The sequence below is a fragment of the Mucilaginibacter pocheonensis genome (assembly GCF_031456535.1).
Lineage (GTDB): Bacteria > Bacteroidota > Bacteroidia > Sphingobacteriales > Sphingobacteriaceae > Mucilaginibacter > Mucilaginibacter pocheonensis.
Genome location: NZ_JAVDUU010000002.1, coordinates 1,326,445 through 1,384,115, shown reverse-complemented (window position 1 = coordinate 1,384,115; position 57,671 = coordinate 1,326,445). Strand labels below are relative to the sequence as shown.

The 57,671-nt window shown below is 44.6% G+C and carries 44 protein-coding genes and 1 tRNA gene (2 of these 45 only partly in view); 21 read left to right on the top strand and 24 right to left on the bottom strand.

Annotated elements, in window-relative coordinates; all coding sequences use genetic code 11:
• Nucleotides 1-4,253: the 3' portion of a translocation/assembly module TamB domain-containing protein gene (locus J2W55_RS12935; protein ID WP_310096318.1), read on the top strand. It extends 169 nt beyond the left edge of the window; only the last 4,253 of its 4,422 coding nucleotides appear in the window; its start codon lies beyond the left edge, outside the window; it ends in the stop codon at nucleotides 4,251-4,253.
• Here the strand turns inward: J2W55_RS12935 and J2W55_RS12930 are convergent.
• From J2W55_RS12930 to J2W55_RS12920, 3 genes are all read right to left on the bottom strand, one after another.
• A complete protein-coding gene (locus J2W55_RS12930) occupies nucleotides 4,250-5,455 on the bottom strand; it encodes a bifunctional 3,4-dihydroxy-2-butanone-4-phosphate synthase/GTP cyclohydrolase II (protein ID WP_310096316.1) in 1,206 nt (401 codons plus the stop codon). The genes J2W55_RS12935 and J2W55_RS12930 overlap by 4 nt on opposite strands.
• A gap of 157 nt (nucleotides 5,456-5,612) precedes the next feature.
• Entirely contained in the window at nucleotides 5,613-7,040 is a 1,428-nt protein-coding gene (locus tag J2W55_RS12925; RefSeq protein WP_310096314.1) for an LptF/LptG family permease, read from the bottom strand.
• Between the two features lie 106 nt (nucleotides 7,041-7,146).
• Nucleotides 7,147-7,527, bottom strand: a complete 381-nt coding sequence (locus J2W55_RS12920; RefSeq protein ID WP_310096312.1) for an START-like domain-containing protein — start codon at nucleotides 7,525-7,527, stop codon at nucleotides 7,147-7,149.
• A gap of 160 nt (nucleotides 7,528-7,687) precedes the next feature.
• Here J2W55_RS12920 and J2W55_RS12915 point away from each other — a divergent pair.
• Nucleotides 7,688-7,761, top strand: a tRNA-Met gene (locus J2W55_RS12915).
• A gap of 363 nt (nucleotides 7,762-8,124) precedes the next feature.
• Here J2W55_RS12915 and J2W55_RS12910 read toward each other — a convergent pair.
• The 7 genes from J2W55_RS12910 to queD form a co-directional block, all read right to left on the bottom strand.
• Nucleotides 8,125-9,036 carry an AraC family transcriptional regulator gene (locus tag J2W55_RS12910; RefSeq protein WP_310096310.1) on the bottom strand — a complete coding sequence of 304 codons (912 nt, stop codon included), beginning with the start codon at nucleotides 9,034-9,036 and terminating at the stop codon, nucleotides 8,125-8,127.
• Nucleotides 9,037-9,090: 54 nt separating this feature from the next.
• On the bottom strand, nucleotides 9,091-9,807 hold the full coding sequence (locus tag J2W55_RS12905) for an SDR family oxidoreductase (RefSeq protein WP_310096308.1): 717 nt from the start codon (nucleotides 9,805-9,807) through the stop codon (nucleotides 9,091-9,093).
• Nucleotides 9,808-9,834: 27 nt separating this feature from the next.
• Nucleotides 9,835-10,716: an aldo/keto reductase gene (locus J2W55_RS12900; RefSeq protein ID WP_310096306.1), complete on the bottom strand. Its 882-nt coding sequence runs from the start codon at nucleotides 10,714-10,716 to the stop codon at nucleotides 9,835-9,837.
• A gap of 77 nt (nucleotides 10,717-10,793) precedes the next feature.
• Nucleotides 10,794-11,699: an SDR family oxidoreductase gene (locus tag J2W55_RS12895; protein ID WP_310096304.1), complete on the bottom strand. Its 906-nt coding sequence runs from the start codon at nucleotides 11,697-11,699 to the stop codon at nucleotides 10,794-10,796.
• Between the two features lie 152 nt (nucleotides 11,700-11,851).
• Nucleotides 11,852-12,736, bottom strand: coding sequence for a universal stress protein (locus J2W55_RS12890; RefSeq protein ID WP_310096303.1), 885 nt, complete (start codon nucleotides 12,734-12,736; stop codon nucleotides 11,852-11,854).
• Between the two features lie 197 nt (nucleotides 12,737-12,933).
• On the bottom strand, nucleotides 12,934-13,767 hold the full coding sequence (locus J2W55_RS12885) for a DUF6544 family protein (RefSeq protein ID WP_310096301.1): 834 nt from the start codon (nucleotides 13,765-13,767) through the stop codon (nucleotides 12,934-12,936).
• 9 nt (nucleotides 13,768-13,776) lie between these two features.
• On the bottom strand, nucleotides 13,777-14,307 hold the full coding sequence (gene queD, locus J2W55_RS12880) for a 6-carboxytetrahydropterin synthase QueD (protein WP_445353949.1): 531 nt from the start codon (nucleotides 14,305-14,307) through the stop codon (nucleotides 13,777-13,779).
• Nucleotides 14,308-14,358: 51 nt separating this feature from the next.
• Here queD and J2W55_RS12875 point away from each other — a divergent pair, with 51 nt between their 5' ends.
• The 3 genes from J2W55_RS12875 to J2W55_RS12865 are packed head-to-tail and all read left to right on the top strand — an operon-like array spanning nucleotide 14,359 to nucleotide 16,515.
• Nucleotides 14,359-15,225, top strand: a complete 867-nt coding sequence (locus J2W55_RS12875; RefSeq protein ID WP_310096299.1) for a universal stress protein — start codon at nucleotides 14,359-14,361, stop codon at nucleotides 15,223-15,225.
• Nucleotides 15,226-15,249: 24 nt separating this feature from the next.
• Nucleotides 15,250-15,669, top strand: a complete 420-nt coding sequence (locus J2W55_RS12870) for a hypothetical protein (RefSeq protein ID WP_310096297.1) — start codon at nucleotides 15,250-15,252, stop codon at nucleotides 15,667-15,669.
• A 9-nt stretch (nucleotides 15,670-15,678) separates the two neighbouring features.
• Complete coding sequence (locus J2W55_RS12865) at nucleotides 15,679-16,515, top strand: universal stress protein (RefSeq protein WP_310096295.1); 837 nt, start codon at nucleotides 15,679-15,681, stop codon at nucleotides 16,513-16,515.
• A gap of 67 nt (nucleotides 16,516-16,582) precedes the next feature.
• Here the strand turns inward: J2W55_RS12865 and J2W55_RS12860 are convergent, their stop codons facing one another.
• On the bottom strand, nucleotides 16,583-18,364 hold the full coding sequence (locus J2W55_RS12860; protein ID WP_310096293.1) for a hypothetical protein: 1,782 nt from the start codon (nucleotides 18,362-18,364) through the stop codon (nucleotides 16,583-16,585).
• A gap of 46 nt (nucleotides 18,365-18,410) precedes the next feature.
• The gene (locus tag J2W55_RS12855) at nucleotides 18,411-19,163 is read right to left on the bottom strand and encodes a DUF542 domain-containing protein (RefSeq protein ID WP_310096291.1); all 753 of its coding nucleotides are present in this window, start codon (nucleotides 19,161-19,163) and stop codon (nucleotides 18,411-18,413) included.
• Nucleotides 19,164-19,506: 343 nt separating this feature from the next.
• Here J2W55_RS12855 and J2W55_RS12850 point away from each other — a divergent pair, with 343 nt between their 5' ends.
• The 12 genes from J2W55_RS12850 (at nucleotide 19,507) to hemH (ending at nucleotide 31,142) form a co-directional block, all read left to right on the top strand.
• Nucleotides 19,507-21,897 carry a heavy metal translocating P-type ATPase gene (locus J2W55_RS12850; protein ID WP_310096290.1) on the top strand — a complete coding sequence of 797 codons (2,391 nt, stop codon included), beginning with the start codon at nucleotides 19,507-19,509 and terminating at the stop codon, nucleotides 21,895-21,897.
• A complete protein-coding gene (gene ccoS, locus J2W55_RS12845; protein ID WP_310096288.1) occupies nucleotides 21,894-22,055 on the top strand; it encodes a cbb3-type cytochrome oxidase assembly protein CcoS in 162 nt (53 codons plus the stop codon). Before J2W55_RS12850 ends, ccoS begins: the two co-directional genes overlap by 4 nt.
• 85 nt (nucleotides 22,056-22,140) lie before the next feature.
• On the top strand, nucleotides 22,141-24,267 hold the full coding sequence (ccoN, locus tag J2W55_RS12840) for a cytochrome-c oxidase, cbb3-type subunit I (RefSeq protein ID WP_310096286.1): 2,127 nt from the start codon (nucleotides 22,141-22,143) through the stop codon (nucleotides 24,265-24,267).
• A 4-nt stretch (nucleotides 24,268-24,271) separates the two neighbouring features.
• The gene (locus tag J2W55_RS12835) at nucleotides 24,272-24,463 is read left to right on the top strand and encodes a hypothetical protein (RefSeq protein ID WP_310096284.1); all 192 of its coding nucleotides are present in this window, start codon (nucleotides 24,272-24,274) and stop codon (nucleotides 24,461-24,463) included.
• Nucleotides 24,460-25,371: a cbb3-type cytochrome c oxidase N-terminal domain-containing protein gene (locus J2W55_RS12830; RefSeq protein WP_310096282.1), complete on the top strand. Its 912-nt coding sequence runs from the start codon at nucleotides 24,460-24,462 to the stop codon at nucleotides 25,369-25,371. Before J2W55_RS12835 ends, J2W55_RS12830 begins: the two co-directional genes overlap by 4 nt.
• 1 nt (nucleotide 25,372) lies before the next feature.
• On the top strand, nucleotides 25,373-26,746 hold the full coding sequence (gene ccoG / locus J2W55_RS12825) for a cytochrome c oxidase accessory protein CcoG (RefSeq protein ID WP_310096280.1): 1,374 nt from the start codon (nucleotides 25,373-25,375) through the stop codon (nucleotides 26,744-26,746).
• A gap of 4 nt (nucleotides 26,747-26,750) precedes the next feature.
• A complete protein-coding gene (locus J2W55_RS12820) occupies nucleotides 26,751-27,170 on the top strand; it encodes a FixH family protein (protein WP_310096278.1) in 420 nt (139 codons plus the stop codon).
• Nucleotides 27,170-27,859 carry a sulfite exporter TauE/SafE family protein gene (locus J2W55_RS12815; RefSeq protein ID WP_310096277.1) on the top strand — a complete coding sequence of 230 codons (690 nt, stop codon included), beginning with the start codon at nucleotides 27,170-27,172 and terminating at the stop codon, nucleotides 27,857-27,859. The genes J2W55_RS12820 and J2W55_RS12815 overlap by 1 nt, the downstream gene beginning before the upstream one ends.
• Nucleotides 27,860-27,936: 77 nt before the next feature.
• A complete protein-coding gene (locus J2W55_RS12810) occupies nucleotides 27,937-28,617 on the top strand; it encodes a YoaK family protein (protein ID WP_310096275.1) in 681 nt (226 codons plus the stop codon).
• Nucleotides 28,618-28,700: 83 nt separating this feature from the next.
• Nucleotides 28,701-29,045: a hypothetical protein gene (locus J2W55_RS12805; RefSeq protein WP_310096272.1), complete on the top strand. Its 345-nt coding sequence runs from the start codon at nucleotides 28,701-28,703 to the stop codon at nucleotides 29,043-29,045.
• 27 nt (nucleotides 29,046-29,072) lie between these two features.
• Nucleotides 29,073-30,107: an alcohol dehydrogenase AdhP gene (gene adhP / locus J2W55_RS12800; RefSeq protein ID WP_310096270.1), complete on the top strand. Its 1,035-nt coding sequence runs from the start codon at nucleotides 29,073-29,075 to the stop codon at nucleotides 30,105-30,107.
• A 3-nt stretch (nucleotides 30,108-30,110) separates the two neighbouring features.
• A complete protein-coding gene (hemH, locus tag J2W55_RS12795; protein WP_310096268.1) occupies nucleotides 30,111-31,142 on the top strand; it encodes a ferrochelatase in 1,032 nt (343 codons plus the stop codon).
• Between the two features lie 12 nt (nucleotides 31,143-31,154).
• Here the strand turns inward: hemH and hemN are convergent, their stop codons facing one another.
• From hemN to J2W55_RS12775, 4 genes are all read right to left on the bottom strand, one after another.
• On the bottom strand, nucleotides 31,155-32,522 hold the full coding sequence (hemN, locus tag J2W55_RS12790) for an oxygen-independent coproporphyrinogen III oxidase (RefSeq protein WP_310096266.1): 1,368 nt from the start codon (nucleotides 32,520-32,522) through the stop codon (nucleotides 31,155-31,157).
• Nucleotides 32,523-32,525: 3 nt separating this feature from the next.
• Entirely contained in the window at nucleotides 32,526-33,557 is a 1,032-nt protein-coding gene (locus J2W55_RS12785; RefSeq protein WP_310096264.1) for a 2-hydroxyacid dehydrogenase, read from the bottom strand.
• Nucleotides 33,558-33,638: 81 nt separating this feature from the next.
• Nucleotides 33,639-34,691: a response regulator gene (locus tag J2W55_RS12780; protein WP_310096262.1), complete on the bottom strand. Its 1,053-nt coding sequence runs from the start codon at nucleotides 34,689-34,691 to the stop codon at nucleotides 33,639-33,641.
• Nucleotides 34,688-35,875: a PAS domain-containing sensor histidine kinase gene (locus tag J2W55_RS12775; RefSeq protein ID WP_310096483.1), complete on the bottom strand. Its 1,188-nt coding sequence runs from the start codon at nucleotides 35,873-35,875 to the stop codon at nucleotides 34,688-34,690. The genes J2W55_RS12780 and J2W55_RS12775 overlap by 4 nt, the downstream gene beginning before the upstream one ends.
• 458 nt (nucleotides 35,876-36,333) lie before the next feature.
• Here J2W55_RS12775 and J2W55_RS12770 point away from each other — a divergent pair, with 458 nt between their 5' ends.
• Together J2W55_RS12770 and J2W55_RS12765 are read left to right on the top strand one after the other, a co-directional pair.
• Entirely contained in the window at nucleotides 36,334-36,747 is a 414-nt protein-coding gene (locus tag J2W55_RS12770) for a hypothetical protein (protein ID WP_310096260.1), read from the top strand.
• A 162-nt stretch (nucleotides 36,748-36,909) separates the two neighbouring features.
• Nucleotides 36,910-38,373: a L,D-transpeptidase family protein gene (locus tag J2W55_RS12765; RefSeq protein WP_310096258.1), complete on the top strand. Its 1,464-nt coding sequence runs from the start codon at nucleotides 36,910-36,912 to the stop codon at nucleotides 38,371-38,373.
• Nucleotides 38,374-38,492: 119 nt separating this feature from the next.
• Here J2W55_RS12765 and J2W55_RS12760 read toward each other — a convergent pair whose 3' ends face one another.
• Nucleotides 38,493-39,254, bottom strand: a complete 762-nt coding sequence (locus tag J2W55_RS12760) for a response regulator transcription factor (protein ID WP_310096256.1) — start codon at nucleotides 39,252-39,254, stop codon at nucleotides 38,493-38,495.
• A gap of 69 nt (nucleotides 39,255-39,323) precedes the next feature.
• On the opposite strand from J2W55_RS12760, the gene J2W55_RS12755 reads away from it, so the two are divergent.
• Entirely contained in the window at nucleotides 39,324-40,064 is a 741-nt protein-coding gene (locus tag J2W55_RS12755; protein WP_310096254.1) for a DUF3667 domain-containing protein, read from the top strand.
• Between the two features lie 285 nt (nucleotides 40,065-40,349).
• On the opposite strand, the gene J2W55_RS12750 is transcribed toward J2W55_RS12755, so the two are convergent.
• From J2W55_RS12750 to J2W55_RS12720, 7 genes are all read right to left on the bottom strand, one after another.
• Nucleotides 40,350-40,991: an HAD hydrolase-like protein gene (locus tag J2W55_RS12750; protein ID WP_310096252.1), complete on the bottom strand. Its 642-nt coding sequence runs from the start codon at nucleotides 40,989-40,991 to the stop codon at nucleotides 40,350-40,352.
• Between the two features lie 362 nt (nucleotides 40,992-41,353).
• Nucleotides 41,354-45,919 carry a molybdopterin cofactor-binding domain-containing protein gene (locus J2W55_RS12745; protein ID WP_310096250.1) on the bottom strand — a complete coding sequence of 1,522 codons (4,566 nt, stop codon included), beginning with the start codon at nucleotides 45,917-45,919 and terminating at the stop codon, nucleotides 41,354-41,356.
• Nucleotides 45,920-45,957: 38 nt separating this feature from the next.
• Nucleotides 45,958-47,424 carry a hypothetical protein gene (locus J2W55_RS12740; protein WP_310096248.1) on the bottom strand — a complete coding sequence of 489 codons (1,467 nt, stop codon included), beginning with the start codon at nucleotides 47,422-47,424 and terminating at the stop codon, nucleotides 45,958-45,960.
• A 228-nt stretch (nucleotides 47,425-47,652) separates the two neighbouring features.
• A complete protein-coding gene (locus J2W55_RS12735; RefSeq protein WP_310096246.1) occupies nucleotides 47,653-51,273 on the bottom strand; it encodes a family 43 glycosylhydrolase in 3,621 nt (1,206 codons plus the stop codon).
• Nucleotides 51,274-51,343: 70 nt separating this feature from the next.
• On the bottom strand, nucleotides 51,344-52,774 hold the full coding sequence (locus J2W55_RS12730) for an APC family permease (RefSeq protein WP_310096244.1): 1,431 nt from the start codon (nucleotides 52,772-52,774) through the stop codon (nucleotides 51,344-51,346).
• A 52-nt stretch (nucleotides 52,775-52,826) separates the two neighbouring features.
• The gene (locus J2W55_RS12725) at nucleotides 52,827-54,581 is read right to left on the bottom strand and encodes a DUF885 family protein (protein WP_310096240.1); all 1,755 of its coding nucleotides are present in this window, start codon (nucleotides 54,579-54,581) and stop codon (nucleotides 52,827-52,829) included.
• A gap of 93 nt (nucleotides 54,582-54,674) precedes the next feature.
• On the bottom strand, nucleotides 54,675-55,577 hold the full coding sequence (locus J2W55_RS12720; RefSeq protein ID WP_310096238.1) for an AraC family transcriptional regulator: 903 nt from the start codon (nucleotides 55,575-55,577) through the stop codon (nucleotides 54,675-54,677).
• A 415-nt stretch (nucleotides 55,578-55,992) separates the two neighbouring features.
• Here J2W55_RS12720 and J2W55_RS12715 point away from each other — a divergent pair, with 415 nt between their 5' ends.
• Nucleotides 55,993-57,671 carry the 5' portion of a beta-L-arabinofuranosidase domain-containing protein gene (locus J2W55_RS12715; RefSeq protein WP_310096236.1) on the top strand. 697 nt of this gene lie beyond the right edge of the window, so the window shows 1,679 of its 2,376 coding nt (coding positions 1-1,679); its start codon is at nucleotides 55,993-55,995; the stop codon falls past the right edge of the window.

Genomic DNA, 57,671 nt, shown 5'->3' with positions numbered 1-57,671 from the left:
TCAGTACACCTAAGCTGGCTGTGGATATTAAGGGATTTTCGCTTTTCTATAGCATAAAAAGGCGGACCATTAATTTTGAATCCATTGAGCTGGATAACGGTTCATTTTATCTTAAAAAACAAAAAGACAGCACTACTAACCTGAAATTCATTATTGATTATTTCAACTCGGGCGATACTGCAAAAACAACTGCCAGCAAACCCTGGACGCTTAATTTCGACAAAATAGCTATCAATAACTTTCATTTCCGTTACAAAAACCAGCTGATAGATACCGTAGAGAACAAGATCAATTTTAATGATCTTGACGTAAATCACTTCAGCACGATGGTTACTGGTATGGACCTCAAAAAACATTTGTTCAAAGGAAACATCCAACACCTTACCCTACAGGAAAAAAGCGGGTTCTATGTTAAAAACTTTACAGCCCATACTACCATTGATACTAACCAGGTATTGCTGCAACACCTCACCTTACAAACCAAACATTCTGATCTGAAAGATTATTTCAGGATGCGTTTCAAATCATTCGATGATATGGATGATTTTGAAAATAAAGTATATATGAATGCCAATTTTAAGGCTTCGCGAATAGCATCAACAGATATTGCCTATTTTACCAGCGGCATGGGCAAAACCAGTTTTGATCTGGGCATTGAAGGCAATGTTAAAGGTTTGGTGAACAACTTAAAAGCCAAACGTGTTACAATTACCGGCGGACAGGCCACCTTTATAAAAGGCGATTTTAATTTGCGCGGATTACCAGATTGGGATAACACCTTCCTTGAATTGAAGTTTGATCAGATAGCTTCTAATAAAAAAGACCTCGATTACCTGATCAGCCATTTTTCTGGCAATCCTAATATGCAGGTACCCGCGATAATAGGCAAATTTGGGAATATAAACTTTAACGGCAGGTTTACAGGTTTACAAAACGATTTTGTGGCCTATGGCATATTTAAAACCGCAATGGGCAGGTTTGACTCAGACATTAACCTTAAAATTAACAAAAAAGGCATACCCAGCTATAGCGGCAAACTTGACGCTTTTAACTTTGACCTGGGTACCCTGCTTGATGAAAAAATGCTTGGCCGCACTACCTTTAACGCCGATGTTAAAGGCAGTGGCGACGAACTGAAAAATCTGAGCGAAAAGATTGACGCCCATATTAACTATATTGACTTTAAAGGTTACACATATAATACACTGACGGTAAATGGCTCATTTATAAACAAACTGGCAAACGGCCATATTACCGTTAATGACAAAAACTTAAAGCTCGACTTAAAAGGGAGCGTTAACCTGAACCCTGCCTTACCGGTGTATAACCTGGCTGCAACTATTAAAAATGCCAGTCTGAATAAGCTTAAACTGATAAAGGACACCATTACAATAAGTACACAGTTAAAAACTGCATTTTCAGGAAACGAACTTGACAATATACAAGGCAGTATTTTATTTTCGCCGGCAAGGGTGGTTAACCCACGTAGTAATTATGAGGTTGATTCATTGTACCTTTCATCTACTGGTAAAGGCAATTCCCGGGAAATAAATCTCCGGTCAGACTTTGCTAACGGCAGTATCAAAGGGACATTTGACCTGGCTACCCTGCCTTCCTATTTTAAAACAATTGGTAAAAAATATATCCCATCAATAAAAACAACTATTGTAAAGCCAAAACCTGAGCAGTTTGAATTTAACCTGAGCCTTAAAAACTTAGACCCGCTCACTGCTATATTTTTACCAGACCTAAAAATTCCAGACCAGGGAACATTTGTTGGCCAGTTTGATTCAGAAAAGAAAACCGCTACATTATCAGGTTACGTTAAAACCATTAAATACGGCAAAACCATTTTTCACGATTTTATTATAGATGAAAACACAACCGACAGCCTGCTTGGCCTCAATTTATCATTAAGCAGAGTTGACCTTACCGATAGTTTGTTTATTAAGGATATTAACATTACCAATTTCCTTAAAAATGACAGTTTAAACTTTAACGTTAAGTTATCTGATAAAAACGCCGTAAACCAGCTTGACCTTTATGGGCTGGTTGAATTTGGGCGTGATACTACGGCTAAGTTAAAGCTGCTGCCATCAGACATCATCCTTGAGAAAGAAAAATGGAAACTACAGGAACAGGTACGCATACGCTTGCTTGATGGCAAAACCCAGATATCGGGCTTTGAATTATCAAACGGCTTGCAAAAGGTATATATAAATGGTTTTGTTTCTGATAACCCTGCCGACGAACTGAAGCTTTCTTTTGAAAAATTCAATATGCGTACCCTAAATCAGCTCACCCGCACCTCGGGCATATTTTTAAAGGGCAGTCTTGATGGCGATGTCAAATTTACTTCCATTACCAAATCGCCGGGTGTCGATGCACACCTGACTATAGATTCATTAACCATGAACAAAACGCTTATTGGTAATGTAAAACTGGAGTCAACCCTGGGTAACGACCGTAAACAGGCGGATATGAAGTTAAATATCCTGAACCGGGGTTTGGAAACGATGAATATTGCCGGCATTTATGCCTTTGGAAAAGACACAGATGATAACCTTGATTTTGATGTAAAAATGAACCAAACCGAGGCTATTATTTTTGAGCCTTTTATTAAGGAATTGGTGTCAGATGTAAAAGGCCATATCTCAACCGACCTTAAACTTACCGGCAAGCCATCAAACCCGCAGTTAAATGGCACCCTTACGCTTGAAAATACCGGGGTTACGGTTAACTACCTAAAAACCGCTTACGTTGTTAATAATAAGTTAAGCGTTAACAATAGCGTTGTGAACATCAATAACATGGTATTGAAAGATATTAAAGGAGGCACCGGCATAGCCAACGGAACCGTTAATTTAAATAACCCAAACAACCCCGACATACAGGTAGTTGTAAAAGCAACTAACCTGATGGCTTTAAATACCACCTTTAAAGACAATCACCTTTATTACGGTACCGCGTTTGGCACCGGTACATTTAGTTTTAAGGGCCCGGTTGATAATATGAAAATTGATATTACCGCGCGCACCGGGGCCGGTACCGTGTTTAATATCCCGCTCAATACTTCATCAACCGCCAGCGAATATGATTTTATAAAATTTGTAAGCCATAAAGACACGGTAAAAACAGAAAATAAGGAGCGTGCATTTAACGGGGTTACGTTAAATTTTGACCTTAGTGCTGATGAAAAAACAATTGTTAAAATTGCTACCGATTATGGTTTGCTGGAAGGCAGCGGTGTTGCCAACAATTTAAAGCTGAACATTAACAGCCTGGGCGATTTTGAAATGTACGGCGACTTTTTAATATCATCAGGTAAGTTTGAGTTTACGGCAAAAAACTTTATCAGTAAAAATTTTACGGTGAGCCAGGGCGGTACCATCAGGTGGACAGGTAACCCATCAAACGCCGAAATAAACCTACGAGCCCTTTATGAGGTGCGAACAAGTAAGGCGCCGCTTTACCAGGCCGCGGGTTTGCAAACACCTACGTCATCGCAGCAAACACTGGTACAGGCTCAGCTAATACTCACCAAATCATTATTGCAGCCAACTATTGATTTTGACTTTAACTTCCCTACTGACCCATCAGTAAAGGACGACCTGGCAACCTATCTTGCCGACAATAATAACCGTAGCCAGCAAGCCATCAGTATTATTGTACGCCGCAGTTTTTCAAACAACAATAACAATAATTTGACCAACCAGGTAATAGGTACTGCAGGAGAGGCAGTAAGTGAGTTTGCCTTTAATAAATTAAACAGTCTGATATCGCAATCAAACATCAAGAACTTTGATTTGAATATACGGTCATTTAATGAGGCCAGCGCTTCGTTAAGATTTTTTAATAACAGGCTATCATTTAACGGCAGTTTGTTTAGCAACAATGGCTCAAATGATCTGTTCAATAACAATAACACCAACCTGTTTAACCAAAGATTTAACTCTTTGACCAAGGATTTTGAGGCCCTTTACCAGATCAGGAAAGATGGCAACCTTACGGCACGATATTCTTACCGCGCCTTAAATAATACCACCATCAACGTATTAGACAATCAACTTATTCCACAGTATGTAAATGGAATAGGCCTGGTATATACCAGGGACTTTGACACCTTCGGTGAGTTTATCAGAAATATATTCAGAAGGAGCCGGCGCGATAGGGCTCCTATAACGCCTATACCTGCGCCAACAACTACCGGAGGTACACCAACTCCTACTAAGCACGACGATGAAGATAATTAATGATCGCGCATAATAGCATGATCCATCTTATCTCTTTTGGTACGCAAATATGATTCGTTGTGAGGGTTTGATGCTATTTCAATAGGCACGTTTTCAACAACTTCCAATCCGTAACCAATAAGGCCGGCACGCTTTTTAGGGTTATTGGTCATTAAACGCATTTTTGAAATGCCCAGGCTGCGCAATATCTGTGCACCTATGCCATAGTCGCGCTGATCCATTTTAAAGCCGAGTTTGATGTTGGCTTCAACCGTATCCAAACCGTTTTCCTGCAAATGATAGGCTTTGAGCTTATTAATAAGGCCAATACCCCTTCCCTCCTGGTTCATATACACAACAACACCCTTGCCTTCGTTACTGATCATCTCCATGGCTTTGTGTAACTGAGGGCCGCAATCACAGCGGCATGAACCAAAAATATCACCTGTAACACATGAACTATGCACACGTACCAAAACCGGCTCGCCGGGCTCCCAGGTACCCTTAACAAGGGCAAGATGATTTTCGCCGGTATCCAGTTGGGTATAAGCTATCATTTCAAAATCACCCCATTCCGTGGGCATTTTTACTGAAACCTCTTTTCGCACCAGGGTTTCGGCATTTAAACGGTAGGCTATCAGGTCTTTTATGGACACCACTTTAAGATCAAATTCCTTAGCCATGGTAAGCAGGTCGGGCAGACGGGCCATATCGCCATCCTCCTTCATTATTTCACATATTACGCCGGCAGGTTCAAACCCGGCCAAAACCGCAAGGTCAATAGCTGCCTCGGTATGGCCAGACCTGCGCAGCACGCCGCCATCCTTGGCAATCAACGGAAAAATATGCCCTGGCCTGCCCAGGTCCTCCGGCCTGGTTAAAGGATCAATTAAAGCAAGCGTTGTTTTTGACCGGTCTGTAGCCGAAATGCCGGTAGTGCAGCCGTGCCCAAGCAAATCAACAGAAACCGTAAAATTGGTTTCGTGCGAGGTGGTGTTATGACTCACCATGGGTTCAAGTTCAAGTTCACGTGCACGCTGCTGAGTAATCGGTGCACATACAAGTCCCCGGCCATGGCGTACCATAAAGTTAATGGTTTCTGGTGTGGCGTTGCGGGCCGCGGTTAAAAAATCGCCTTCATTTTCACGATCCTCATCATCAACAACGATGATCATTTTACCGGCTTTTATATCGTCAATAGCTTCTTGTATCGTATCTAACATTATGTGGTTATTTGGTATGGCCCAACTTAATAAGCCATGAAATACTTAATTATAAACAAATTTATAATATATAAAAATGATTCTGGTCGGTGCTTTGTAAAATCACTTACAGCAGGGAGCATACTAATATATCATGAATACGGTGAACTTATGCCCTTTAGTTGCTTTTACGTTTAATTAATTTATTAAAAAAACGTTTGTATAGCTCTATATCAAATATTGAAGAATCTGTAGCAGCTTTATATGACAGGAAAAGCCCTATTGGGGTTAATATTATTATAGCCACCCACATTCCGAAAAAAGTAGATACATTCCCGGCCTTTACTGATTTTTCGCCTATGGTTGATATGATATAATATATCAGAAAAAAAATCACCGAAATTACAACCGGCAAACCCAAACCACCCTTGCGGATTATAGCACCGAGGGGAGCGCCGATCAAAAAAAGCGCTATGCAAGCAGCCGAAAGCGTATATTTTTTTTGTACTTCAGATGCATACCTCCTTATGGTCATCGAGTCGCTTTTGTACCGGTCTGCACGATTTTTAATAACATCCTTTATTGACCGTACCTCAGCCGATGCGCTTGAGAGGGTCATCATCTGGTTTTCCAGTTTCTGGCTCTTCAACACCCCCAATTTATCAGCAGGTAAAAACTTTTTTACCACTACTGATTTTGCCGGAATTGAAAAATATTTGATATAAGGTGTGACAAGCTTATAGTTGGTTACTATACTGCCGTTAACCTGCTGTTGAACCGAGTCGATAAAAAACCGTAACTGTTTTAAGTTCATCATCTGTGAGGCTGATTTAAACTCATTTTCATCGGTACGGGTAAGTTTAAAACTCGAAAGGTCAAACTTTTGCTCCGTTTCTTTAAACCGGAACCTTGTTAGGCGCTGCCTTGAATTGTAGGACGAATTTTCGCCGGGAGCTTCCTCATAATTTACACCGTCCTTTAATTTCAATACCAAATATTTATCGCCCATGGTGCGGAACATAGTGCCTTCGCGGGCAATAGTAACCGTTGTATTGCTACCATCAGCAGTTTTCTTATATATCATGATATCATATAACCGTTGTCCGTCAGGGTCTTTCCTTTTAACGCGAATGGAATAGTCGGTAAAGCTGTTGCTAAAAACCCCTTCAGGCAACAGATCGGCCGATTTCTGTTTACGGGCATCATACAATAACGAATAATATTTGAGATTGGCTACGGGCAGCATGTAATCAGAAAAGAAAAACGCGGCTGTGCTGAGTATGGAGATAATAACGATCATGGGGTACATGGCCCTGCGCAACGATATACCCGCCGCCTTGATAGCTACCAGCTCATAGTTTTCGCCCAGGGCACCATAGGTCATGATAGTTGAAAGCAGTACAGATAAGGGTAGTGCCATGGCTACATTGGTAGCAGAGTTGTACAGCATGAGTTCGAGAATGGTGTACCAGGCAAACCCTTTACCTATCAAATCGTCGATGTACTTAAATAAAAATAACATCAACAACACAAACATTACGATGAAAAGCGTAACTACAAAAGGCCTTATAAACGATTTAAGCAGTAAAAGATGTATCTTCTTCATCAGCACAATTTGCATTAACAGGAGTAAAAACACCCCTACGCCCGCTAATTTTCATTAACGCACAAATAGTGTTTCACGATACAAAATTAGCTAAAATAAAGTTTCCTTAAGCACCCAGCACACTAATGAGGTACTCAACTTGGTTGTCCCATATCAGTTTACGCTCGGCAATAGCGTCTTCGGTTGCAAAATCGGTTATACTCAGTGCAACATCATTGGTAAGTTCATCCTGCAAAATTTCCATTTCAAAATAAAACTGAGGTTCGTCGTCTACCCATTTAAACCTAACCACCTTATTTTCTTTTATAGTGAGCAGCTTTGCTTTTTGCGATTCACCATCCCACGTAAAAGTATAAACCTGGTCCTTTATACTCACATCATCAGCAAACCATTGAGTTAATCCATTGGGCTCATTTAAAAAGGAAAACAGTATTCTTGGAGACGATTTTATCTCATATTCAATGGTAAATTTCTTTTTTTCGGACATTGGGGTTTATACTTGTAAGCTATAAAAGCTGTAAATGTTAACATTTTTTCTAAAGAAAACGAATTTCTGCTATATTTGCAAACCTTTTTAAGGAAGGCCACTGTTTTATAAGGGGGCCGCTGTTTTATTTAACCATAATAAAAGAGTAATATACATAAAAGGCGGGGTAGCTCAGATGGTTAGAGCGTAGGATTCATAACCCTAAGGTCGGCAGTTCGATCCTGCTCCCCGCTACTAAAGGATGAGGCAGCTACAGTAAAATGTAGCTGCTTTCGTTTTTTCTGGTCATACAATATTAATACAGACGATATATCAGTATAAGATTATGTATATCAATATAAAACCAGAAACAGAGCTTACTCTTTATTTGTACACTTTTGAACTTTGACAAATCATATTTGTCACGATTCTTTTCCCTCAATGCCCCTGGAGATATTGATGTTCTAATTATTTGATGTTCTAATTATTTTATCTGGATTTTGGCGACGATGCTGCTTGCAGTTTCTGATGAAAGGCGGCATCTTAATTACAATTTCGGAAATCCATTTGAACGGAAATGAAAATTTGGACCGGCAAATATGGTAACAGGCAATTGAATTAATTGAATGACTGCCTGAACGCCAACGGCGAAAAACTGGTTTTTGTTTTGAATAATTTACTGAACGATTGCGGATGTTCAAAGCCCAACTCATACGCGATCTCACTGACGGATAAATCGGTAGTGGATAATTTTTCTTTAGCCTTGTCAATCAGCCTGTCGTGTATGTGTTGCTGGGTGCTTTGTCCAGTTAATACTTTCAGTAATCCACTTAAGTAGTTGGATGAGACGTTCAACGTTTCGGCAATGTATTGAACCGTTGGTAATCCTTGTTTTGTTAAGGAGCCGCTATTGAAATATTCGTTGAGCATATCTTCCAAGCGGTCCAGGATTTGATGATTGGAAATTTTGCGTGTTATGAACTGACGTTGATAAAATCTTTCGGCATAGGTAAGCAATAGTTCAAGCTGCGCGATGATCACGCTTTGACTGAATTTATCAATATTGGAATGATATTCCTGCTGAATGTTTTGCATCACACCGGCAATGATCGTTTCTTCTTTTTCAGAAAGAAACAAGGCTTCATGCACCGCGTAATCAAAATATTCGTATTGTTTTATCTTCTTGGCTAAAGACGTATTCCAAAGAAAATCGGGATGAATGAGCAGCATCCAGCCCGATTGTTTAGTGGTTTCATTTTTACCGCGTTCAATTCCGAAAACCTGATTGGGCGATATAAAAAACATCGTGCCTTCATCAAAATCATACTGCTGTTGCCCGTATTTGAATTTGGCATTGCAATTTCTTTTCAATGAAATAGAATAATAATCAAACACGAAATTGATCGGCCCATCTTCATGTCCACGTTTCAGGTCTGCAACATTTATCACGCTGATTAACGGATGTTCCGGTTTAGGCAATCCCTTGAGCCGGTGAAACTCGCTTATGGTTTTAATACGGATTGGTTGCATGTTTTTTATAGGTTGTTATTTATAAAGTTCAACGTAACGTTCCCGGTTTTATTCTTACCAGGGTATTTGATCTTCCCGGAAAAATTGTCCCGTAACAATGTCCTTGCCGGAAGTTGCAATGTTTACAATATATTTTGCACCCTGCTCCACTGTTTGTGTACCCTGATGCTGGTTCAGATCAGTTGCAGTATAGCCGGGCGAGACGCTGTTTATTTTAAAATTAGTATTTCTCATTTCATTTGCCAACAGAACGGTAAATGCATTCAGCGCCGTTTTAGAACTACTGTAGGCATCGTAAATTCCATAATTAGGATTTTGTGTGCTATTATGCAGTGTTAGGGAGCCCAGCTCGCTGGAAACATTTATGATAACTGGCTCATCCGATTTTTTTAAAAGCGGGATAAATTGTTGTGTTGTTTGTACCGCGCCAAAAAAATTGGTTTCAAATACTTTTCGCAAATTTTCCATTTTGCCGGCAGACATACTTTGAGGTTGTTCACCTGCAATACCTGCGTTATTGATTAAAACGTCCAAAGCCCCGATACTGGTTTCCAGCTCTTGTTTTGCCTGCTGAACAGAATGTATATCCGTCACATCAATTTGTATCCACGATACATTTGAAATCCCTGATGCTTTCAACTCTTTTATGGCTTCTAAACCCTTTATTTTTTCCCGGCTGCCCAAATAAACAAAATAGCCCAACTGCGCCAATTGCTTTGCCGTTTCAAAACCAATTCCTTTGTTGGCGCCTGTTATCAACACTGTTTTCATTTTTCTGTCTTTTTAATTATTTACTCGTTATTCAAGAAACATCATATCCGCTTCGCTCAATCTTATTTCGGTTGCTTTTAAATTTTCTTCGAAATGTTTTAAGGATGAAGTGCCTGGTATGGGCAATATCCAGGGGGAGCGATGCAGCAGCCATGCCAAATTGATTTGCGCCTCGGTAGCATTATATTTTTTTGCTATCGTCGAGATCCGGTTATCTTGCTTAGGCATTGATTGGAATAAAGAGAAGTAAGGTACCAACGGTATTTTATTCTGCTCACAAATGGCAAGCACTTCCTCACCGCCTCTTGTTTCACCTCCATGCGTCAGGGTAATGGAACTACGTTGTGCATGGCCGTACATGTTTTCTACGGTGGCAATATTTCCCATGTCCATAGCCGTTTGCAATTCATCAGGACTAACATTGCTTACACCTACATGTAATATCTTTCCTTCCTGTTGCATATCGAACATAGCCTGCATCGATTCTTTAAATGGCACACCGCTGCCTGCTAACACCCTAAAATGAACGAGGCTTATCTGGTCTGTTTTCAGGGTACGCAGATTGTTATCGATGCTACTCCGTAGATCTTCAGGACGATTAAACGGCACCCAGCTTTTATCCGGCTTTCTCGCGCCGCCCACCTTGGTGCATATAACCAGTTCCGCAGGATAGGGATATAAAGCTTCTGCTATCAAACGATTGGTTACATCTTCCCCGTAGTAGTCGGCAGTATCTATAAAATTGATGCCGCTTTGAAGGCATTGTTTTAATATCTGCAATGCTTCTGGGCGGTTTGCAGGCTCTCCCCAAATACCTTCGCCGGTAAGCCGCATGGTTCCATACCCAAAGCGTTTTACTTTCAAGGGATGTTTGCTTTCCGCCGCAATCGTAATTTCTTGTGTATTCATATAATTTTTTTTGGTCATTGTTGTACTGAAAAACTTGCTGATAATATACTGTTATTGAATGCTAAGGCTAAACCGCGCTATGATTTAAAAAATGCAGCAGCAAATTCTTTTGCAAAATCTGTAAGTTTTACTTTTCCCAATATTGGTTTATTGCGGTAATAATCTTCGTACAGTATGCCGCCACGCCTGCTTGCATTCATTTCAACATAGCCGGCAGCAATTTGTGGATTCATACCAGCGGCTTTTAGATTATCCAATAGTTGTTCGTCCGTAATAGCAAGCCATTTCAAATCTGGCTTACCAATTGCTTCTCCCAAAATACCGGCCACTTCGTTGGGAGAAAGTTCATCGCTGGCCACGTAGCGGATTTTTCTGTTCACCGGCTGGTGAATCTCCATTTCTTCGGCAATGGCTGCAGCGATATCGATCGGGGAAACCCAGGGTTCTTTGTCATCACCACCATAATTTGATATAATAGCACCTTGTGCTTTTATAGTTGGTATAAATGCAAGCGTATTATAATAAAAACCAACGGGGCGCATAAACGTAATGGCTATGTCAGACGGCAACTTGTTCAAGATATTTTCTACCTCATGATGAAAAGCAAGAATGCCATTGCCTTTATCCGTGTGGGCGCCAATACTGCTCAGATGCACAGCACGCTTTACACCCGATTGCAAAATGGCTTCTGCATAATTACTGGCAATTTTGTTATGAGCGGCTATCAGATCAAGGTTTTGGTCAAAAAAAGTACGGGAGCCAAGTGCCTCCATCAGGTAAACTATGTCTGCGCCTTTGAAAGTTGCCGACAAAAAATCGGCGTCTTCCATGGTGCCGATAGCCGCTTTTGCACCGATGCCTTCAATATCTTTTTGTCTTTCCGGATTGCTGCTGATGACGGTTACCGTATGTCCTTTTTGGACCAACTCCTGTGTTAGTGGCCTGCTGATGTGCCCTAACGACCCTGTTACTATAATGTTCATTGTTTTGCTTTTTGTTAACGCAAAACTCCGCAACGATCAGGAAACAGGTGTAGTTGAATCTACGCTTCTTGTAGCCAAACTTACGGTTAGCTGGCGTGGCGTTAAGTATTTTGCGATATTAAAGCATGCTGTATGAGGCCATCAATAATTCCCTATATCGCCGCACCGTACTCTGGCGGAAATACCAGTAACGGTAGCGTTACATGACGTGCCAGCTTCTGGGTATGACTACCCGAAAACAAGTTGGTAAAAAAAGCATGCGGGCGGTGAACCATTGTCAACAAATCTACCTGGCTGTGTTCATGCAGCCAGTCGAGTCCATGGTCCACATCCATGCTTTTGATATGGTGATAGCTTACTTTCGGATAGCTAACCTTCTTGCTTAGCTCAGACATAAATACATCGGCCTTGTGCCGGTCTTCGCCATGTTCATATTTGGTGTCAGATATATGGTTGACCTGGATCTCTGCATCCAGGGCTTTTGCAAAACAGGCCAGGCTATGAAGAACATTGATATCTCCCTGGTCCAATGTGGTCGCAAAGGCAATCTTTTTTACTTGTCGGAATATAAATCCAGGAGGGATCAGCAGTACAGGAAAGGTGGCTTTTGCTATCAGGTTGCGGGAATTGCTGCCCATGAAAAAACGTTCCAGGCCGCCGGCTCCTGACATTCCCATAACTACCACGGAGGCATTGTGCTCATCAAACACATTTCGGATAACATCGGTTACCATACCCACCTCGCTGGTATAGTTAATCGCTGGACGGAATTCATCCGGTAAAACCGCAGCTTGTTCTTCGAGACGGCTATTCAGTTTCCCGGCCTCAGCCCGTAATTGTTCCGTCGTATTGTTTTTAATGGACTCATAGTCTTCCAGTGGCCAAACGACCTGACCCGCTGCAGGTGCTTCCATAGGGATTAACATGGCGTTACAAAGCGTGATATCCTTTTTTAGCAGCTTAGCCAGGTGAGCGGCGTAGCGTGCGGCATTACTGGCTGCCGGCGAAAAGTCTGTTGGTACTAAAATCTTTTTCATAACTGTAATGTTTTGTTGACGATACTACAAAAGTGGACAATCCGGGGCGCCGAAAGAATGATGCTTATCACCCGGAGAAATGATCGTAATTATCTGGTTTTTATATCATTCGCCATTATGCTGTCCAGAAAACTATCTGCTGCTGTTAGTCATTCGATAGTTCAATGGATCCTGATTTATTGGATATGGTCAGTGTCTTATAACGGAGCGGACGCACCGCTCAGGCTATCTGACAATATCGTACTGTTAAATTCCATTCCCGACAGTTCGCCGAGAAAATAATCATGGTCACCGCCCGGCATGTGCCAAGTGGCCTTATAGGAAGACGGGAACCATAGATCACCCTGGCGGATATAATTATCAACGCTGGCTGTCCACCGATACGAATGATAACGGCCGCCTTCGGCATAGAAACGATCGGTGGTTTCAAACCGGGAGAGTTGTCCCTGCGCGTTAAAATGAAATGTTCCGCCCGCTACTGTGTTACAGTCACGGATCGTACCCCTGATGGTATGATCATCGATAGCTTCCCAGATTGTATAGGTCTGCAGGGCATAAACAGGCAGGATCATAGTTTCTGCAAGAATAGTGACCAGTTCGGCACGGTCCATCTTTTTACCATGATCATCCGATACCTGGAAGCGGCCGAGTAAACGGATGAGCATGCTACCCTTGCCGGCCTGGTATTTGTCGCGTGCACTAAAATTAAACAAACCCCAGAGCCGGGCCCGCATCAGTACCAACCGCGCTGGCTTGGGCACAAAATTAACCTGCAGGCACTCCAGTGGCACCCATTTGCCATTCGGTTTAAATTTCAAAAAGGTGTTTTTCCAGCTCATCCGACAACAGATCACCGATTCCTTATCGGTGTAACCGCAGGTTTGAAGATGCTGCTGCAGTAACGCCGGCAGTTCTGCTATTTTTCTTTCGCTCCGGCACATGGGCAGGAGGCTATACTTTTCCGTCTCGGCGGCAAGCTCTCCCGCAAACAGGGATTTTAGTGTGGGCAGCCAAAAGTTTAGTTTTTTCATCTTTAAAATTTAATCGCCTTCATAGGTCACCCCGGAAGTAGGCGTTTCCTTCAGTTCTATTTTTTGCAGGCCGGGTATTTTTTCTTTGAACTGCCGCCACAGCCACCGTGCCACATTTTCCGCCGTCGGGTTTTCTAAACCTGGAATCTCGTTGAGCAAGGTATGGTCAAGGCGGTCAACCACCGGTTTGCAAACTGTTTTGATCTCACTAAAGTCAATTACCCAGCCGGCATCTTCCATTACGGGGCCCGAAACAAATACAGTGATGTGGTAGGTATGCCCGTGCATGGCCCGGCACTTATGCCCCTCCGGTACCTTTGGTAAAAAATGCGCGGCATCGAAAGTAAACTGCTTGTATATATTCATTTTATAAATATTAACCATTGATAAGTACATCGTTATTGATACCTGCAAAAGTGCGTCATCGGTGGTGCGCGAAAAATGTCCCCAGTCACCTCCTCTCCTTATTTTATTGCGGATAGCCACCTGATTCCTTGTTATTTCTGTTAAAGGATCATATTCAAAAATGAGCAGGGTCACTTTTTTGCCGGGCGCAATTGCGGAGTTTTACGTTCAGTTAAAGCACTAAAAATGAAAACAATTATCCTGGCCACCGACTTTTCAGAAAGCTCCAAGGATGCCGCTCGCTATGGTTATGACCTGGCCTGCCGGATAAGGGCAAAGGTGATCATCGTTAATGCGATGATCATCACGGCAGAGATCCCTCAAACCGGATTCGTTACCTGGCCGGATCAGGAATTTGATGCCTTGTTACATGATTATGAAACAGAGATCCAGAAATTCAGGACGGAACTGGAAGCACGCGTATCGCCGGACTCTTATCTTCCGAAGCTGGTTTGCGTCAACGAGGCGGGCAGGCTCACCGAAGTGATCAGGAAGGCAACCGCAGATTGTTATACAGAGCTTGTTGTGATCGGCACCCACCAGGGTGGTATGCTCAGTAGCTTGCTGATCGGAAACCACGCCGAACAACTGATCGATACGGTAACCAGCCCCTTGCTCATCGTTAAACCCGGAACCGTTTTTAAACCTTTAAAGAAGATAGCCTTCGCGACCGAATTTAAAAACCCGAAGCAGGACCTCGAGATCATTTACCATCTGACAAGGTTCGCTAAATTATTAAATGCTGAATTACTACTGGTCCACGTTTCGGACAAACCGGAAAATACCGCAAGCTTGCAAAAAACGCTGGCCGATTACCTGCTCGAACTGTCCAACAAAGCCAACTATCCCCACATCTATTACCGGTTGATCCACAATGCGAAAATAGAAGCAGGTCTGACCTGGCTATGCGAACACGGGCAGGTGGATATGCTGGCGATGGTCCACCGCTCCAGGAATGTGTTGGCAGAATATTTTGGCCTCAGTCACACCAAAAAGATGAATAAGCTGTCGGCCTTACCGTTGCTGGTATTCCACTTACAACACAATGGATAATTATTTAAACCTAAAATTTAAGCTATGACAAACTTAACCCCCGATACCGAACTTGCAACCGAATTACAGGAGGTTTATATGCAGGCCACACATTGGCTGCAGGACATTTCTTTCCTTGAAACCGAAACCCATTTCTTCAGGAATATGATCAACCGCTATCAGCCCGCAGCGGCTGGTGCATCCCGCAAGCAGGAATTTGAAGTAAAGATCCAGGCCCAGGACACACGGCTTGCAGCATTGAAAACTAAAATTCCGGAATTCCTGACTTTCCTTGAACCCTTCATCGGTGACTTAAAAAAAGAAATGAATCTGGATTTTCTGAACCGCTACAATGCGCTTCAAAACGAATTGGAGTCACTTTTTAACGCCCTGCGGACAACAAAGAAGGCGCTGTTTCATTATACCGAATCTATCATGTCCCCGATAAATTCCCGCTTAGCCTAAACCGATCACATGAAAACTATTGCTGTATTGACCGATTTTTCGGCAAGTGCCGAGCACGCCACGCAGTTCGCACTTCACATGGCCAAAAAAATGAAGGCAAGGGTGCTTTTGTTCAGCGTCTGCGCTGTTCCATCTGCAAAGCAACTGGTACTTGCCGGTGGGCAGGAGCCGGATGAGCATGCGCTGATTGATTTTGGCCACCGTATGACGCGGAACCTGATTGCCCGTACTTTTCCCGGTTCCTATCTGCCGGAAGTGAAAGTGGATTGCGACAGTTCAGACATCGTAGATATTATGACGGACATTATGCAGAATGAGGAAGTATGCCTGCTGGTTACTGCGCCCGCGGCAGAACAAGACCTGGCGGCTTATATGCTGAGTGATGCCTGCAGCTTGATAATTGACTGGGCTACAGTTCCTGTGCTTGTAGTCCCAAAGATTGCACCCCTGCGCAATTTTGAAAAGATAGCTTTTGCATCGCAGCTGCACGAAGAAGATATCAATTCTATTGCTGAATTTGGCAGCCTGCTGGAAGATTTCGCGGCCGAGCTCATGGTAGCCCATTTGAATAGCAACCCTTCAGATTCCACGATCAGGGAGGCGGAAGAAAAACTACATCGCGACCTTTACAAGAAACTAGACTGCGGCGGGGTTTATTTTCGCAGTATCCCTGACGTGGACAATAAGAAAAACTGGAATTGGCTGAAAGCTAATAAAAGAACAGATCTGTTGGCCATTGTTCAGCAGCCCAAAGAGCAAATGACGCGTTTTTTCAAAAGGGGCCAAAACGAAGATGTATCCCATCACCTTACCTTGCCGGTAATGGTGCTTCCCAAACGACCTTAATAATATATTAGCTTACCGTAACAGTAACAGGCGACATTCTCTTCAGATGCCGCCTGTTTTGTATGCACTAAATTTCTATACCCAGTAACTGAGCTTTAGCGCTTGAAAGATCGCTGATCCAATCCTTCAACGTTTCCGAGGTTTGACTGGCCGAGTCGGCAAATAGCGACTGGTAATAACCAATGCCTTCCTGTAGCTGCAGTTTAAACTTGTTCAATTGCTTCCGCTTTTTATCGCTTAGCTCCTTCAACTGCGATTGCAGATCACGCTGCAGGTACTCGATATAAAGGTTCAGTTCTTTGACAAACATGTGCGGGCGACTGATCTTTTCCAGCAGGTTGGTTTTCCCATAAATATGTTTCACCATTTCTTCCAGTGAATAGCTCCGGGAAAAATAGGCCAGATTGGGACCCGGACAGATGGCAACAGCTTTATTTTCGCGCGGTTTAAGCATATCATACTTGATATATGTAGAGGCGCAAAGCCCTTCGCAAAGACAGATCTTCTCCACTACGGTTTGGTAAGCCTGCTCATATTCCTGTTCAGGCAGGCCGGCCGAAGCCAGTTGCTTTAGTTTCAGGTGCTGGTATTCCCGGGAGGCGGTACAGATCGGTTTTTCCGTAAATTCGGTATTTGTACACAGATATTTTTTGGTGCAGGGACTGCCTGGGCGGTTATGCTCCAGGCGCTTCAGTCGGAGCGTCTCGGCGCTACTTTTTTTGAAATTATTGAATAATATACCCAGCGGCGATGCGCCGCTCACATAATAGTCTTTCTCGCCGGCATGTTCCAGTTGCTGCAGGGTTTCCTTATCCACGTTAGTCACTTCAGGCACGAGCAGGAAGGGGCTACCCCAGCCCGTGGCATCTACCCGGTAATGACTGAGCAGAAATTCGTTTTCCCAGGATGTACCGATTCCGCCCTGTACCGTTAGCCTTTGGACAGGCGCCGGGGCCGGGGCAAAGCCTTTTTCATCGAGGGCTTGCCGGTAACTCTGAAACAGTTCTTCCGCCATTTCCAGGCGCTTTTGCTTGAACTCCTCCAGGATCGGCCCAAGTAAAAATCCCTCAGTCGCAAAGGCATGTCCCCCACAGTTCAATCCGGATTCCACCCGGAACTCGGATACCCATATGCCTTTTTTGGCCAAAAATTTTGCCTGGATAAAAGCCGAACGAAAATCGCTCACTTTCAGGATGACCCTTTTATGAAGCGCGCCATTTTCTCCCGGAAAAAAATCAGGGAATGTTTCCAAGTAACTATACAGGCGGGGGTTTAGCCCGGCAGACATGACCACTGAAGATTGGAGCGAACTCCGCGCAAAACCCCGGAGTGCCGCCAGCGCATCTGTATTCAATTCTCCGCTGGGATCTCCGGCTGCCGTGTAATTCATTTTATCAACCTTCGACATGATATTTACATCAATAGCCCCAATTGTCATTTCTTTTCTTAACAGATCCTGGAAATAAGCCTTTTGGTTTCCATCCGGGAAGTCAAGCATCAGTTCATAGCCTTGACGCAGCCGGCTATTCTCCGGCAACAGCTCAAAATAGCGGCATAGGTCATTACCTTCTTCGAACGGCAATGCCTTCAACGCATCAAACTGCCGCTTCACCAGCCGGTCAACCAGATCGAGGTATTGCGTGATCCGCCTGGCACGGGCATCTTCGTCATTCTTCAAAACCGGCACAAATGCCTCCCCGTTCAGCCGGGCATGGTATTGGCGCATTCTCTCAATCAGATCATCATCAACAATGGACATCGCGGAAGAAATGCCATAATGGGCAACTTTTAACGGGGTATCAATGGAGTATCCTAATCCCAACACCGGGATATGAAATGTGTGGCTCATCTTATTTTATTTTAATAAATAATTTATCAGTTCAGTTGTATTAAGGTCAGGCGATTTTATGGTTTAACCGCAGGCTGTTCTCTGTATGGATAGCCTTCGGAAAGAGGATATTATTTTCCAGATGAAGGTGTAAAAGCGCATCTTCTTCATAAGCGGCCAGTAGTTTGTACAGGATCGGGCAGGTGCTGGTCGTATATGCCGGCGCGATGTAGTTGTTGGTCAGGCGCCTGATCTGCCGCAAACCTGCAACAATCTGCTCACCTTCGGCTCTGATGGCTGTAACTTGAATGGAAACCGGCCCAAATGTCGCCGCTTTTAAATAGGTTCCATTCGTCATTGCGTCATGCATGGCTATGATATAGGGGAATAATTCATTTTCCTCCCGCAGGCCCTTCATTTCCAGTTTTTTCCCGGTATCGGCAAAAAGTTCCGCAACCGTTTTGATCTCGGGGTTACGAGTGCTGTTCGAGTCGGCTACTTTGAAGGCGAGTTCGGCGATAAACCTCGTTTGGCTATTAACAAACCGATGATGAAGCTGGATGATATACTTAGCCAGGAAAGCGATGTCCCAACCCAGGAAGTCCATTTCCTTTTTGGGTTCCTGCCGGCCGAGGCTTTCCCATTCCTGCAAAACCTCCTGAAGTTCGTTCTCCTGGCCAATGAAAACCTGGCCGAGTGTCCTGCTCCCGCCACAGCTGTAATCAACCCCAAGCCTATTCAATATCCGCGATTTGCGATAATCTTCAGAAACGATATGCCCGAGCGTTTTTTCTTTGTTTTCTTTCTGTTCAATTATCATCTTTTACTCCATTCTTTCAAACCGCTTTGCAGCAGTTAGGGATTACCCGCTTGTGCGGTAAGTTCAACATCTCTGGATGTTTCGCAATAGCGCTTGCCTGCAAAGCTATCTCCTGCCAGGGGGTAAATAAATGACTAAGGTCATAAACCGTACAGAGGCATGTCATTTTATGGCTGTAGAATAAACAACAGGTTTGCAAATGCTTATTTAAATATGAAAAGAACGGCCGGATTATCTAAAGCCTCCAGTCGAAAAAGGTGACCGGGATCACTTTATTCCACAACGGGGGTCATTCTGCCGGCAGCGTCAATACCTCATTTTTGAAACAATAAATTCAGAGAAAATGCCGGAAACCGAAACGCTTGTTAAAACAAGCTGCTACCATTGTGGTGATGAATGCCTCACCACGGCTTACCAGATGGATCAGAAACAATTTTGCTGCCAGGGATGCCAGCGCGTTTATTCCATACTCTCCGGCGCCGGACTTTGCAGTTATTATAATTACAATGATCACCCCGGAACCACCCGCACCAGGACGGATAAGCGATTTGATTACCTGAGCGACCCTGCTATTCTGGCTGAACTGCTGGATTACACGGATGAGCGTCTGTCTATCATCACACTTTATATCCCGCAGATCCACTGCAGCTCCTGCCTTTGGTTACTGGAGCAATTGAACCGGTTTAACCCTGCGATACATTATTCGAGGGTAGACTTTTTAAAAAAACAGTTGGTTGTTCGCTATGATCCGCGAGCCGTCAGTCTTCAGCAATTGGTGGAACTTTTAAATGATATTGGTTACGAACCCCAGATCAGTCTCCAGGATGTGATCAAAAAACAGAACAAGGCAGGAAAAGACAACCTTGTACAGCGGATCGCTGTCGCGGGATTTTGCTTTGGTAACGTGATGCTGCTCAGTTTTCCTGAATATTTTGGACTGTCGGGATATGAACGGGCATTTAGCCACTTTTTTGGTTATCTTAATATCCTGTTCTCCCTTCCGGTCGTATTTTTCAGCGGTCGTGAATACTTTGTTTCCGCCTGGCATAATCTAAAAAATAAGATATTAAATATCGACTTCCCGCTTGCACTTGGTATAGCCGTGTTATTTATCAGAACCGTGGCTGAGATCCTGACCCATTCGGGAGCCGGTTTCGCAGATACTTTATGCGGCCTGGTATTTTTTCTGCTGATCGGTAAGTTCGTACAGCGGAAAACCTACTACCATATTTCCTTTGAACGCGACTATCGTTCTTTTTTCCCCGTTGCTGTTCAGGTGATCCTGGATGGAAAAGAAAAACCACTGCCGCTATCTGATCTGGTCACCGGGCACCGCATGGTGATCCGCCACAACGAGATCATCCCCGCTGATGCCATCCTGCTGAAAGGACAGGCCCTGATAGATTTCAGTTTCGTTACCGGCGAGGCGGTACCGGTGAACAAGACCCTGGGCGAGATCATTTATGCAGGCGGACGACAAACGGGGGAAGCCATTGAAATGGAGGTAATTAAACCAGTTTCCCAAAGCTACCTAACCCAGTTATGGAACAATGAGGCGTTTACCCGAAAACAAGATAACCGCATAAAAACGTTCAACGAAAGGGTTAGTAAATATTTCACCATCGTGCTGATATCTATTGCCGTCGGTACGTTGCTGGCGTGGTTACCCTTTAGTTTTCGGTTGGGAATTAACGCTTTTACCGCAGTATTGATAGTGGCCTGCCCCTGTGCACTCGCTTTAAGCACACCTTTTACCATGTCAGCGGCCTTAAGCATTTTCGATCGCAACCTCTTTTATTTAAAAAATACAGCCGTTGTTGAGCAGATGGCCCGTATCAACACACTGGTTATGGATAAGACCGGCACCATCACCACCGGCAGCAGCAAACGGATCGAACTCGGAGGAAAATTAACTGGTGAACAACGGCAACTGATCTATAGTGCCTGCGTCAATTCGATCCATCCCTTAAGCCGTATGATCTGCCAGTATTTTGGTGATCTGGAAAAGCTGCCCGTACTCAATTATAAGGAGGTTGCCGGAAAGGGGATCACCGCCAATATCAACGGTCATCAGCTACGTATCGGCAGCGGCGATCTGATCTTCGGTTATTTTACAGAAACGAAACTGATGACACGCGTCTACCTGATGATCGACGGCGTCTACCTGGGTTATTTCGGTTTTTATCATGAATACAGGGAGGGGATGAAACAGATAGCTGAACTGGCACCGGCTTATCCGCTTTACCTATTATCCGGCGACCGGGACCATGAACGGTCCGAGCTGATCCGGTATTTCCATGATGACAGGCACCTCTGCTTTGAACAGTCACCACAGCAAAAACTTAACTATATAGAAACCCTTCAGCAACAAGGCCGTCAGGTCATGATGTTGGGCGACGGCCTGAACGATTCCGGTGCTTTGAAACAAAGCGACCTGGGTATAGCGGTTACGGATAACGTTAATAATTTCTCGCCCGGAAGCGATGCGATACTTGATGGGCGCTCTTTTCATAAACTGCCGGCCTTTCTGCGTTTTTCAAAGGATACGGTAAGGATCATTCATCTATCCTTCGTCATCTCCCTGACGTATAATCTGGTCGGGCTCAGCTATGCAGTCACCGGTAACCTGTCACCGCTGGTGGCAGCGGTCCTGATGCCTTTGAGTACCGTTACCATCATTTCATTCACTACACTGGCCACCCATTTCGCGGCAAAAAGGAGAAAATTAATATGAGCATCATTTATTTCCTTATCGGCTGCAGCGTACTGCTGGCGCTGATCTTTTTGGGCGCATTTTTCTGGGCCCAGCGCAGCGGACAAAATGACGATCTCTACACGCCCGCTATGCGCATACTGGTTGATGATGAAAAGCCCGCGGAGGATAAAAAATGATTTCAATCATATTTAATGCCTACTGCAATCATTCTGTCATCCAACCTGCCACAATAATTTTACAACCATAAACAGATAACAATTTATGCAGCCCGAAAATTTTTACTATGACAACAAGATCGTCCGGAACTTTGGTATAGCTACCGTCATCTGGGGGATCATCGGCATGACGGTCGGTTTGATCGTCGCGATCCAACTTTATCACCCGGCCGCTAACATGGGTAACCAATATACTACCTATGGTCGTATCCGCCCATTACATACCAATGCGGTAATTTTCGCATTTGTTGGCAATGCCATCTTCATGGGGGTATATTATTCGTTGCAGCGCTTGCTTAAAGCAAGGATGTTTAGCGATGTGCTCAGTCAGATTCACTTTTGGGGCTGGCAGCTGATCATTTTATCGGCGGTGATCACGCTTCCGCTTGGGTTTACCACGTCCCATGAATATGCAGAGCTGGAATGGCCAATAGATATCGCCATCACGGTCATCTGGGTCGTTTTCGGCTGGAACATGTTCGGTACGATCTTCAAGCGCCGCGAGCGCCATCTGTATGTAGCCATCTGGTTTTACATCGCCACCTTTGTTACGATCGCAGTGCTGCATATTGTCAACTCCTTTGAATTACCGGTTTCCTCTTTTAAAAGCTATATGGTTTACGCCGGTGTGCAGGACGCGCTGGTACAATGGTGGTACGGCCATAATGCAGTCGCCTTTTTTCTGACAACACCTTACCTGGGCATGATGTATTATTTCCTGCCCAAGATGGCCAACCGCCCTATTTATTCTTATAAACTGAGTATTCTGCACTTTTGGGCGCTAATCTTTATTTATATCTGGGCCGGGCCGCACCACTTATTATATACAACCTTACCGGGTTGGGCTCAGTCTTTGGGCGTTGCCTTTTCCATCATGCTGATTGCACCAAGCTGGGGCGGGATGATCAACGGCCTGCTGACATTGCGTGGCGCCTGGGATAAGGTAAGGGATGACGTCATCCTGAAATTCATGGTGGTGGGACTGACCGCCTATGGTATGGCCACCTTTGAAGGACCGATGCTGTCGCTGAAACAGGTGAACAGTATCGCGCATTTCAGTGACTGGATCATCGCGCACGTTCACGTTGGCGCCCTGGGCTGGAACGGCTTTTTAACTTTTGCAATACTATACTGGCTAATTCCGCGCATTTATAAAACCGAGCTGTTTTCCAAGAAGATGGCTTCGTTCCATTTCTGGATCGGAACGCTGGGTATCCTATTCTATGCCATTCCCATGTACTGGGCCGGGTTTACGCAAAGCCTTATGCTCAAAGAATTCACGCCTGAAGGAATGCTGAAATATCCTAACTTTTTAGAAAGCACCCTGCAGATATTACCCATGCACATGATGCGGTCAGCAGGCGGAGCTATGTACCTGTTAGGAGTGATCGTTATGGCCTATAACCTAACGCGCACCGCATTGCAGGGCAAGCTTGTTGCCAATGAAGCCGCGCAGGCTATGCCATTGGCCCCCGCATATACTATTGTTAAGGAAAATAAATGGCACCGCAGGCTGGAGCGCAAGCCGATCCAAATGCTGATCGCTGCACTGCTGGTTATCCTGGTGGGTACCTTCATCGAACTGATGCCAACATTAACCATTTCCTCCAATATCCCTACCATTGTGGCGGTTAAACCGTATACCCCGCTTGAACTGCAGGGCCGGGACCTTTATATCCGCGAAGGTTGTGTCAACTGTCACTCCCAAACTGTTCGGCCTTTCCGCTCGGAAACTGAGCGTTATGGCGAATACAGCAAGGCTGGCGAATTTGTGTATGACCACCCTTTTTTATGGGGTTCCAAGCGGACCGGCCCCGATCTGGCGAGGGAAGGGCAGAAATACGGGAATGCCTGGCATTATAACCACCTGATGGATCCGCGCCTGATGTCGCCCGGCAGTATCATGCCGGAATATAGCTGGCTGATCACCCAAACATTGGATACATCCTTAACCCGGCGTAAGATCAATGCCATGCGCGCGCTAGGTGTGCCTTATGCCCCCGGTTATGAAAATGAAGCCAATGCAGACCTGAATAAGCAGGCAAAAGAGATCGCCGCCAATCTGAATGTAGATCATATTAAGGTTAATAGCAATAAAGAGATCATCGCTATTATCGCCTACATCCAACGGTTAGGCACCGATGTTAAAGCAAATAAAACAGCAAATAAATAAGATCATGTTCAAGCAATTCACTGAAAACATCAACGCAAACCAGGCTTACCTGCTATTTTCACTGGGCATATTCTTCGTATTCTTTATTGTGGTGACGGTCATGCTCATCCGCGTCCGGAAACAGCATGTCGATCATATGAGTAACCTCCCCCTGCAGGACAGTATAAACGATTCAACCCAACACTTACTATCATGAAATATATCCGGTTCTCACTCATTTCAGTCTTTGTGCTGTTTGCCATGCAGCCGACAATGGCTAAGGACGACAGCCTGATCCCGGGTGACGTCATGAATTACATCGGTTATGGTGCAATTTTCTTCACCCTTTTATTGGTCGTGGCTGCTATGCTAATGGTTTTAAAGGCGTTCCGCGTAATGACCCGGATCGTGCTCAGGCAGCAAGGCTTAAGCACTGTAGAGATCGAGGCGGCAATGAACCCTGTGAAATCTAAAAAGGAAAAGAAACCCAAAGCAGCGGTTTGGCAGAAATTACTTTCTCTTAAGCCAATGGCCCAGGAGCAGGAACTGCTGATAGCCCACGACTACGACGGCATCCAGGAACTGGACAACCCGATCCCCGCCTGGTTCATGTATCTGTTTTACGGTTCCATTATTTTCGGTGTTGGCTATCTTCTGAATTACCATGTATTCAAGACCGCGCCGCTGCAATATGCGGAATACCGTAACGAAATGGCGCAGGCCGATATCGAGAAAAAAGCATTTTTAAGCAAGGCCGCCAACCGGGTTGATGAAAACACGGTGAAGATTGTACATGATCCGGCGGTAATCGCTTCGGGACAGGCTATTTTCAAGACCACATGTGCGCCCTGTCACGGCGATCACGCCCAAGGTAATGTTGGTCCGAACCTGACGGATGATTACTGGCTGCATGGTGGTAAGATCAATGACCTGTTCAAAACCATTAAGTACGGCGTATTAGCCAAAGGGATGCCCACCTGGGAGAAGCAGCTTAGCCCCAAACAGATCTCAGATGTGGCTAATTACATCGAGTCCCTGCGTGGCAGCAACCCGGCCGGCGCTAAGGAGCCACAGGGTACTAAAGAAATTGATGCGGATAACAAACTGGTAGCAAATAATAAATAAAATGGACGGACTGTTGGTGGCGAAGGAAACGGAAAAGCGCAAATGGATATATCCGCTGATACGCAAGGGAAAGTTGTATAAATGGCGTTCCTGGATCAGTTATGCCTATCTGCTGCTATTTTTCACCGGGCCGCTGATCCGTATTGGCGGGCAACCACTTTTGCTCCTCAACTTCATGGATCGTCAATTTGTGATCCTTGGGCAGGTCTTCTGGCCACAGGATATCTTCCTTTTTGTTTTGGCTTCGCTGGTCTTTGTGGTTTGCATTGTATTATTTACAATCGCTTTCGGCCGGATCTTCTGTGGCTGGATTTGCCCACAGACGATATTTATGGAAATGTTCTTCCGGAAAATTGAGAACTGGATCGAGGGCGATGCCCATAAACAGAAAAAATTAGATGCCGGACCATGGACCAAAGAAAAGATCTTTAGGAAAGGCAGTAAACATTTGCTGTTCCTGATCTTCTCATTTTTGATCGCCAATACTTTCCTGGCCTATCTTGTGGGAAGCGCTGCACTTTTCAGGATCATCCTGGAACCGGTGCAGCTGCACTGGTCGGGCTTTTTCAGTATCTGGTTATTCACCATTATTTTTTATCTGGTTTACAGCCAGGTTCGTGAACTAGTATGTACCGTGATTTGCCCCTATGGCAGGCTGCAGGGCGTTTTGCTCGATCAGGATACGCTGGTGGTCGCTTATGATGAGGTACGTGGCGAGCCACGTGGAAAACTCGTTAAAAACAAAGATTCCCTGAACCCGAAAGGGGATTGCGTGGACTGTGGATTATGCGTTAGCGTTTGCCCAACAGGGATCGATATCCGGCAGGGAACCCAAATGGAATGTGTGAACTGTACTGCTTGTATCGATGTTTGTAACGAGGTTATGGAAAAGATACATAAGCCCCTGAACCTGATTGGGTTTTACTCGGAGAACATGATCCATAAGCAGCAAAAGCCTTCTTTTACCGGGCGGATGATGGGCTACAGCGGAATCATCGTGGTTCTGATGACCGTGCTCTGCTATTTTATTTTCAGCCGGGCCGATATGGATATGACTGTGATGCGCAGTGCCGGGATGCTTTACCAGGAACAAAAGGGCGGCCTTATCAGTAATATTTACAATGCTGAGATCATCAATAAATCAAATACCAGCCGGGATATCGTGATCAAGCCGGAGAATCCGGCAGTTAAAGTAAAATACATCCAGCAGCCGGGCCGGATCTCAGCCGGAGGATCAGTCAAAACGGTTTTCTTTCTCATGATCCCTGCATCCATGATCCACATGCCAAAGACCGATATTAAGATCAACCTGTTATTAAACAATAAAATAATACAAACCGTCAGCACCACTTTTGTGGGGCCGGCTAATGATTAAACTTATGAATTGGGGAAAAGGAATAATTATTGGAATGGGACTGTTTATGCTTTTCATCATCTTCATGTGCGTAAAAATGTTCCTCCTGCCTGCAGACGATTATGACCACCACTATTACGAAAAGGGGCTTAATTTTGATAAGGACTATGCAAAAGAAAAGCAAGTGGCGGCCGACAAGGCGCAGCCGCTGATCTGGGTTTCGGGCGGAGTGGTGAATATCCTCTTCACCGAACAAGCGAGTGGTACCGCCAGATTTGTCCGCCCGTCAAGTGAGGCACTGGATAAAACCTTTGCGATCCATACGCAAGCGGAGAAATCGGCGATACTGCCGGTGGGTTCCCTGGCGAAGGGCCGCTGGCGTATTGTACTGGAGTGGGAAAGCGGCAACAAGAATTATTTGTATGAAAAGGAGGTTGATCTCTAATGGACGCCAACCACATCGCTTTTTATATTGGTTTATTTGGCAGCATCCACTGCATTGGTATGTGCGGTCCGCTGGCATTCGCTGTTCCGTCCTTCCACCGTCAGTGGTGGCGGGTGATCTCTGATAAACTTATATATAACTGCGGCAGAGTATGTTCCTACACCTTTTTAGGCTTGCTCATCGGTATGCTGGGCAAACAGATCTGGCTAGCTGGCTGGCAGCAAAGCGTCAGCGTCATCAGCGGGATCCTTGTTATTTCGGCGGGCTTTTCCAGGATGTTCAAGGTAAAATTGAGCCAGAGCAGGATGATGCCGGCGCTTTTAAAGCCGGTTAATCAGCTGATCAGCTATGCCCTTAACCACCAGGCCGGCCATTTTGCCATCGGATTGCTCAACGGATTTCTGCCCTGTGGGTTTGTTTACCTTGCATTGGTTGGGGCTGTCAACGCAGCTTCGCCTTCTGCTTCTGCCCAATATATGTTTTGGTTTGGTATGGGCACTTTTCCTTTGATGCTGCTTGCCACGGTAGGCTCGGGTTATATAGGTCCGGTTTTTCGGCGAAGGATCAACAGGGCGATGCCTTACCTAATGGTTTGCCTGGGTTTTTGGTTTCTTTTGCGTGGCATGGCCCTTGATGTTCCTTACCTAAGCCCACCGAAACAAAGCACAGGCATTGCGGTCTGTCATTAATTCAAATTAGTAAAAAAATTATGCTAAGGCATTTAGGCATTCGGCGCACCTATGGTCATAACGTTAAAATAGCGGCAATGCTGAGCCTGGTTGCTGGTTTTGTCAACGCTGCAGGCTTCCTTGCCTTCGCGGTGCTGACCACCAATGTCACCGGGCATGTGGCTTTATTTGCCGAAAGACTGGTTATGAAGGACTGGGAAACCGCCCGGGTCATCGCGTTATGGATGTCTCTTTTTTTAGCGGGTGCGTTTTCTTCCAGCCTGATCATTAACACCATCGGCCGTAACCAAAGGTTTTCCTATGTTATCCCATTGCTGGTTGAAAGCCTGGTCCTGCTGCTGGTTGCCCTTTTAGGTTACCGGTTCGACCAGTCTTTGCTGGCTCGCGAGCTTTTTGCGGGCAGCCTGCTCTTCGTCATGGGCATTCAAAACGCGATGGTTTCACTGGTTTCGGGTGCCGAGGTCCGGACAACCCACCTGACCGGGACCTTTACAGATCTGGGCATTGAGCTGGCGCAATGGATCAGGCCGGGGCAACAAGAGAAAGCTTATTTAACAGCCAAACTCAAGCTCCGCGTAACCATCATTGCTTGTTTTTTGTCGGGCGCGCTTGCCGGAGCTTACTTGTTCCGTTATTGTAGTTACCGCGCTTTTCTTTTTCCACTTGGCCTTTTGTCGTTTACCCTGACTTATGATGTCTTTCGGATCCGCGCAAAACGTTATTACCGCCGCCTCCATTTTCGCCTGCTGAAAAAGTGACCAGTATCATCTTTCCGAACGACAAGGGTCATGGCATAAATTACCGTGCTGCAGGATATTTGGGTCATCAAAAGATATTAATTATGACAACGATAACTGCAAACAACCAATGGGTAGCCGGTACGGTAACTCAGGCCCAACAAAAAACACTTTTAGCTAAATGGAATTTATTGATGGAAGGCCAGGCCGACCGTAAGACCCTATGGTTCCTTGTTTCCCTGGTATTCCAAGGGGTATTTTTACTGCCTGTTCCTGCAGCACTGATCTATTATTTCGATGCACCTGTATTGGTGCTGGTTGTTACCCTGACGCTTTTCTTCGCCAATATCATCGCGGGCATGGGGGGCGCGGGGATCAAAACCCTGCTTTGGCTTTTTGCTTCAAGCATCATTATTCATCTGTTGATGATAACCATTTTTATCCTTTAATGCTTACGCTTTTTAATTCCGATGCACATGATCCCTCAAAAAATGAAAGCTGCTGTGATTCACCAGTTCGGCGCACCGCTGCAGATAGAAGAAGTGGCCGTAAAAATGCCCCATGCCAACCAGATCCTGGTGAAAGTGATTGCCTGCGGGGTATGCCATACCGACCTGCATGCCTGTAACGGTGACTGGCCGGTAAAGCCTAAACTGCCGCTTATCCCTGGCCACGAGGCCATTGGATATGTGGTTGCCCTGGGCGCGGATGTAAAAGACGTAAAGGAAGGCGATATTGTAGGGGTACCTTGGCTGCACAGCGCCTGCGGTTGCTGTGAATTTTGTATTACCGGCTGGGAAACGCTTTGCGGAACACAGCAAAACGGCGGGTACAGCGTTGACGGCGGTTTTGCGGAATACGTGCTTGCCGACCCAAGATACGTGGCACATTTTCCGAAGGGCATCAATTTTACGGAGATGGCGCCAATCATCTGCGCAGGCGTAACGGTTTACAAAGGGCTGAAGGAAACAGAAGTGAAGCCCGGCGAATGGGTAGCCATTTCTGGTGCCGGAGGTTTGGGCCATCTGGCAGTACAGTATGCCAAAGCCATGGGTATGCATGTTGCCGCAATAGATGTAGCTGACGACAAACTGGAGCTGGCAAAAAGTCTCGGTGCAGAGCTGGTGGTTAACGCCGCTCAGGAAGATCCCGGTGCCTTCCTCCAAAAAGCAACCGGGGGCATGCATGGGGTATTGGTGACCGCGGTTTCCCCCATCGCCTTTCAACAGGGAATTTCTGCACTGCGCCGTAAAGGCACGCTTGCTTTGAACGGTTTGCCGAAAGGTAATTTCGACCTGTCCATATTTGATACCGTGTTGAACCGTTACACCGTAAGAGGTTCTATTGTGGGTACCCGTAAAGATATGCAGGAGGCAGTAGCCTTTGCAGTAGAGGGCAAGGTAAAAGCTACGGTACATGCCGCTAAACTGGAGGATATTAATACTGTTTTCGACAATATGAAAAAAGGGCTGATCGACGGACGTGTCGTCCTGGAGATCGCCAAACCCTGATATATGCGAAAAGGTATCTTGTTAGTCAACTTGGGAACCCCGGACAGCCCGGCGGTTGCCGATGTCCGCAAATATCTGGCGGAGTTCCTGATGGATGAAAGGGTGATTGATATTCACCCTTTTTTGCGCTTGCTCCTCGTCAGAGGGATTATCGTTCCTTTCCGCGGCCCCAGATCCGCAAAGTTATACGGGCAGATCTGGAACTCCCAAACCGGCTCACCGCTGAAGTATTACAGCCGCCTCCAGCAGCAACTCCTTCAGGCAGAGCTCGGCGAAGATTATGTGGTTGAACTCGGTATGCGCTATCAAACGCCATCCATTGAAGCTGCCTTAAACAAATTACTGGCGGCCGGCGTAGATAGCATCCATGTTATTCCCCTTTTTCCACAATATGCCTCCGCCACAACAGGCTCGGTAATGGCAGAGGTGATGCGCCTGCTAAGCCGGTGGGTTGTTATTCCGCAGCTAACCCTGGCCGGGGCGTTTTATGGCCACCCGATGTTCATCCAGGCGTTTGCGGCAAACATCAGCCGTTATGATCTCTCGGATTTTGACCATATCCTGTTCAGTTTTCATGGGCTGCCCGTGCGGCAGTTGCAGAGTTCATACCACAATGGCCACCACTGTGGTCAGGAGGGTTGCTGTGACCGGCTTACCCCACAAAATCAGCATTGTTATACCGCCCAATGCCATGAAACGGCGCGGCTTATTGCGCAGGAGATCAGCCTGAAGGCAACCGATTATACGGTTTGCTTCCAGTCACGGTTGGGCAAACAGAAATGGATCAGGCCTTATACTTCCTCCGTAATCCGGGACTTGGCTGCCTCCGGCAAAAAAAGGGTGCTGGTTGTTTGTCCGGCTTTTGTCGCCGACTGCCTTGAAACCATCCAGGAGATCGCTGCGGAATGCCGCGAAGAATTTATCCAGGCTGGGGGAAGTGATTTACTGCTGGTGGAAAGCCTGAACGATTCGCCTTTATTTATCCGCATGTTGCGGGAGATCAGCGAGGTACCGAAAGGCCATTTGTGGGCCTGAGAGTATGACCGTTTAAATGGCCATACTGAAAAGTTGGGCTTTTGGCTGTGCAGCCCATAAACGCGCATCCAGGCAAAAACAGATATTCCGCAGAAACCTTTTGCCTTGCGGGGTAACCTTCAGGCCATCCGGATGAAGTTGTACCAAACCGTCGTTTTCCATTTCTTCCAGTCTTGGCAGCCCTTCAATCAGCGCAGTTTGGCCTTCCTGTCCTTTCCAACTGGTTGCACCCTTACACATGATGTTGAGAATGTGCCGGCGCAGGACCAGGTCCTCTTCCGAAAGCAGGTGCCCTTTCATTAACGGAAATTCACCTGCCGCTGTAATGGCAAGATATTCTTCTACGGTTTTGACATTTTGAGCAAATCCGTACCAGGAATCACTGATCGAAGAAACGCCGAGGCCTATCAGTAGCTGCGTATGCTGCTGGGTGTAGCCCATAAAATTACGGTGTAGCTCTCCAGTTAGGGCCGCTTCGAGCAGTTCGTCGCCCGGCAGCGCGAAATGGTCCATGCCGATTTCCTGATAACCAAAGCTGGTCAGCAGGCTCCGACCTGCATTATGCAGCTTGCCCTTCAATTCGGGGGTAGGTAGGTCGGCTTCTGTAAAGCGGCGTTGCCCGGGTTTGATCCATGGCACATGTGCGTAGCTGTAAAAGGCGATCCGGTCCGGTTTGAGACTGCCAACGATATTCATGGTATTGATCAGCCCATCCAGATGCTGTTGCGGCAACCCGTAGATCAGGTCATAATTGACTGACGAGTAGCCGATCCGCCGTGCCTCCAGGGTAACGGCAAGCACCTGTTCAAAAGTCTGTTGCCGGTTGATGATAAATTGAACTTTGGGGTCAAAATCCTGGATGCCCAGGCTCAGCCGTCTGAATCCCAGGTCATATAAGGTCTGTAAATGATCAACCGTGGTATTTGCCGGGTGCGCCTCAAAGCTGAATTCTGCCTTTTCGTGGATGTGTGCGCCATCGAGTATACCGTCGATCAGTTTATGGAGGTTTTGGGCGCTGAAAAACGTGGGTGTCCCGCCGCCGAGATGGATTTCCCGAATAACGGGTGCATCCTGCAACACATCGTGGTACAATGCCCATTCCTTTAACACCGCCGCAATGTAGGGCTCCTCTACTTTGTGGTTCTTGGTGATCCGGGTATTGCAGCCGCAGTAGGTACATAAATTTTCGCAGAAAGGCAGATGGATGTATAAGCTGATGCCAGAGCCGCGGTTGCTTTCATCAAAAGATAATTTGACGGTATCCTTCCATGCTTTTTCGCTGAAGGTCTGGTTGTCCCAATAGGGCGTGGTCGGATAACTGGTGTATCGGGGAACCGGAACGTTGTATTTGTCGCTTAGGTTTTTCAGGTAATTTTCCATAACTCAGGAATGTACAGATTTTTCGGTTTCAGGATTTTTTTGACAATTTTTAGCGCAGGCGCAGGCTTTGCCTACGCATTTTCCAGCCTGCCAGAGGTCGAGGTTTTTGATGGTTTGATCGGCAATTTCCTGCAAGGCCTCGCGGGTTAAGTAAGCCTGGTGCGGGGTGATCAGCACATTGGGATGGCTCATCAGTTTGACCAGGAGCGCATCCTTGACCGGGTCCTGCTGGTGGTCTTCAAAAAATAAACCTTTTTCAAATTCGTAAACGTCGAGTCCCAGGTAGCCAATCTTCCTGTTTTCCAGTGCATCCAGCACGCCGGATGTATCGACCAGCAGTCCTCGGGAAGTATTAATCAACATCACCCCGGGTTTCATCATGTCCAGTGTTTCCGGATTGATAAAGTGTCGGGTTTCCGCAGTCAAAGGAATATGTAAGGATATAATGTCGGCTGTTTGCAGGAGCTGTTCGAGCGAAACCGGTTTAACATATCGCAGGTTGGGGGGTGTTTTCAAATCATAACCAATCACATGACAACCCATCCCATGATAGATCGCCGCTACTGCCTGCCCTGTATTACCAAGCCCGATCACACCGACCGTCTTTCCTGAAAAATTGAAGCCAACCAGCTCATCGTTCCTGAAATCGAATCCGTGACTATGCTGATCGGCTTTCATCATTTGTCTGTTCAGGGCGAAGGCCATGCCGACGGCATGTTCAGCGATGGCTTGGGGTGAATAAGAAGGAACATTAGCAATCTTTATCCCGAAAGCTGCCGCCGTTGGCAGATCAATGTGATCAGTCCCCGCGGAACGGGTGACTATAAATTTGATACCTAACGCCGCTAATTGCTCAATTACGGGTGCGGAGACATCATCATTGGTAAAAACGATTACGGCGTCTTTTCCCTGGGCATAAATTGTTGTATCCGCCCCCAGCGGGTTTGAGATTAGCGTGATGTCATGCTTTTTCTGGTTGGCCTTGGCCAGGTATTCCTTTTCAAAAGGTTTGATACTATAAGCTACCGCTTTCATTCGAAATAGTTTTGATTTACAAAGCTATCTTTACGGTAGGGGCCGCAGAATGAGCGTCGTCAGCTGAATTAATGATGGTTATCAGTTTTTCATCTTCTCCAGCTTCTCAAGTGCCAGCAGGGTGATCAGGCTCCCCTTCTTTTCGATGAGGCCTTCATCCTTAAAATCAGATAAGGTGCGGCTCACGGTTTCTGTCGCCATCCCGGCCATGGCGGCCAGGTCCTCACGGGTGATCTTAAAACCTTCAGGGGAAGCGCCACCCTGGCGGTGCAGACGGATCATGGCTTCTGCCATTCTTTTCCGTACCGAATGGTAAGCGAGTTGCATGAGCTGGTCCTCTTTATCACGGATATCATTGGCCAGCAGTTTAATGAACTCGCGGGCTACCTCCGGGTATAGGTTCAGGAGCTGCTCCAGCTGATCTTTTGGGATCTGGACCACCACGCTGTCCTCCAGCGCTGTGGCCGTGTCAGTATAAGCCTCATTGGAAAGCAGCGCGTTGACCCCCAGGTATTCTTCACTTCCGACGATCCCAGTCATAAGCTCCCGTCCGTCCTCGGCTAACCGAATCGTTTTGATCTTCCCGCTGATGACCAGGTAAAGCCCGGTGCCCTTGTCGCCATCGTAATAGATCACCTGGTTCTTTTTAAATACGCGGCTCCTTCTTTCCTGGATGATCTTTTTCAGTTCGTTCAGTCCCTCATTCTTCCCGATCAGCGTATTTAAACGGTCGAGCGACTTGCTATAAAAATCTTTTTGCTGTTCCTTTTTTTTAAGCCGTGTTTCTATGGCATTTAACAGCTCCATGTCATCGAACGGCTTGGTGAGGTAATCGTCTGCACCCATTTCCATACCTTTTCGAAGGTCTACCCGCTCCGCTTTGGCGGTTAGAAAAATAAAGGGAACAGCTGCGGTATCGGGGTTTTTATTCAGCATGTAGAGTACACCGTAACCATCCAGTTCAGGCATCATAATATCGCATAGGATGATATCCGGCAAATAGCTCAAAGCGAGTTCGACGCCAGCCTTCCCGTTCTTTGCTTCACGGGCTTCATAGCCGGCCAGTTCCAGGATTTCTACCACGTTTTCGCGGATGTCATTATTATCTTCAATGATCAATACTTTCTTTTTCATGCTATTGGAAATGTAATGGTGAATAAGGTGCCCTGGTTTACGTTACTTTTAAAATCAACACTGCCGTCCATCAGGCTGGCATAACGGGCCACGATGTTCAGGCCAAGCCCGGTTCCCGGAATGTTCCCGGTATTGTGGGCGCGGAAAAATGCTTCGAAAAGATGTTTCTGATCGGCTTCGGGGATGCCGATGCCGTTATCCCGGATCGTGATGACACAGCGCTCCTGACCAATTTCGGTATTAAACTCAATAAAGGTGTTTTCTCCGGAATATTTAATGGCATTGCCGATCAGGTTGGTCACACAATGGCGCAGCAGGTTCGGGTCAAGACTGACCAGGCTTGCTGTTCCGGTATGCTGATAGATAATGCTCTGGTTCTGCTTGGCCACCAACTGTAATTCCTCGGTGATCTCTTCTGAAAATTTAACCAGGTCAAACGGCGTACAGGATACTTCCACTTTGCCGGCTTCCAGTTTTTCCAGCGAAAGAAAATCATTGAGTATTCCTGTCAGTATGCCTACCGAGCCTTTTATCTTCGCCACATGTTTCCGGATATTCTCGTTATCATAGGGCAGAGCATATTTTTCAATGAGTGAAGCAGAAAGCTGAACAGCGCTTAATGGTGTCCGGAACTCATGCGAGGCCATGGAAACGAAACGGCTCTTCAACTGTCCAAGTTCCTTTTCCTTGACCAGGGAAAAACTTACCTCTTCCTTAGCTTGCTGTAAGGCCGTCACCGTTTCCTTCAGCGCATAGGTTCGGTTTTCCACCAGCTCTTCCAGGTGCGTTGCGTATTCCTTTAGCTGTTCCTCAGCTTCTTTCTCCCTGGAAAGGTCATGGATAAAACCGGCGAATATTTTACGTTCGGCATAGGGAACCTCGCTGACAGCGAGACGAAATGGAAAAGTCGTGCCGTCTTTCCTCAAACCAGTTACTTCCCTCCCAATGCCGATAATATGGGGCTCCCGTGTACGCTGATATCTCGCGATATATTCATCATGCTGTTCTTTATAAGGGGGAGGCATCAGCATAGAGATATTGTTCCCTATTACCTCCTCCGGTGTATACAGAAAAAGTTTGCAGGATGCCGGATTGATAGATTCCACGATCCCCCGTCCATTGATGGTAATGATACCATCGATGGCATTGTCAATTATGGCTTTAAGAAGGGCAGCGCTTTCCATATACTGTTTTATCCGGTTAGTGATTATTCTCACAAATATCTATATTTTACATCAATAGAAAATGTAATACTTTACTCCGGAAAATGTGATCATGGTCATTTTTTTTGCCAAGTAGCTATTTTTCGATGACTGGGCTTAATGATTGCCGCTATCAGACACCGGATAGGGCAGAGTGACGTCGGCCGCCGGCGGCTATCCGGAAAAAATTTGAAACAACGCGCACAGGCGCTTACCGGGTTGCACATGCCGATCACCTGGAGGGTCGGGAGCGTATATTTAATCGCCTTGATCGCGGATACCTTGTGTACAATAGCTTTGGTCAGCCCTGCGATCAGTGTATGAGCATCCCGGAAAACAAAAAATGACGCGGATCATATTTAAAACTAATCTGTATCATTTGCAGGGTTCACCATATGGCCGACTTTAGTACAATCAAAACACAGCTTAAAACAAACACCATGGAAAGCCTGTTACCTATTTCCTCCCGATCATTACAATATTATGTTATAGCCAAAAGATGGTCGTCCGACCTTGAATTTTTCAGGCTGGAAAGCAGTTTCCTGCATCAATTACTGGACAGGTGTATCAGCCGTTTACAGGATGAGGCACATCTGCAAAAACTGGTAGAAGCCAGGAAGGATTTGCAGGAGATAAAACAGTTATCGGTTGACGACCTGCTTTTACGCCAGATCACGCAACTGGAACTGATGGCAGAAGACGTTATACCGGAAGACGTCGACGCGCTGGCAGCCGTACAGGTAAAGCTGGAGTATTATATGAGCGAGCTGAACCGAAGTTTCCGCACCGTCAAACAAAAGATCTTCCGGCTGGTGCTGGATTCCCGGCATAACGACCGGCTATTTCCCAATTGATTATTGACCGACCTCTAATTAATACCCTGAAAGGCGCCGTGATTTTTACGTGCGCTTTTCTTTTTTATGGGTTTTTTGTGCCGAAGATCACTTTTTTGCGGGCAGGAGCATCATTATTAAAGCAGTGGATTTAGCTGAACTTTAGCCTGTAAATCAACGGTTATGAAAACAGCAATTTCATCCTATAAACTTTTATTATCAGCAGTGCTGCTGCTCAATTTGCAACTCTCCGCCTGCTTTGCCGGCAGCGCGTCCCGGCATACCGAAACACTCCGGGCGATTAACAGTGCCCTCCGTGACGAGATCCGTCGCCAGATGGCAGATGAGGGACTCCAGGACCAGCTTTATTTTCCGAAATCAGTTTCGAAGTTCTATGCGACCGCAGATTTCGACCCAGCCTGGATCAAGCCGCAAAACGGTGTAGGCCCGGCTTGGCAGGCAATGCTGATGATCGACTGCGTTTTGCAGTTTGGCCTTTCCCATGCAGACTATCATCCGCAGGAATTGACCTATGGCCAGCTGCACAACATCCTGGATACCCCGGGCAAGGTTAGCTTAGCGCTGGAGGCAAGGTATGATATTATGCTGACGGATGCGATGCTCGCACTGATAAACCACCTGCACTTCGGCAAGCTCAACCCGGGTTATCCGGCCGGTCGCATCGATACGACTACCACAATCAGTTTCCAGGCCACGCAGGTACTGGCTGCTGGTTTACAAGCGAAAAAGATCATGGAAGTGATCGAAGCCGTGCAGCCGAAAGCCAGGGAATATACTGATATGCAGCGCCACATGCACCTGCTGGAAGGGATCTACCAGGACGATTGTTACGAAGTGCCGCAGGCTGAAGTAAGGAAGATCGCCATTAATTTGGAAAGGCTACGCTGGGCCAACCTGGACGACAGCGTTTATATCCACATCAATATCCCGTCCTATACGTTGAAGCTTTACCTGAGGGATTCGACCTACCGATTCAAAGTGATTGTGGGTAAACCCGGCACACCGACACCGACGCTGCTGAGCGCGCTGCGCTACTTTACCACAGCGCCGGAATGGAAGGTTCCCGCGAAAATCTTCCGCAAGGAACTTTTGCCCAAAGCCCTCGCTGACAGCAGCTACCTGGAGCAAAATCATTATTCCATTTATGATAGCAAAGGCAAATATATAACGCCTGGCCGTGCTTCACTTAACCTGGTCCGCCAGCATCCGGAGCTGTACTTCGCCCGGCAGTCAGCGGGGTGTGATAACGCGCTCGGACAGGTGGTTTTCCGTTTTCCGAATGTCTATGACATTTACCTGCACGATACGCCGGAACAAAAACTGTTTTCCCGAGACGACCGTGACCTGAGCCATGGCTGTATCCGAGTGGAACAGGCAGAAAAACTGGGAACACTACTGCTTAAAAATGACGGTTCAACTGATCAAATCACTGCCCTTCACCAGGGAATGGCCGCTTATGTGAACCGGAATATCTACCTGAAAAAAGCTATTCCGTTAAAGATCACCTACCTGACCTGTGAAGTGAATGAAGGTGAATGTGTAACCTATAAAGACATTTATGACATGGACAAAAGCCTGGAGATGGCCCTTTATGGACCGGCGTTACAGTTAACTATGCAGAAATAAGGTTGAGGAGTTGTTTCTTTTTTTTATATATGCCATTAAAATTCTGTGACTCAAAACGGACTCAAGCATAAAAGGCAAAGATATTTTCAATCTGGCGTTTAACCAGTTCGGTCGCTATATCAAATCATTTTGCTGTCAATTGCATAAAACAGCGCTTCCGCCATATTGCTTACCTGCAATCGTTCAAATATGCGTCGCCGGTAATATTTAATCGTATCGGGAACAACAAATAATTTTTCTGCAATCTCATTTATAGAAAATCCACGGGCATGCAAACGCAGTATTTCCAGTTCCCTTTCGTTGATCTGCACTTTTAATGATTTGCGCCAAATACTTGTTGTTATATCCAGCTCCCATCTGTCCGCACTGCCCTGTTTATAAATATGAACGTTACCAGCAGTTTTCTGATGAGACAGTGATACAATACACATGGCTTTCCATACTTTTTGTTGCGCGTTGAGAAATAGCGGCGTTAGTTTATGATTGATGAGGAGTTGCCTGCCATCTTTACTGATTAAATGAAAATCGTAAGTGATGCTGTACAACATCCGGTCGCACGGCGGCAATGTGTCGTAAAAATCAAATCCGGCATTATTGACGATGGTGAGGAATTCCAGGTCGGGCACGGGTACATTTTTGAAATAGAACGCGTATCCCATCAACAATACTTCTTCAGGCGTATAACCACATAAAAACAAAGGGTTTTCAGAAACATATTCAAATCCCATTTTTTCATAATCAATGACATATATACTTTCATAGGTCAGTCGCGAAAAGGCTCTGATCACGTCCAGATAATTGTCTTGTTGAGAACGATCCTCACCAGAAGTTGATTTGATCTTGTTTTTGGTGAGCAGGCCCGAAAAATCTTTATTATCCATTATTGCTAAAATACAAATCTACACTCAAGTGTAGGAGCACAAAATAAATTAATGCAGACCTTCGGTTACATGAAATATGCTGTAACGGATACGTCAGCCCCCTGCGGAACATGCCAGAGTCCTTTAACGGGTAAATTTTGCAACTTCTGCGGGCAACCTGCGCAATTACCAAGGGTCAATGGTCATTATATTTTGCATGAGCTACAACATATCCTGCATTTTGAAAAAGGAATCTTGTATACGATCAAAGAGCTGTTAAGCAGGCCGGGCCAAAATGTGAAAGCGTTCATTTCAGATAACAGGAGCCGTTTAGTTAAACCGGTGATATTCATTATTATCACTTCACTGTTGTATTCCACTGTAAGTCATTTTTTCCGCTTAGAAACGGAATATATAAGTTATCAGGTGGACAAGCACTCCGCAACAAGCGCAATTTTTTTGTGGATAACATCGCACTATGGATACGCCAATATTATCCTGGGTCTGTTTATTGCCACCTGGCTGAAACTTCTATTCAAACGGTTTGATTATAACATATTTGAAATATTGATCCTACTGTGCTTCGTTATGGGAATAGGCATGCTTATTTTCGCGTTCTTTGCCATATTAGAAGGTTTGACCAAACTCGATCTGATGGCGTTTGCCGGTATGGCGGGTATAGTTTATTACACATGGGCCGTCGGCCAGTTTTTTGCTCCTAAACGATTCTCTTCTTATTTCAAGGCGCTTTTTGCCTACATTTTGGGGATGACAACTTTTTCCCTGACGGCTATGCTTTTAGGATCTATAGTCGATATCATAAAACAATAAAAATATGGAAAAGAGAAAAGCACCAACGTTTACTTTCAGTGTTATTGCGATAATTTTGGGTGTCACCCTATATAAGCAATTTGACTTTGAAAATTTAAAATTTGAGAAACCGGCATTAGCTGTCATTTACATCATTACATTCCTGTTCTCAATTTACGTGATCATAAAAAATCGCAAGAGAAAGTCGGAAACGTCATTATCAGACGAGTAGGCTGAATAATATTGGTCTGTTCGCAGTTATTGATAGCTCTAAACTTTCATGCACGAGTATAACCATCCTGCATTTTAGTTTTCTAATAATTGCGCCAAATCATAAAAATTATCTACATAATACTTAGCTCCATCAGATTTTTTAACCCCTTGACGAAGGATTTGTACTGTTGTGAGACCAAGATTGTTTCCGGCGGTTATTTCTGAGCCAACGCTATCGCCAACAACTACAACTTGTTCGTTATCTAAGCCATAATACAATAAAATATGTGAGAATATCTTCATCTTTCCTATACAGCTTTCTTCATCATCGTCATGGATAAAAATTTCATTAAAATCCTGACGAATACAAAGATTGTCGATTTTTAGGTTCTGAAATTTAAAAGGTCCGGAAGTGACTAAAAAGCGCTGATCGGATATTCTTTTTATTGCCGGATAGTCCGAATATGCATTTAACGGATAGTCAATCCTTATCTTGTCGAAAGCCATTTCAACAGCACTCACCATTTCCGCCGGAAATTTATATTTTTTGTATATCTCACGGGTAGGTATTTTATAACAATCAATCATAATTTCCCTGAGTCTCCTATTGGTGAAATATTCTTTCCCTACATCAATGATTGTATCGAAAACAGGTGACGCGACCTCCTTCGAGATCGCATTAACAGGATAAATTGTATTATCCAGATCATAAATAACGACTTTCGCAAACTTCATGACCAATATGGTTTGGGTTTAACTATTGATGTATTTTGTCTTGGGCTGCTTCCGCTCTTTATTCCTCGGACATCTTTGAAAAAGAGTGTAGGCAATAAAGTCAGATGCTTCTGCGTAATTAGTTATTTTTTCCGATACATAGAAACAAACGATGCAAAATTCAGACGCAAATATGGCATGCCTCGTTTAAAACGTAATTCAGCCTATGATCGGTGTTATCACCAACCATAGGCTGAAAAAGCATTTTTTATCCAATAAGTCATTCTCCCCGAGAAAGATCCTGTGAAACTTTTTTCACAATTGCCTTTCACTCTTACCTTCAAGCATATGTGCCCATCAAGCCGCTGGAGATAATTAACCGCTTAAGTATATTGGTTATCTATCTCACAGGCCCGGCTAACTTCCTGCACGGTAGCAGGCGAATCAAATTTGAAAAGGCCGCTTAAACCACGTTCGATCCTGGAGGCCCTGATAGCAGCCTTTACTGCAAAAAAAACGGAAGACGCTAAAACCAATGGTGGTTCACCAATCTCTTTGGCCGACATAATATCTGTAGGACTTTCCGGCACCTTCACCGAACCTCTTGGAAAAAGATGTACGTTCATTTCAAGCGGGATGGACGTAGTTGCAGGTGGTTTGTAAGTCCAGGTATTCAGGGTATTCAATCTTCCCTCATTAGGGCCTTCCGGTTCAAATACCAGTTTTTCGGAGAGCACATAACCAATCCCTTGTACAAAAGCGCCTTCTACTTGTCCAATATCGATAGCCTGGTTCATGCTCCAGCCAGCATCGTAAACAATATCAGCGCTTAATATCTTGGTTTCACCTGTTAAAATGTCGACATCTACTACAGCGCAGGCAGCAGAATATGTAAACCCGCTGAAGGAATCAAATTCCCCCGGTACACCCTTTGGGCTACTTTCGTAACCCGGTATAATGGGTTGCTGTTTGTATGTTTTGTAGGTAATATTCGGGAATGGCACTTCGCCGCCATGAATAGGGATATTTAGCGTACTGGTTAAACTAACCCGGTTCTGGTAAGCCATTGCTACCAGGTTTTGCCATATAATAGGGTGAAAGCCTCCTTTAGTCGGCTTGGCCTGCCAACCCTGTACACCATAATTCCAAAAAGCGATTCCCCGCTCTTCGCACCACTCATCGCCATATTGTTTCAACATTTCGTAGCCAAACTCGGTTAACCGGCTACGCAGTTGCTCACATATCCTTTTCACCGCTTCAGCACTATAAGTAGTGCCTGTTGACGCCCCTGTACTTGTTGGATTGGTAATAATACTCGTTTTAGGGCTTTCGATCTCAATCAGGCTCATAGGCACATTCAGTATATAAGCCGCCACCTGACGAACCTGCGTCAGCAGCCCCTGTCCCATCTCTACCCCGCCCTGGTGAATGATAATACTTCCATCTCCCTGATACACGGAAACATAAGCACCCGCCTGCTCCAGCATGGTAAGGTTATAACCCGACCCATATTTAACCGGAATAATGGCAAGCCCTTGCTTACGCCATTTATTCTCCCTGTTGTATTTTTCAACAGCTGCTACTTTTATATCGTATTTACATACCGTTTTCAGGTATTCCCAAACATCCTTCATATAACAATAAGAAAGTGCCTGGCCGAACGGTGTAACATCGCCACGATCATATAAATTTATTTTCCTTACCTGCTCGGCAGACATGTTAATAGAAAAAGCCGCATCGTCAATAGCGTTTTCCATCATCACTTTGCCCTGCACATCACCAAAAGCTCTGAAAGCGGTTGAAGGAGCTGTATTGGTTCGGCAAACATCAATCTGTGCCTGGAAATTGGCTATACGGTAAGCATTATCAGCACGGGTGATAATACAATTGGAAACAATAAAGGAACAATCATAAAATGCCCCACCATCGCCCCACATTTTGTTGGATAGCCCTCTAATGATGCCTTTGTTTGTTGGGGTGGTCTTCCCATCGTCAATAGCTACCTGGTATTGTGAATAATAAGCATGCCTTTTACCTACCATAGCGGTGTCCTGTTCGCGGGTAAGCGCCAATCGCACCGTCTTTTTCAATGCTTTGGCTGCAACAGCCGTCGCCGCGGCTACAAAACGTGTTTGTTCGGTTTTGCCGCCAAACCCTCCTCCTACAGGCGGTACCTGTATGTCTATGCTATTATATTGCGCTCCCAATGCCGATGCTATGGTTCCATGAATGGTCATTGGGCTTTGGGTCGACGACTTTATCACAATTTTACCGCCATCAACCGGTTGGGCTATGGCTGCTTGCGTTTCCATATAAAAATGCGCCTGCCCCCCCGTTAGCTGCGTACTTTCGGTAATTTGACAACTGTTTCCGTCTACCAGTCCGGTTCTGCTTACGATGGCTTTATCCAGCGCATCCTTCTGGGTTACCCATTCCAGTTGGCTGCCGGGCCGCGTAATATCCCAGATATGAGATATAAAGCTGGCTGTAGTAGGCCAGTCAGGAAAAATATTGTCATGCGTTATAGCATCATCAATACTTAAAACGGGCTTATTTTTCCAGTTGTTGGGATCCGGATCGATTTGAACAGCAGTGTACGCTACACATTGATCCGCTACATAATCTGCAATGGTTGCTGCTTCTATTTCATTATCGGCTCCAACCAGAGCGATGGACTGTCCTACGTAGTTAACCTGCTCAATTGCAAACACAGGTTGATCGGCTCCCATACCCTGCATATTTGTGGCGCCGTTTTTAAAAGCTTCACAAGTAACAAGATCAATAAACCCGGTAAATTTTTGCGAAAGGTGGTTACGCAGATCAGCCGTGCTGGCAGTACCTTCGGTACCGGGTACGATGAAGTGATAATTAGCCAACGCACGCCGGCTCTGCACCAACGCCGCGTTAACCGTATTGGGCGGAACCGCAAGCTCATGAGTATAGTGCAATTGGCCCGAAGCCTGTTCCATTGCCGTGAATTTTATATACGGCTGTGCAACGGGGGCCCTAAACTCCTGTGGTTCATAATATTGATAACCCGTACTTACACCCCACCTACCCCACGTAATATCTCCGCTTGAACGAATGTGCAGTGGCACCGGCACGTCTTTTTGCAGCAGTGCATTTACAATCGCTTTATAAAGGAATGAAGCGGCCAACTGTTGTTTGTAAGCGCGTGTGAAACCTTCGCTTGGCAAACCGCTCATGCGCGATTCATATTGCGACAGTACCGCTGATGTTTCTTTGTTCAACGAATCTATCAGGTCAGGTATCAGGTCAAGCGTAAGCTCTTTGCCTTCCATCAACATGCTGGTGCCGACTGCCATCCACGGATATGGCGCCAAACCACCGAACATTAACGTAGATTCGATTACTTTCAAGCCTGCATCAAACCTGATAGAACAGCCTGCATTAACAATACTATGTGCGTTAACATCGCGCAATGCTACCTTTTGTGCCAAAGCCACCGTGTTTGGATCGCCAAACCTCAAATTAAAGCCCACCAGGATAAAACTTTTAGCCAAGTCCGGGTTTTTCTCAAACCTGCCACATATATCTTCTATTGAGGCACTTTCAATTATTAATCCGTATGTACTAAACGGATCAATAAACAGTACCTCGGCACGGCACGCGCTCAATATTGTAAGCATATCCGATGGGAACGGCTCACCTGTGCCAGCGGCTATATGCTTAAAAACAAGCATAGCATTACCACCAATAGTGGCAGCGTTTCGTACTATACGGCCCGCTGTTCGCTGTGCCATAAAAAGTGCCGCCCCCCAGGGTGTAGTTTCCGGGTCGCGGCCTTCAGGAATATTGTGTTCAAAGGTTTGCAATGCCTGTTCCACGATACTTATAAAATCGCTGTAGGTTGTACCTGCACTCACTTTAATATATTCGGCAGTTACTTCTGTTGGTGTGTTTAATTCTGGTATATGACTAATATCTATCACAATATCCGCGTCTAAAAACTCCTGTTTATAAATACCGTAAGCCGTGTTGGCATGAACAATATGTATCCTGCGCTCTTTAAAGTTATTAAGGTCATTTGCCAGCTCAACAAGCGTGAGCGGACTGATCCATTGTTTTTCTTTAGTTTGGATAGAAGCTGCCGGTACGGGTTGCTCTGCCTCGGGCGGAAAAGGGATCACAATAAAAGGCGCCGGTAATTGCTGCTGTACAGACTCGTCACCCAGGCATTTCATTCGGTCTTCCTCATCCTGCACGGTCCAGTCAGAAGCAAAGGTTTTCATGCCGGTGAGTATAGACCGATAGCCTGTACAGCGGCAAATATTACCATCAAATATTGCCTCGATCTCTTCTTGTGTGGCCTGGGGATTATTTAATATGAACTCAGACATATTCATCACAAACCCAACCGTACAATAGCCACATTGGGTACCATTATTCATAGCCAGGCGATGTGCTACAGGGTTCATACCCAAATTACTTTGTTCTGACGGATGCGGCGATGTCTGGGTCTTCAGCAACAAATCAGGCGATAAAGCTGCCTTTTCCACTTTGGCTATTGCATGTGCTACATCAGCCCTTTTAGCCTGCGCTTTCTCATGGGCTTCTAAAATGGCCTCTGGCAGCGGTGAATCTGCAGGCGGCGCGAAACGGCTCGCGACAGGGGTTTGTGTAAGAAACTCAGGATTTGGCCGACGAGCACCGCCGGTGCCTTCTACCGTGGTTACCACCATGCCATCAACTGCAATAAGCGGTCGTAAACAGGAATTGATGGCCCGGTGCTCAGCTTTGTTATGGTCGCTATCCCAGTGCGACAGTATCACGGTGCATCCACCGCAGCCACCCTGTCCGCAAGGTTTTTTAGGTCCGGCCAGGTGCACGTCTGGCGAACGCAGATAATCTATTAATAAGGTATCAACAGCAGGATTCTCTACTACAACCTGCTGACCGTTCAGAAAAAACGATATGGAATTACTCATGGTGATTTCAGATTTTGATTTATTGTTGATAGCCTTTATTAAAAAGTACCCAGCGTATTAGGTAACACATTAGCTTTTTGCCTTGGCCCGCCTTTTTTAAGTGCCTTGGCCCTTCTGAACGGCATTCCGCCTCTGCGTACCGAGTGTACGGTGCCGCTGAATTGATTAGCATAAAACCCTCCGACGGTTTTATCTTTCCATTCCCAATAATAACCCAGCGCCAAAGAAACCTGCAATGAGAAATCTGTTGACGAGGCTTTTGCGGGATTATATGCAGTGCCACATTTTAAATTCTGGTAATATTTTATCCAGGCTGCGGTGTTGGTATTTGTAAGGTATTTCATAGAGCCATTAGGCAGTGTATCCCCTATAAATGCCTCATCAGGTACGAGTGCAGCAAATTGTGGGAACTCACCGGTTTGGTGGCAGGACATACATGATGCGGTATTCAGATCCACAGGACCATCAAGTCTTCCGCCCCATCCTAAGTGCTGCGGAGGCAGATCTGCAGAGGTGTTGATAAAAGTTTCTTTCAGGCTGTCATTGATCATTGTTTTACTCACGGGGTAAGGATTTATCCAGTTGGTTTTATATTGCGGGTCGTTACCGAACTGAATGCCAACAGGCACCAAATTCATTACCCTCTCACGCATGGTTTTACCTTTATTGAGGTCGCCGTTGTAACAGAAATTACCAAAAATCCAGCCGGTTCCATATTTCTCCGCCTCTTTTTGGCGAACCATGATATCCATTTGGATGAGGTGTACCTTTTTAACTATACGGTTTACGCTATCTTTAAACGTAGGCGAAATAAAGGCTGTTCTTTCATAAGAATTTTTAAGGTAAGGCACATCGGTTGAATCCAGATCGGTATATAATAGTTTGAATATTACTGTACCTACCGGGAAACCTCCCTTAGGGCCTTGAGTTACAAATGGATCGGGATCTGTTGACGTGTTCCACATTTTATATAAAACATGGCCGGCAAAATCATTATAAAACCCTAAGGCGTAAACCTGCCCGCCGCGTTTTTGACCGGGCGCCAACTGGTACGGACTAACTGGGGCCTCTTTTGCCAATCCATTAAAACCTTCTGAAGCAAGAGGACCGTAATGCAGCCATGGCATATGATACCAGCTGCGTTTTTTATTATCCTGGGCAATAAAATTAGCCTCTATCATGCCGTCAAAGCAATAATCCCTGGCAGCCAGCAGCCATTCCTTCCACCTGCTCTTGTCATCGAAAGGGATCTTGAAAAAGGCGGGCATTTTATCATCACCTGGCCCCGTTTCCGGAAAATCCTGGCTTAGTTTAAAAACCTTTTGGCCCGGATAATGCTTTATGAACGAATCAATAGGGATCATTACCCCAAAGTCAGGGAAAGTTTTTTTTTCGTCTTCTGTTTTTGTAGATGAGGTACCATTGTGGTCGCTGGAGGTACACCTGGCGATAATAGCTATCGCAAAAACGGATATTACTATCCATAGGATTCTGTGTTTGTTCATTTTCTTAGGTTTAGGTATTTAAATTGGTTTGTAATAATCAGAATATATATTAGATAACTATATATTATAACTAATGATTTAAACAAACTTAATTAATATTTAATAAATATATTAATATTTATCACAAACAACAAAATAAAACCAAAATTAACCTATAAGTAAAAATATCAAACAAATATTACATTTTTTATAATAATCATTATATTGAGATATAAAGGCGGTATCAGTTTACTTCTTACGAGTGATGAGTTTAAAGCCGGAGAATTTAATATATGCCTTTTGCGGACCATAAGTGCTTTGATAAAGCCCCACCTGCACCGGGCTGCCGTCAAGATCAGGCCTTAAAACCGGGCTGCCGGGTAAATCAGTCCAATGTGTACCGTCGCTGCTGCTCCTTATGTAAAACAGCTTGCCGGTTTTTTGGATCTGCAGGTGGCGATCGTAATTCCACCCTGCCTGAGTATTAGTTTGCATCCTGTCACCGTCTTTAAAATTTGTAAACAGATTGCCGCAGTTCCATGCCGGGAAAATGCCATTTTGCAATAGCGCTTCACTACCCTCGCTTCCTGGTTGTTTCATTCTTCTCACCATCAATCCGGCATCATTGTTACCGGTAACTTTTTTCTCCGTCAAACCACTCACATCGATTACCTCCACCTCTGCAACAAAATCTCCGGAAACATTTTGATAAATAAATGGACCGTATGGCATGTTTCCGTCCCAGTTTGAACCTTTTGATTCAAGTGTTAATGTATGGTTACCGGCAAATATTTTACCTTCCTGCTTGCCGCCCGCACCTATAAGGCCGTTCCATATAGTTCCGGTAAGGCTATCAGCAGTAAAATCTTTATTTATAAAAAACTGATCAGTAGCAATATTGAATCGTGCAGAAGATGTATTCACGGGCAAGGCGGTAGTTTTTGCGCTTACATTACCATAACTATCTTTTACCTTAAAAGAGTAGCTATAATTTTTGTCTGCTAATAAACCATAATCAATATAATGTGCACCGGTCTGCCAGCCGCTTGATTTACTGGTGTCGGTTTCATTAATAAAATTATACTGAAGGTTTGACTTTATTGATGCGTCTTCGTGAGCTTGCATATCAACCATATTGGGAGTTATTGCTCGAGGAGCAATTTCAAATACAGGTACCCGCTTTATGGGTGGATGATCGTTCCGTTTCCAATTTTGACTAATCTGTTTAATTTCTGTATAGCTTAAGGCATGTTTATAAACTACCAGGTTACTTAAAGCGCCTTTAAATCCATTACCAATTGATAAACCGCCGGGGATATGGCTTTCTGTTTGAGTTGAAGCTGATGAAACTAACACGCCATCAACATATTCTTTAACCAATGTACCTTTAAAAGTTTTTGTAATGTAGTGCCACTGGCCGCTCCTTAATGTTTTATCTGTACTTATTATTGGCTTAACAGGTATTTGCGTGCTTATTATTGGCAAGCCAGGCTTTGGTGCAGATTGATATACGCTTAAGGCAATACTATAATCTTGCTTTCCATTATTATCCCAGGCTAAACTTGTATTAAATGTAAGGGATTCCTCCCCGTTAAAACCAACCGCTATCTTCCCACCGATATCGGCAACCTCAGGAAGTGTTCCGTCTGCCGATTGAAATTCGCTGCCTGTATCTCCGTCATTTTTCCATTTTTGAAGCTTGCCGTAATTAAGCCTGGAAGCATCAAGATAAACGGCAATATCTGATCTATGAGGATGCTTTGCCCACTGCTGTATGGTGCTATCAGGTAATGCCCTGTCATAGATGGCAAGTGATGATAAAGCACCCATAAAATAAGCCGAAAGATTTGTTTTTGCGCCAACTGTGAATTTAACTGCGGGCTGTAAAAACAACATTTTATTTTCTTTATTGTTAAGCACGCCGTCAACAAAAAGCTTTTCAAAAGTACCATCAAACGTAACTACAACATGATGCCATTTTCCAGCTGGTGGCATCTCTTGGTATTGAAGGTCAGAAACACCAAAATGTTGCACAGCACCCGCAGTTGAATTGCTTCCATATCCAAAGGTGGCGCTCTTGTGATCTGATTCACCATTTGTCCAGCTTAATACAGGGTTTTCATCCCTGGTTTGGCTGCTATAAACCCAATATGATACCGTATAACTATTATTACCGGCAAGCGACAGAGGAACATCAACAGTAGATTTAAGCAATTGTGCACCATTGAAAACCAATGCTTTTTTACCCGCAATAATATCAATAACGGGAGACTTACCAGTTGTGGTAAAATCGCCACCTAATGATCCTTTATTTTTCCACTTGTTTACTGCTTCGCCAGCTTGAAAATTAATTGCATCTAAACTTACCAATAAGCCTTTTTGCTGAGCTGGGACACTTTTAGCGTTCATCTGCGAGGCATTTGACGGTAAAGAACCGGTTTTGGATGCGTGGTTAGCATATCCGCTTATTACAGGCTCGCCATACACTTTAATATTCCATACCGCTTTATACAAACCGGGGTATTCAGTTCCGGTTATGGTAAGGCGGATAAATCTGGCCATGGCCGAGCCTGAATCCAACATTGGCGAGCCATGTTGTTTATTTGATCTCTTGTCTGAAAACAGCTTCCAGATTTTTCCATCTACTGATGTTTCTATAAAATATTGATAGTACCAGGTTGCATACTCAAACTGTATTAGCACCTGTTTAATAGGCATTACATTCCCCAAATCTATAGTAAGCCATGCAGGCGCTGTGCTATTATCAGCTGGTTTCCATAATGTGCCGTTATTATTATCAACCGCAAATGAAGGCTGGTAATTGTTATTATAAAATGAAGATGCTGTCACCTTTTTCACATAAGCCTGATCAGTGACACTGTAAGTGCTTTTTCCTAATAGTCCCACTCCGGTATGCGTCGGTATCACCTTTTCAATATTGCCATCATCGTCAAAAACAATTTTATCTGCACAAACCTGCCGGTGATAGCCACCGTTGGAGTGAGGGTTATTGTGCCGGTGATAAACCATATAAAAATCATCGCCTACCTGTATAACCGATTCATGACCAGGCCCATGAATTGTGCCATCGGTGTTAGTGTTCAGTATGGGGTTGTTTTTACCAAACTCAAAAGGGCCCATAGGGCTGGTTTTGCTGATAGCATATTGAACCCGATAAGTAGAATCCTCACAACGCCCGGATGAATAGGTAAAATAATAGATCCCTTTACGTTTAAACATGAACGGCGCCTCAAAAAAGTCCTTAGCTATAGTGTTGGGTATCTTTGCCGTTTTTGAAAAAGAATGCATATCGGAGTTTAATAACCCCACACCGCAACCATGATCGGGATAGATACCCCAGGTACCCCAAAACATATATATCTTTCCGTCGTCATCCTTAAAGGTTTGCCCATCCAATGTTATAACGCCGGGTATAAAATAATTAGGGATCATTGCCTTACCACCCGGTAAAAGCGGTGTCCACGGACCGACAGGGCTTGATGAGGATGCGCCATAAATATCTACGGGCTGGCAATAATACATGTAATACCTACCATCATTGCCGTTAATAACATCGGGGGCCCAGTAGTAATCAGACGTTGGCCAATTCATGTCACGCATGGTCCAATTCACAAAATCTTTTGATGTCCATACCTGCGATGGTCCGTGTCCTCCCCCGTTGCCATCAGTAGTTGCATAAATATAATAGGTATCACCAAATTTCCGTACTGTGGGATCGGCAAAATAGCCTGGCAGAATAGGGTTGCCGTTACCTGGCGTTACGTCCGATTGTTGTTGCGCAAAGCTTATTAAAGCGCTTAAGCATAACCACCATAAAAAAGCAAACCGGATGAAAAAGTTATGCATCATATTCAAACTAAATAATCCACGCCAGCGATAATATTCTTTTTCATCAATTTATGCAGATAGAATCAGTAATTTATAAGCCCTCGACAAGTTCAACAGGTTTGCCCTGTTTACGGCCTCCGATAAGATAATAAACCGGAATACCGCTTAGGGTAATGAGCAGCCCCGGCCAGGTATAGGCCGGCTTATATTTAATGAGCAACAGGCAAAAAGCAAGCCCCATAATAATATAAATGACGGGCAAAACCGGGTATCCAAACGCTTTATATGGCCGTTCGGCATCCGGCATTTTTTTGCGTAATATAAAAATACCGATAATGGTGAGCACGTAAAAGACTACAACAACGAACGATATCATATCAAGCAGGTTGCCATATTTCCCACTTAAGCTCCACAAACAGGCAAAAACACATTGCAGCCACAGGCCAAAGCCCGGTACCGAGTTTTTATTGAGCGAGCCGACTTTTTTAAAAAATAACCCATCCTTTGCCATGGAATAATAAACCCTTGCACCTGACATAATCAATCCGTTATTGCAGCCAAACGTTGATATCATAATAAGCAGTGCAATAATCACCGTCCCTGATGTACCAAAAATTTGTTGCGATGCTGCCACACCTACCCTGTCTTTATCGGCAGCTGCGATGTTATGCAACGAAAGAACCCCTGTATACATAACGTTAGTTGAAATATAGATAAGGGTAACTATCAGTGTACCTAAAGCCAGGCTTAAACCAATGTTCCTTTTCGGATTCTTAATTTCGCCGGCTATAAAAGTTACATTATTCCATGAATCGCTGCTGAATATAGAACCTACCATTGCTGATGCAATAGCACCTAAAGCAGCTATAGTGGTATAGGAGGTGATGGTACCATCCGGCCTTAAGTTGTGCAAACTCCAGGCATCATGCCAATTCTCTGTCCACACAGAACTTTTTACTGCAAAAAGACCAAAAACAATTAAACCCAGCAAACTCAGCAACTTGGCCATGGTAAAAATAGTTTGCACAATTTTACCACTGTTAACACCACGGGTATTAATATAGGTTAGCAAAACGATAACTAAAATAGAAAGCAGCTGCGCAGGCGATATTGTGATAAAGCCCAGGTTAATGGCAACCAGGTCCTCGCTGAATTGAGGCAACAAATAAGCTGTAAATTTTGCAAAAGCCACGCCCACTGCAGCTATGGTAGCAGTTTGTATCACTGTAAAAAAGCTCCACCCATATAAAAACCCCACCAACGGGCTGTACGCTTGCTTGAGGTAAATATACTGCCCACCTGCCTTGGGGAACATTGCGCTTAATTCGCCATAACTGAGTGCCGCCGTAAGCGTCATAAATCCGGTAATAAGCCAAACAAACAGTAACCAGCCAGCACTGCCAACGTTGCGGGTAATATCGGCGCTCACAATAAAAATACCTGAACCAATCATACTGCCTGCTACCAGCATAGTGGCATCAATTAACCGCAGTGAAGGCTTAAAAGAATTACCGTTCTCCATAAAAATAAATAATCAAATGTTTGTATTTGTTAATGCAGATTTTGAAATGCAGTTACTTGCTTCCAAAATCGTAAAACCTCCAGCTGGTGGTAAAATCTTTTGTTAATGCCTGGTTAGTTAAGGTAGCTCTTAACATTTCTACCGGGATAAGATTTTCTTTGACAGCAGCATCATGAAATTGTTTATAGGTCATTTTACCGCTATCTACCAGTTCCTTTTTTAACTCCATTAATTGCAGGCCGCCCAACAGATAGGCAACCTGGTAAAGCGGGCTGTAACCACCTTCAAATGATCGTCTTACCTCACCTTCGGCGTTGGCTTTTTCATGCCCTACCCTGTTAACCAAAAAATTAATGCATTGCTGTGGCGTCCAATTGCCTAAGTGATAGTTGAGCGAAAATATGATCCTGGCACATCTATGCATACGCCAAAACAGCATGCCAATCCGTTCCTCGGGCGTTTTGGCAAAGCCTTGATCATATAGTAACATCTCCCAATATAATGGCCAGCCTTCGCCGGCAAACGGTGTCGAAAAATCCTGCCGATAAGCTTTATACCGGCTGTTCATAAAATACTGCAGATTATGGCCCGGAATAAGTTCATGCTGAACCGTGCCCCTTGAAAAATAAGGATTATTGCCACGCATGCTCATCAGGCGGTCATCAAGTTGCATGGTATTGGTTGGATATGAAATACTGATCTCTTTACCGCCCGTAAAAAACGGATTTATCAGTTGTCTTTCAGGCGACATCATGACCATGCCCCAGGTTTCTTCTGCGAGCGGTGGTATGGTAATCAAATCACGCTCTTTGATGAAACCTACGGCATCATTATATAATTTAACAATCAATTCGGGTTGATGACCTATCGGTACATAGCTATTCTTTACTCTTTCAAGCGCTTTTTTCCAGTCGTTACCCAAACCCATCTCCTGCGATGCCTTGAGCATTTCCTTATCACACCAGGCAAACTCAATATTGGCAAGTTTTATAAGCTCCTCAGGGGTATACGGAATCATTTCAGCTTGCAACTGACTGATGAGTTCCTGCCTCCCTATTGGGACACCTTTTATGCCACTACTATCACTTTTTTGGGTGGTGTTGATCCTTCCTTTAGCAATGGCAAGTTCACCGAACCGCCCAAGTTCATCATCGAGGGCCTTGTAAGGCTCGGGCACCCACCAGGTAAAGGATGGATCATATTTATTATAAAAGCCATAAAAGTCGCGCAACCGGCCTTTTAAACCGAATAAGGCATCGTGGGTTGTTTTTGCCACAGGCATATCCAGCGCGGGTATTTTTTTTAACGCGGCAATATGAATTTCAAGGTCTTTTAATATCCTGTTAAGGTCACTTGCTACCTTTTGCCCATCAACAAATGTACCCCGGCGACGTTTTTGCTCTAATAAATATATCTCATCAGCAAAAGAAACATATTGGGCAGCCTGACTGTAGAGTTCATCTTCTTTTTTCAGATCTTTCAGGTCAAAATTGATGCGTTTCTTGAGCAGGATATAATCAACCTTGCCATATATGCTCAGGGCAGTAAAATTTGTTTGGTCAAGCTGTTTCAGATAATCGCTGTCAACTTCAATAAGTCTTTTACGTTGCTCAGGTGAATTAATTACATTTTGCTTGTACTGACCTTCAGCATGCTCATTTACATTATACGGCGAATAAAAATCTTTGATCGCATTAATGTCCTGCCCATACCTTACAATCGTTCCGCCAATTTCGCTGGTTTGCTCATATAAGCTGCCCGCTACAGTGGCGGTTTGCGCATTACCTGTGAATGCATGAATAACCAAAAAAAATAAAATTAAACCATTTTGAGTTGGTTTGAAAAAAGTAATAAACACGCTATATGTTAAGTTTAAGGTAAATATTCAACCAGGTACAGACTAACCAGCGGCCCTGTTAAGACTGATCACATTGTTGTTATAGCTATCAATATAGCCCTTGGGGGTTACTCCTATTACGCATTTAAATACCCTATTAAAATTAGTGATGCTTGAAAAACCACACTTATAGGCCACATTGTTTATACTTTCAAATTTATGGGCTATAAGTTTCTTACAGGCCTCGTTTATCCTGATCTCGTTTAAGAATGAGATAAAGGTATTGCCGGTGTGTTTTTTAAAATAACGGCAAAAGGATTCGGGTGTCATATACGCTACCTTAGCCACATCTTCAAGTGTAATGGCTTCGCTGTAGTGCTGTATGATATAATTATAAATATTACCAATCCTTATCCCTTCGTTTTCGGTAATACCCGGCAAGTTACCATATGTTGACAAGGGACTTAATTTACATTTAGCCGAGGTTATACCCTTGATCAGATTAAAAAATTGGATGATCTGGTCGAGCCCGGATGCCTTATCAAGCGCAACCATGGCAGCTACAACCTTATCGGCAATAGAATGCGGAACTTTAAAGCCTTGCTGATATTGCTGAAAGAAAGTTAAAGCGGGTTTCATTTCAGCCATGTTAAACAGTGGTAACAATGTTCCTTCGGGATTGAAGAAAACCGTTAAAGCTTCAATCTTTTTATTTGAATTATGATCAAAGTATTCCGGATTGCTCTTAAATACATGCGGCAGGTTTGCCCCAATTAAAAAAACGTCTCCGGCACTATAATCATGCATATTGTTTCCAACAATCAAAGTGCCCTCACCTTTACGTATCCAGGTGAGTTGAATTTCCTTGTGCCGGTGCAGATAAGGGTAATGATATGGTAAACAAACCCTTTCTACAATAACACTTTTTTCGTGCGATACCGGAATGGTAAATTGTAAAACCTTCATCTCCAACATTAATTTATAATTGTTGAATTTACAATTACTTAACTCAAAGTACCAACAAATGAGGATGAAAGGGTAAAATATGATTAGCATCTGCTAATTTATTGTTGGTTGAGGCATAAAAATTTGCTGAAAAACTTACTTTTGAACAAAAGTTAAAACATTAAATGTTTTATTTACACTTAAAATCAAAACAATAATTGACAGCGGGATCGCTTAGCCAAATTAAATGTTTTTAATTATTCAAAAGCCACAATGTGCATATCAGGCAAAAACATATAGGAAACATATATCACCGTGGTTTGTCAATTTCAAAACCAGTTAAAATACTGCTATCACCGGCAAAATATCATTTACAATTATTAAGCAAACCAGGGTAATTTAGATAATTATAATTTTTTAGTTAATACTCAATGTTATGGTAATAAAAAAGTGGTTTAAATTAAACTTATGCCTTGTAGCCTGCTTTATAAGTGCGCAAACTACCAGGGCTCAATCCTATGTACCTGAATGGAACGATGCCCGGATAAAAATAAAACCGATAGTTGCAATAAAAGCTTATGCCTTTGATTTAAAAGACGTTCAGTTACTTGAAAGCCCTTTTAAAAAGGCAATGGAAGTTGACGCTGCCTATTTATTATCCATAAACGCCGACAGGCTGCTTTCTGGCTTCCGTTCACATTCGGGCCTGAAACCTAAAGGCAAAATTTATGAGGGCTGGGAATCATCAGGATTGGCAGGCCATACCCTGGGTCATTATTTGTCGGCCATTTCTATGCACTACGCATCAACACGTGATCCTGAATTTTTAAAACGCATTAATTATATAGTTAAAGAGCTTGATGAATGCCAGGTAGCCCGCAAAACAGGCTATGTAGGCGCTATTCCTAAAGAAGACACCATTTGGGCCGAAGTTTCCAGGGGCGATATCCGTTCAAGAGGCTTTGATTTAAATGGTGGCTGGTCACCCTGGTACACCGTTCATAAAGTTATGGCGGGCCTGCTCGACGCCTACTTATATGGCAATAATACCCAGGCATTAAAAATATCTAAAGGCATGGCCGACTGGACAGCCGAAACCATCAAAAACCTGGATGATGAGAAGCTGCAAAAAATGCTGCTCTGCGAATATGGAGGAATGGCTGAAACACTTGCCAACCTATACGCTATCAATGGCGATAAAAAGTACCTTGAACTATCATACAAATTCTATGACAAGAAGATCCTCGACCCGCTATCACAGAAACAGGATATTTTGCCTGGCAAACACTCTAACACCCAAATTCCGAAGGTAATTGCAAGCGCCCGCAGATATGAACTTACCGGCGATAAAAAAGATAAGGCCATTGCAGATTTCTTTTGGGAAACCATCGTTAATAATCATTCGTATGCTACAGGCGGCAACAGTAATTATGAATATCTTGGCGAACCACGCAAACTAAACGAAAAACTTACCGAAAACACTACCGAAACCTGCAATACCTATAACATGCTGAAATTAACCAGGCACTTGTTTGCAGTTGAACCTTCGGCCATGTTAATGGATTATTATGAAAAGGCATTGTACAACCATATTCTTGCGTCGCAAAACCATACGAATGGCATGATGTGTTATTTTGTGCCGCTTAGAATGGGGGGAACAAAACATTACAGCACCCCCTTTGATGATTTTACCTGCTGTGTTGGCTCTGGAATGGAAAACCACGTTAAATACAACGAAAGCATCTATTTTAAAGGTGCTGACGGCAGTTTATACATTAATTTGTTTATCCCGTCAGTGCTTAACTGGACATCAAAGGGTTTATCAGTTAAACAGGTGAATAATTTCCCCGCATCTGATCATATTGCTTTTACAGTTAATACAAAAAAAACTGTCGCTATGGCCATTCGCATTCGCAAACCAAAATGGACAGGCAATGCAACCATCAGTATCAATGGAAAGGCCCAAAATGCTGTTACCGATGAACAAGGATACTTTGTTTTAAACCGCAAATGGCGCAACAACGATAAAATTGAATTCATCACCCCGGAAAGTTTGTATACTGAAGCGATGCCTGATAATGCTAACCGGCGGGCGATTTTTTACGGTCCGGTATT

Bases quoted from the DNA above. Each gene is read 5' to 3' on its own strand.
- J2W55_RS12930 (WP_310096316.1), bottom strand. From the start codon at position 5,455: ATGTTAGATACGATACAAGAAGCTATTGACGATATAAAAGCCGGTAAA.
- J2W55_RS12815 (WP_310096277.1), top strand. From the start codon at position 27,170: ATGGACGCCAACCACATCGCTTTTTATATTGGTTTATTTGGCAGCATC.
- ccoS (WP_310096288.1), top strand. From the start codon at position 21,894: ATGAGCATCATTTATTTCCTTATCGGCTGCAGCGTACTGCTGGCGCTG.
- J2W55_RS12750 (WP_310096252.1), bottom strand. From the start codon at position 40,991: ATGAAGTTTGCGAAAGTCGTTATTTATGATCTGGATAATACAATTTAT.
- J2W55_RS12895 (WP_310096304.1), bottom strand. From the start codon at position 11,699: ATGAACATTATAGTAACAGGGTCGTTAGGGCACATCAGCAGGCCACTA.
- J2W55_RS12810 (WP_310096275.1), top strand. From the start codon at position 27,937: ATGCTGAGCCTGGTTGCTGGTTTTGTCAACGCTGCAGGCTTCCTTGCC.
- J2W55_RS12905 (WP_310096308.1), bottom strand. From the start codon at position 9,807: ATGAAAACAGTGTTGATAACAGGCGCCAACAAAGGAATTGGTTTTGAA.
- J2W55_RS12765 (WP_310096258.1), top strand. From the start codon at position 36,910: ATGAAAACAGCAATTTCATCCTATAAACTTTTATTATCAGCAGTGCTG.
- hemN (WP_310096266.1), bottom strand. From the start codon at position 32,522: ATGGAAAATTACCTGAAAAACCTAAGCGACAAATACAACGTTCCGGTT.
- hemH (WP_310096268.1), top strand. From the start codon at position 30,111: ATGCGAAAAGGTATCTTGTTAGTCAACTTGGGAACCCCGGACAGCCCG.
- J2W55_RS12735 (WP_310096246.1), bottom strand. From the start codon at position 51,273: ATGATGCATAACTTTTTCATCCGGTTTGCTTTTTTATGGTGGTTATGC.
- J2W55_RS12785 (WP_310096264.1), bottom strand. From the start codon at position 33,557: ATGAAAGCGGTAGCTTATAGTATCAAACCTTTTGAAAAGGAATACCTG.
- J2W55_RS12920 (WP_310096312.1), bottom strand. From the start codon at position 7,527: ATGTCCGAAAAAAAGAAATTTACCATTGAATATGAGATAAAATCGTCT.
- J2W55_RS12745 (WP_310096250.1), bottom strand. From the start codon at position 45,919: ATGAGTAATTCCATATCGTTTTTTCTGAACGGTCAGCAGGTTGTAGTA.
- J2W55_RS12910 (WP_310096310.1), bottom strand. From the start codon at position 9,036: ATGCAACCAATCCGTATTAAAACCATAAGCGAGTTTCACCGGCTCAAG.
- J2W55_RS12720 (WP_310096238.1), bottom strand. From the start codon at position 55,577: ATGAAGGTTTTACAATTTACCATTCCGGTATCGCACGAAAAAAGTGTT.
- J2W55_RS12890 (WP_310096303.1), bottom strand. From the start codon at position 12,736: ATGAAAAAGATTTTAGTACCAACAGACTTTTCGCCGGCAGCCAGTAAT.
- J2W55_RS12870 (WP_310096297.1), top strand. From the start codon at position 15,250: ATGACAAACTTAACCCCCGATACCGAACTTGCAACCGAATTACAGGAG.
- J2W55_RS12875 (WP_310096299.1), top strand. From the start codon at position 14,359: ATGAAAACAATTATCCTGGCCACCGACTTTTCAGAAAGCTCCAAGGAT.
- ccoN (WP_310096286.1), top strand. From the start codon at position 22,141: ATGCAGCCCGAAAATTTTTACTATGACAACAAGATCGTCCGGAACTTT.
- J2W55_RS12740 (WP_310096248.1), bottom strand. From the start codon at position 47,424: ATGAACAAACACAGAATCCTATGGATAGTAATATCCGTTTTTGCGATA.
- J2W55_RS12925 (WP_310096314.1), bottom strand. From the start codon at position 7,040: ATGAAGAAGATACATCTTTTACTGCTTAAATCGTTTATAAGGCCTTTT.
- adhP (WP_310096270.1), top strand. From the start codon at position 29,073: ATGATCCCTCAAAAAATGAAAGCTGCTGTGATTCACCAGTTCGGCGCA.
- J2W55_RS12820 (WP_310096278.1), top strand. From the start codon at position 26,751: ATGAATTGGGGAAAAGGAATAATTATTGGAATGGGACTGTTTATGCTT.
- J2W55_RS12850 (WP_310096290.1), top strand. From the start codon at position 19,507: ATGCCGGAAACCGAAACGCTTGTTAAAACAAGCTGCTACCATTGTGGT.
- J2W55_RS12860 (WP_310096293.1), bottom strand. From the start codon at position 18,364: ATGAGCCACACATTTCATATCCCGGTGTTGGGATTAGGATACTCCATT.
- J2W55_RS12760 (WP_310096256.1), bottom strand. From the start codon at position 39,254: ATGGATAATAAAGATTTTTCGGGCCTGCTCACCAAAAACAAGATCAAA.
- ccoG (WP_310096280.1), top strand. From the start codon at position 25,373: ATGGACGGACTGTTGGTGGCGAAGGAAACGGAAAAGCGCAAATGGATA.
- J2W55_RS12730 (WP_310096244.1), bottom strand. From the start codon at position 52,774: ATGGAGAACGGTAATTCTTTTAAGCCTTCACTGCGGTTAATTGATGCC.
- J2W55_RS12775 (WP_310096483.1), bottom strand. From the start codon at position 35,875: ATGGAAAGCGCTGCCCTTCTTAAAGCCATAATTGACAATGCCATCGAT.
- J2W55_RS12835 (WP_310096284.1), top strand. From the start codon at position 24,272: ATGTTCAAGCAATTCACTGAAAACATCAACGCAAACCAGGCTTACCTG.
- J2W55_RS12885 (WP_310096301.1), bottom strand. From the start codon at position 13,767: ATGAAAAAACTAAACTTTTGGCTGCCCACACTAAAATCCCTGTTTGCG.
- J2W55_RS12805 (WP_310096272.1), top strand. From the start codon at position 28,701: ATGACAACGATAACTGCAAACAACCAATGGGTAGCCGGTACGGTAACT.
- J2W55_RS12830 (WP_310096282.1), top strand. From the start codon at position 24,460: ATGAAATATATCCGGTTCTCACTCATTTCAGTCTTTGTGCTGTTTGCC.
- J2W55_RS12770 (WP_310096260.1), top strand. From the start codon at position 36,334: ATGGAAAGCCTGTTACCTATTTCCTCCCGATCATTACAATATTATGTT.
- J2W55_RS12865 (WP_310096295.1), top strand. From the start codon at position 15,679: ATGAAAACTATTGCTGTATTGACCGATTTTTCGGCAAGTGCCGAGCAC.
- J2W55_RS12855 (WP_310096291.1), bottom strand. From the start codon at position 19,163: ATGATAATTGAACAGAAAGAAAACAAAGAAAAAACGCTCGGGCATATC.
- J2W55_RS12755 (WP_310096254.1), top strand. From the start codon at position 39,324: ATGAAATATGCTGTAACGGATACGTCAGCCCCCTGCGGAACATGCCAG.
- J2W55_RS12780 (WP_310096262.1), bottom strand. From the start codon at position 34,691: ATGAAAAAGAAAGTATTGATCATTGAAGATAATAATGACATCCGCGAA.
- J2W55_RS12900 (WP_310096306.1), bottom strand. From the start codon at position 10,716: ATGAATACACAAGAAATTACGATTGCGGCGGAAAGCAAACATCCCTTG.